Raw genomic sequence first — 57,671 nt, 5'->3', positions numbered from 1 at the left:
ACAACAACCTGATCATCGACAAGAACCCGGCGGTCAAGACCGCCTACGACTTCGCGGCGAAGATCAGCCAGGACGGCCTGACAGCCAAGCTGCGCAACTTCACCGACGAGTGGAAGACGGGCATGAAGAAGTCGCAGTTCGCGACCCTCGGCTGCCCGTCCTGGATGCTCGGCGTGGTCAGCGGCGACGACGCGGCCGGACCGGAGTTCAAGGGCAAGTGGGACGTCGCGGCGGTGCCGGGCGGCGGCGGCAACTGGGGCGGTTCGTGGCTCGCCGTGCCGAAGCAGTCGAAGCACCCCAAGGAGGCGGCGCAGGTCCTCGACTACCTGACCGGTAAGGACGCCGAGGTCAGCGTCTTCAACTTCGCCGGCAACATGCCGAGCAACACGCAGGCGCAGCAGGACCCGGCGGTCCAGGGCGCGAAGAACGAGTACTTCAACGACGCGCCGGTCGGCGACATCTTCGCCAAGTCGGCCTCCTCGCTCCAGCCGGTCTTCCTCGGCGTCAAGCACGCCCAGGTGAAGAACGCGGTCGAGTCGGTCGTCTCCGCCATCGACGACGGCTCCGTGCCGTACGCCCAGGGCTGGCAGAAGCTGGTCGACGACGCCGTGAAGGCCGCGGGCTGACCCTGCCCGTGAAGTGAGCACCGGCCCGCCGCTGCGGCACCCCGCCGGCGGGCCGGTCGCCTGCTTTCACCCGAAAGGTAACTTATGAGCCTGCACGTCGACGCCGGGCGATCCACCCAGATGCCGGTGCCGCCGCAGAGGAGGCACGCCCGGCCCCGATCGGGCCGCGCCTTCCTCTCGTGGCTGGACCTCAAGGCGGCGCCCTACATCCTCATCTCGCCGTACTACCTGCTCTTCCTGGTCTTCGGGATCTTCCCGCTCGGCTTCACCCTCTACTACTCCTTCTTCGACTACGACCTCACCGGCACGGTCGACTGGACCGGTCTGGGCAACTACACCGCGCTGCTGAGCGACGCCGACTTCTGGAAGACGGTCGTCAACACGCTCGCCATGTTCCTCATCGCGACCGTGCCGCAGATCCTCCTGGCCCTGCTGCTGGCCAACGCGCTGAACAAGCGGATGAGGGGCCGCCTGGCGATCCGCCTCGGCGTCCTGCTCCCCCTCGTCACCTCGGTCGTCGCGGTCGCCGTCGTCTTCACTCAGCTGTACGGCCGCGACTGGGGCCTGGTCAACTGGGTGCTGAGCTGGTTCGGCATCGACCCGGTCAGCTGGAAGACCGAGCGCATCCCCTCCTGGATCGCCATCTCCACGATGATCGACTGGCGGTGGACCGGCTACAACGCCATCATCTTCCTCGCCGGCATGCAGACGATCCCCAAGGACCTGTACGAGGCCGCCTCGATCGACGGCGCGTCCCGGCGGCGCCAGTTCTGGCAGATCACGGTCCCGATGCTCCGGCCGACCATGATCTTCGTGGTGCTCAACTCCACCATCGGCGGCCTCACGCTGTTCGCCGAGCCGACGACGTTCTACAACGGCAACGTCCACGGCGGCACCGACAGGCAGTTCCAGACCGTCTCGATGTTCATCTTCGAGCAGGGCTTCCGCGAGTTCGACTACGGCTACGCCTCGGCCGCCGCCTGGCTGCTGTTCCTGCTCATCCTGATCGGATCGGTCATCAACTTCTTCCTCATCGGCCGGATCGGGGGCAAAAAGTGACGACTCTCTCCGCGCCCGCCGGCGCCCGCCGCGGCCGGGTCAAGCCGGGAGGGGTCTCCAGTCTCTGGGCCCCCACCACGATGACGAGGATCGTGCTGGCCGCCACGATCATCATCTCGGCCTTCCCGCTCTACTGGATGCTCGTCATCGCCTCGCGCACCAACCGCGACGCCACCGACATCCCCCCGCCGTTCCTGCCGGGCGGCAACCTCGGGGAGAACATCCAGCGGGTGCTCAACAACCCCGACGCCCACTACCTGACCGGTCTGACCAACTCGCTGATCGTCGCCAGCACGGTCACGGTCTCGGTGGTGATCATCTCGACGTTCGCCGGGTTCGCGTTCGCCCGGCTGAACTTCAAGGGCGGCAAGGTCCTGCTGCTGCTCGTCCTGCTGACGATGATGGTCCCGCTGCAGCAGATGGGCATCGTCCCCCTCTACCGGGTGATGGTCAGCCTCGAGTGGACCAACTCGCTCAAGGCCGTGATCCTGCCGTACCTGCTGAACGGGTTCGGCGTCTTCCTCATGACGCAGTACACCCAGCAGGCCGTGCCCAACGAGCTCGTCGAGGCCGCCCGGGTGGACGGTGCCTCCACCGTGCGCATCTGGTGGAACGTCGTCCTGCCGGCCGTACGGCCGGGCATGGCGGTGCTGGGGATCAACACGTTCATGCTCATCTGGAACGACTTCATGTGGCCGATGCTCGTGCTCAGCCCGGACAACCCCACCGTCCAGGTGGCGATCAACTCTCTGAACGCGAAGTACGGCACCGACTACGTGCTCATCTTCAGCGGCACGGCGATGTCCATCCTCCCGCTCATCGTCGTGTTCATCCTGTTCGGCCGACAGATCATCGGCGGACTCATGGAAGGTGCGGTCAAGGCGTGACAACGCAAGGCACACGACCCGAAGCGGAGACGGCCGGCCTGATGTTCCCCACCGGGTTCGTCTGGGGCGCGGCCACCTCCGCCTACCAGATCGAGGGCGCGCTCACCGCGGACGGGCGGGGCCGCTCCATCTGGGACACCTTCTGCGCTCAGGACGGGCGGATCGTGGGCGGCGACAACGCCGAGGTCGCGATCGACCACTACAACCGGTACCGCGAGGACGTCAAGCTCATGGCGGACCTCGGGCTGACCGCCTACCGGTTCTCCGTCTCCTGGCCGCGGATCCAGCCCGACGGCTCCGGCGCGTACAGCGGCAAGGGCCTCGACTTCTACAAGAGGCTCGTCGACGAGCTGCTCAGCTACGGCATCGACCCGTGGCTCACGCTCTACCACTGGGACCTCCCCCAGGCGCTCGAAGACGCCGGCGGGTGGCCGTCACGCGACACGTCGAAGCGCTTCGCCGACTTCGCCGCCACCGTGCACGCCGAGCTCGGCGACCGGGTCAGGAACTGGAGCACGGTCAACGAGCCCTGGTGCGCCGCGTTCCTCGGCTACGCCTCGGGCGAGCACGCCCCCGGGCGGCGCGAGCCGGCCGCCGCGCTGCGCGCCGCGCACCACCTCAACCTCGCGCACGGCCTGGCCGTCCAGGCGATGCGGGCGCAGAACGCCGACTCGCTGATCGGCGGGTGCGTCAACGTGTACCCGGTCACGCCGGCCACGGGCAGCGAGGCCGACCAGGACGCCGCTCGCCGCATCGACGGGCTGCAGAACCGCTTCTTCCTGGACGCGCTGCTCAAGGGCTCCTATCCCGAGGACGTGCTGGCCGACCTGAGCCACCTGTCCGACATGGAGTTCATCCAGGACGGCGACCTGGCCACGATCGCCGCCCCGATCGACATGCTGCTGATCAACTACTACAGCCGCTTCACCGTTTCCGGCGCGCCCGGCGGCGCCGCGTCCGCGGCCGCCGCGCCGACGGACTCCGGGTCGCCGTGGATCGGCAGCGAGCACGTGGGCTTCGTCAACGGCGGACGCCCGGTCACCTCCATGGGCTGGGAGGTCGACGACAGCGGCCTGCGGGAGATGCTGCGGCGGATCGCCGACGAGTACCCGCGGATCCCGCTCTACATCTCGGAGAACGGCGCGGCCTACGACGACGTGATCGGCGAGGACGGCACCGTGCACGACCCCGACCGGGTGGCCTACATCGACGCCCACCTGCGGATCTGCCACGCGGCCATCGAGTCGGGCATCCCGCTCCAGGGCTACTTCGCCTGGTCCCTGATGGACAACTTCGAGTGGGCCTGGGGATACGGCAAGCGCTTCGGTCTCGTCTACGTCGACTACGAGACCCAGGCGAGGACCATGAAATCGAGCGCTTTGTGGTATGCCGACACCATCAGACACGGCGGCCTGCTGGGTCGGGCACAATAAGCGCAGACACGTTAAGGGGGCAGTATAGATGAACGGGGACCGCCGTTCCGGAGGCCGGCCGACTCTGGAAGCGGTCGCCGCACGCGCCGGGGTAGGCCGCGGCACCGTGTCGCGGGTCATCAACGGCTCGCCCAAGGTGAGCGACCGGGCCCGCGACGCGGTGTTACTGGCGATCCAGGAGCTCGGCTACGTGCCCAACCGGGCGGCGCGCACCCTCGTGACCAATCGGACCGACACCATCGCCCTGGTGGTGTCGGAGTCGGAGCAGCGCGTCTTCGACGAGCCGTACTTCGCCGGGCTGATCCGCGGCATCGGCTCCGCGCTGTCGGAGACCGGCCTCCAGCTCATCCTCACGATGGCGCAGAACCGTGCCGAGCACGACCGGCTGGAGCACTACCTGACCGGGCAGCACGTCGACGGCGTTCTGCTCACCTCGGTGCACGGCGCCGACCCGCTGCCGGGACGGCTGGAGGAGATGGGCGTGCCGACCGTGCTGGGCGGCCGCCCGGTCGGGCTCAACCCGTACAGCTTCGTCGACATGGACAACCGGGCCGGCGCCCGGCAGGCGGTCAAGTACCTGCTCTCCAAGGGCCGGACCAAGATCGCCACCATCGCCGGTCCGCAGGACATGGGCGTGGGCGTCGACCGTCTCGCCGGCTACCGCGACGCGCTCCTGGCCACCGGCATGACCGAGCGCGTCGCCTACGGCGACTTCTCCGAGGAGAGCGGGGAGGCGGGCATGCGCGACCTGCTCACCCGTCACCCCGACCTGGACGCCGTGTTCACGGCCTCCGACCCGATGGCGGTCGGCGCCCTGCGCGTGCTGAAGGAGCAGGGCCTGGTCGTGCCGGACGACGTCGCGCTGATCGGTTTCGAGGACTCCAAGGTCGCGCTGCACACCGATCCGCAGCTGACGAGCGTGCACCAGCCGACCGAGGCGATGGGCCGGCAGATGGTCCAGCTGCTGATCGCCCGGATCAACGGCGAGCCGCTGGAGCAGCCGGTCGTCATCCTCGACACCCACCTGGTGATCCGCGCCTCCGCCTGACACGGCCGCGGCGGCGACGAGACCGCCGCGCACCCGAAGGTGCGCGGCGGTCGCGCCATTACTCCACCTGCTCCACGGCAGAACCTGTGCCGACCTCGATTTCCTTCCGGTACACGGAGGTCTGATGAGTCTGCGGTTCAGCATTCTGGGCCCGGTCCAGGTGCGACGGGATGACCGGAAGATCCCGCTCGGCTCTCCCAAGCAGCGCGTGCTCCTGACCGTCCTGCTGCTGGAGGCCAACCGTACGGTGTCACTGGAACGGCTGGTGGACGCGGTGTGGGACGAGGACCCGCCGCGCTCGGCCGTCGCCAACCTGCGGACGTACGCGAACCGCCTGCGCGACGTCCTCGGCGCGCCGGAACGGCTGGTCGCCCGGCCGCCCGGCTACCTGCTGAGCGTCGGTCCCGGCGAGTTCGACCTCACCGATTTCGCCGAGGCCGTACGGCGGGGCCGGGAGGCGCTCTTCGGCGGCGACCCGGGAACGGCGCTCAGGCACCTGTCGGCGGCGCTGTCCCTCTGGCGGGGCGCCCCGGCTGAGGACGTCCCGAGGTCTGCGGCGCTGGGGCCGCGGCTGGACGCCCTCGGAGAGCAGCGGGCGCTGGCTCTGGAGGCGCTGGCCGAGGCGCGGATCGCCCTGGGCGAGCACGCCGAGGTCATCGCCGAGCTCCGCGAGACCCTCGGCGGGCACGCCACCAGGGAACGGCTGTGGGGGCACCTGATGCTCGCCCTGTACCGGACCGGTGACGCGGCGGCCGCCCTGGCCGCGTACGCCCAGGCGCGGGCGGTCCTCCGCGAGGAGCTGGGCGTCGAGCCCGGCCCCGAGCTGGCGTCCCTCCATCAGGCGATCCTGCGGCGCGATCCCGCGCTCGGCGAGCCCGTGCGCCTCGCCGAACCGTCCCCGGCCGAGCCCGATGCCCCCGGGGCGGCCCGCGCCGCCCGGCTCCCGCCGGCACAGCTCTTATCGACGCCGTCCTTGTCGGCGCCGTCCCTGTCGGCGCCCGCCCTGTCGGCGCTGCCCGTTCCGCCGGCCCGCTTCGTGGGGCGGGACAGGGAACTCAAAGATCTCGTCGCGGAGATCACCACGCCGGCTCCCCGGAGAACGACGATCGCCGTGCACGGCCCGGCGGGCACGGGCAAGTCGGCGCTCGCGATCCACGCCGCCCACCTGGCCGCCGACGCGTTCCCCGACGGGGCCCTGTACGTCGACCTGCGGTCCTGCGCCGGGCTCGGCGCGTCCGCGACCCTGACCCGGCTGCTGGCCGCCCTCGGCGTTCCGGCGTACGAGGACGTGCCGGCCGACGAGAGCGAGGCCGTCCAGCGGTTCGTCGCCGCGACGACGGGACGGCGGCTGCTGGTCCTGCTCGACAACGTCACGGAGGAGCGGCAGGTGAGGCCGCTGCTCGACGCCTCCTGTGGGTGCCGCATCCTGGTCACGAGCCGCAGGATGCTCGCCGCGCTCGACCATGTCGAGCACGTGCCGCTCGGTCCCCTGGAGCACTCGGCGGCGGCCGAGCTGCTGATCCGGCTCCGCGGACGGAAGGGCTCCCAGGTCCCGGCGGAGCATGCGGGCCGGGTGGCCGAGTTGTGCGATCACCTTCCGTTGGCGCTGTGCATCGCCGGGAAGAGGCTGGCCGTCCGGCAGGAGTGGTCGCCGGGGGCCTTCGCCGCCATGCTCGCCGACGAGCGGCACCGCCTCGACCTTCTCACCTACGGCGACCTGTCGGTTCGCGGCGCCCTCCGCCCCGACTACGAGTCCCTGCTTCGGAAGCAGGTCGCCTCGGACGAGAAAGCCGTGGCGCTGTTCCACCGGCTGGGCATGGAGAGGATCACCGACCTCGACCCGGTCAGGGCCGCCTGGCTGCTGGGCTGCGACCCGCATGCGGCGTCGGCGGCGCTCGGCCGGCTCGCCGACCTCCGTCTGATCGAACCGGCCGCCGAGGGCCTCTATCGAATGAACAGCCTCATTCGGCTGTACGCACTCGAAATGGCGAGATCTGCCATGGAAGGCTGAGTGCGGGCGACGCCACCCGGAAAACTCGGGCCGGAAAAGCGAAGGCGGGACGCCCCCGGAGACCGGGGACGTCCCGCCAACTATGAGGCTGTCAGCAGCTGTACGTCCAGGGGCCGCACGTCTTGCCGTTGGGGACGCCTCCACCCCAGCAGCAGTACCGGATCAGGCAGGTGCCGCTGCCCTCGTAGGCGCACGTGGCGGCCGCCGCCGCGGTCTGAGGGACGACCCGGGCGAGCATCCGGTCAGCCAGCCGCTGGATGGCTCTCGTCATAAAAACCTCCTTGACGGGATTTCCTGCAGCTCGAAATTAACGGCCGGCGCGATGACGGGCATATCAGGCCGATACACGCCGGCCTGTATTTCCCGCGTACGTCATCGCCGGAACGGCCTGGTATTCGTGGGGCGATATCGCGGCGTTCTCAGGCCGCCACCCGCTTGACCACCTGGTCGAGCGGCCTGCCGGTCCTCACCCCTGCTCGGGCCGGTGTCCCTGCGCCCGCATGGCGAACAGCCGCGCGTGGGAGCGGTGTCAGTCTCCAGGCCGGGCCTGTGCTCCTGAGGCAGCCACGGAGAGGGCGCGCAGATCGTCGAAGGCTTGGAGGAGATGTGCGTCCAGGCTCTGCGAGGGGTCGTCGATCCAGGCGTGGACCGCGTGGTGAAAGGCGGCCCACCCGGTCTGAGCAGCCAGGCCGGCCAGCCGGTCGGCGACACCGCGCTGCCGCAGCGCCTCCGCCACGGCTTCGGTGAGCGACGCGGCCTTGGCCAGGTCGCGTTCACGCAGTGCCGGTGTCGCCGCGATGACGTGTAGTCGTGGTTCGGCGAACGGGCGGTTGTCCTCAAGGATCCGTTCGACCTTCCGGAAGGCGCGGAGCAGCGTTTCGAGCGGTTGGAGACCATCGGGCGCTTCGGCTATCGCCCGCGTCAGCGCGGCGCGCAGGTCGGATTCGCCGTCGAAGAGCACCTCGCGCTTGTCCGGGAAGTGCCGGAAGAACGTGCGTTCGTTGACGCCGGCCCGGGCGGCGATCTCGGCCGTCGTGGTGTGGTCGAACCCGCGTTCCCGGTACAGCTCCAGGGCCGCCTGCTGCAGGCGGCGGCGCGCTTCTGCTCCGCTCCGTGGCACGCCCCGAGGATATCGCATATGTCAGTGACTGGCGCTACTTGACGCCAGTAACTGGCGCTACCTACAGTCGGCGACTGGCACTACGTAGTGCCAGTCACTGGCGTAAAGCGGGAGAGTGTTCCATGCATGTCTTCGTCACCGGTGGTTCCGGCCAGACCGGCCCCGCGGTCGTCGCCGAGCTCATCGCGGCCGGCCACACCGTCACCGGCCTTGCGCGCTCGGACACCGCCGCCGCCCGGCTGGAGTCACTGGGGGCCACACCACACCACGGCTCTCTGGACGACCTTGACAGTCTGCGCAGCGGCGCCGAAGCCGCCGACGCCGTCCTGCATATGGCCTACGGCGGCGACTTCTCCGACCTCGACGACATGATGAGGCGCGACCGGACCGCTATCGAGACGCTCGGCCGACCGCTGGAACACTCGGGCAAGCCGCTCGTCGTCACCTCGGGCACCCTGGTCATGCCCGCCGGCCGCGAGACCACCGAGAAGGACGAGCCCGACGCGGCCGGGATCGCCGCCTTCCGCATCGCGGGTGAGCGAGCGTGTCTGGGCTTCGCCGCCCGGGGAGTGCGCGCGAGCGTGGTCCGCCTCGCTCCCACCGTCCACGGTCCCGAAGACCACGGTTTCATCCCCATGCTCATCGCCACCGCGCGAAAGACCGGCGTCTCGGCCTACGTCGGAGACGGCACCAACCGGTGGCCCGCGGTGCACCGGCTCGACGCGGCGGTCCTGTTCCGCCTGGCGGTGGAGAAGGCGCCCGCGGGCAGCGTGCTGCACGGAGTGGCCGAAAGCGGCGTCACCCTGAAGAGCATCGCGGAGACGATCGCCCGGGGCCTGGATCTGCCCACGGTCTCGCTGACCCCCGACGAGGCCGCCACGCACTTCGTAAGCCCGTTCATGGCCACCGCCTACGGCTTCGACGGGCCTGTCTCCAGCGCGTACACCCAGGAGCTGCTCGGCTGGTCGCCCACCTGCCCGACGCTGCTCGAAGACCTGGAGCACGGCGATTACCTGGTCACGCCGGCCTCCTGACCCCAGGCCGCCCTGCCGTCGAACCGCCAACGCCGCGCCGAGTTGTAAGCGGAAGCCGACACCCCGGCTCAGGACCTGTCCGGCGGCTGGTGCCGCGTTGGTCGACGGCACCCCGGACGGCACGAGGCGGACCCCCGGACAACACGAGGCGGACGCCCGGCCAACACGAGGCGGACGCCCGGCCAACACGAGGCGGACGCCCGGGCGGTACAGGGCGTCCGCCTCGCGGTCAGCGGTCGGCGGACGAGAGCAGGCGCTCGGCCTCCTCCTCCGACATGTCCTCCAGCTCCGCCACCAGCAGGTCCTCCAGCGCGACGGCGAGCTCGGCCACGGTGCGCCGTTCGAAGATCGTCCGGACCGGAACCTCCACCCCGGTCGCCCGGCGCAGCCTGGCCGCGATCCGCGTCGCGAGCAGCGAGTGCCCGCCGAGGGTGAAGAAGTCGTCGTTCGCGCCGACGGAACCGACGCCGAGCAGTTCCGCCCAGATCTCGGCCACCAGCAGCTCCGCGTCCGTGCTCGGCGGGACGTGCCCGGCCGACGGCGCCCGGACCGGCGCGGGCAGCGCCGCGCGGTCCACCTTGCCGCGGCTGGTGAGCGGCAGCGCGTCGAGGCCGACCCAGGCGGTCGGGACGAGATGGCGGGGCAGGGTCCGGGCGAGGTGCGCGGCGAGCTCCTCCCCCGTCGCGGTTCCGGTCACGTACGCCACCAGTTCCTCGGCGTGGACCGTCACGAACGCCTGGCCGACAGCCGGATGGTCGAGCAGCCGCGCCTCGACCTCGCCCGGCTCGATCCGGAAGCCGCGCACCTTGAGCTGCCCGTCGAGCCGGCCGAGGAACTCGAGCGCGCCGTCCTGGTTCCAGCGCGCCCGGTCCCCGGTGCGGTACCTCCGCGCTCCCGGCGGCCCGAGAGGGTCCGGGACGAAGGCGGCGGCCGTCAGCGCCGGGCGGCGCAGGTAGCCGCGTGCCACGCCGGCGCCGCCGATGACCAGCTCGCCGATCACGCCCTTCGGGACCGGCGCCCCGGCGGCGTCGAGCAGGTGGACCGTCGTCGCGCCGACGGGCCGGCCGATCGGCGGCCTGCCGTACGGCGTCGCGCCGAGATCGGTCGCGGTCGCGATGACCGCCGCCTCGGTCGGGCCGTAGGTGTTCACCAGGCGGACGCCGTCGCCGAACCGGCCGCGCCAGCGCGCCACCGCGCCGCCGGACGCCTGCTCGCCCCCGATGACGACCAGACGCAGCGCGGGTGGCCAGGCGATCTGGTCGATCTCCTCGACCAGGTGGTGCCAGTAGGCGGTGGGCAGGTCGAGCACCGTGATCCGCTCCCCGCCCGGTGCGGCCAGCAGGTCGGGCAGCGTCGCCGCCCCGCCGGGCAGCAGCACCAGGGTCGCTCCTGCGGCGAGCGTGGGGAAGACCTCTTCGAGGTGGGTGTCGAAGCTCAGCGACGCGAACTGGACGACGCGGTCGCCGGGCGCCAGGCCGTACTCGCCGCGCATCCACCGGATCCGGGCCGCGATGGCGCGGTGTTCGACGGCGACGCCCTTCGGCCGGCCGGTGGAGCCGGAGGTGGAGATGACGTACGCGACGTCGCCCGGCCGTGTCTCCGCCGGTTCGCCCGGGTCGCCGGAGTCATCAGGGGCGGCCTCGTCCTCGCCGGCCAGCGGGTCGACGGCGGTGAGCCCGGCGGGCGGCGTCCTGCTCGTGATCACGTGCATCGCCCCGGCGTCCGCCAGCGAGAAGGCGAGCCGCTCCTCCGGCTCCTCCGGTTCGAACGGCATGTAGGCCGCGCCGGCCCGCCAGACGGCGAGCAGCGCGATGATCGCCTCGACCGAACGGGGCAGGCAGACGCCGACCACGTCGCCGGGGCGCACGCCCCTGGCGCGCAGCGCCGCGGCGAGCCGTGCCGCCCGCCGGTCCAGCTCGCCGTAGGTGACCTCGGTCTCCCCGCAGGCCACCGCGACGGCGCCGGGCGTGCGCCGGACGGTCTCCGCGACCATCTCGGGGACCATCTCGGGGACCGCCGACCCGGAGGTGTCGGCGCCGTCGCCGGCCATGGAGCGGATGTCCGCCTCGTCGTCGCCGGTCCAGACGCGCAGCTCGGAGATCCGGCGGTGCGGCTCTGCCGCGGCCGACTCCAGCAGGAGCAGGAAGCGGTCGGCGAGCCGGCGGACGGCCTCCGCCTCGTGCGCAGATCCGCTGGACCCGTCATGGCCGAACGACACGACGATCTCGCCGCCGTCCCGCCATGCCTCGGTGTACAGGCCGAGCTTGACCTGCCGGAAGCCGTCGGGGAAGAAGCCGACGGACAGGTCCCCAAACGGCCGGGTGGGTCCCGCGTCCTGGGTGTGCAGGATGAACATGGTCGGCATCAGCGCCTCGGCGGGGTGATCGATCCGCTCGAACGGCACCGAGGGCCGGCTCATCGCCGTCAGCGCCTCCTGCCTGGTGCGCCGCAGCAGTTCGGCGAACGCCGGCTCCCCGTCCAGGTCGCCGCGCAGCACGACGGTCTGCGACAGGTAACCGATCATCGGCTCCAGCTCGACCCGGTCGCGTCCGGCGACGGCCGTCCCGACGAGGACGTCGGTGTGGCCGGTGTGGCGGTGCAGGAGCACCTGGTAGGCCGCCATGAGCACGGCGAACAGCGTGGTCCTGTGCTCGCGGGCGAGCCGGTCCAGCTCGCCTGCGACCTTCGGGCGGACCCGGACGACCTGGAACCCCGCGGAACCGTCGCCGCCACCCCCGGTGGCCCCGTCCCCGGTGGCCCCGGTCCCTATGGCACAGGGCAGGTCGGGCGGTGGCGGATCGGCCAGCCGCTCCTGCCAGTAGGGCACCGCGCGCTCGGCGCGGCGGCGCTGCCAGCGGGCGTAGTCGGACGGGTGGACCGGCAGCGGCGCCAGGGCCGGCGCGCGGCCGTGCAGGCGCGCGGTGTAGCACTCGGCCAGGTCGTCGAGGAGGATCCCCAGCGACCAGCCGTCGCCGATGATGTGGTGCATCGTGACGCACAGGACGTGGTCCAGCGCGCCGATCGCGATGACCGCGACGCGCAGCGGCACGCCCCCGGCGAGGTCGAACGGCGCGTTGACGCGCTCGGCGACGAGCCGCCGGGCGTGTTCCTCGTCGTCGGCGTGGATCCGTTCGACCGGCGGGAGGGACCCCGCCGCCCCCGGCGGCTCGGCGACCGCCCAGGGGACGCCGTCCTCCTCGTCGAACCGCGTGCGCAGGCTCTCGTGCCTGGCCACCACGTCGGCGAACGCCCCTTCGAGGGCGCCGGAGTCGAGGGGGCCGCGCAGCCGGCGGACGAGGTACATGCTGTACGAGGCGTCCTGGGGATTCAGCTTCTGCAGGAGCCAGAGCCGTTCCTGGCCCGGCGACAGGGGCGCCCTCATGCGTCCGACGCCATCTCGTCGAGCACGGCCGCCAGGTCCTCGGCGCTGAGGCCGTCGAGCTCGTCGCGGAGCGCGGCGATCTCGGCGAGGTCCAGGTCGTCGTCGTCGAGCCGGTCCATCGCCGCCGCCAGGTCGGCCACCGTGGGGTTCTCGAACAACACCACAATCGGCACGTTGATCGCGAAGCGGGCCTGGATCCTGGCGATGATCTGGGTGGCGGTCAGCGAGTGCCCGCCCAGCTCGAAGAAGTCGTCGTCGACGCCGACCGGCTCCGCGATGCCCAGCACCTCCTCCCACATCGCCGCGAGGTCCTCCTCCACCGGGGTGGACGGAGGCCGGTACGGCCGGCTCCGCGCCCGGGTCCACTCGGGCACGGGCAGGGCCCTGCGGTCGAGCTTGCCGTTGGGGGTGAGCGGCAGGGCGTCCAGCACCACGAGGCGCGTGGGCACCATGTACTCCGGCACGCTGCGGCGCAGCCGGTCACGCAGGGACGGCCACAGGTCGGCCCCCTCGGGCTCCCCGGCCGTCCGTACGACGTAGGCGACCAGGCGCGGCAGCCCGTCCGGACCGTCGCAGACGCCGACGGCGGCGTCGGCCACCTCGGGCGCGGCCCGCAGCACGCTCTCGATCTCGCCGAGCTCGATCCGGAACCCGCGCACCTTCACCTGCTGGTCGGCCCGGCCCAGGTAGCGGAGCCTGCCGTTCTCGATCCTGGCCAGGTCGCCCGTGGCGTACAGGCGGGCCCCCGGCACCACGGAGAACGGGTCGGGCAGGAACCTGGCGGCCGTCTGGCCCGGCATGCCGCGGTATCCCCTCGCCAGGCCGGCGCCGCCGATGTGCAGCTCACCGGCCTCGCCGGGCGGCACGGGACGCCCGTCGGGGCCGAGGATGCGCACCGTCGTGTTGCCGATGGGCTCGCCCAGGTCCACAGGGCCAGGAGACGGGGCCACCCGCCCGGCCGTCGACCAGACCGTCGTCTCGGTCGGGCCGTACACGTTCCAGAGCCGGGCCCCGCCGTCGAGGAGGGCGTCGGCGAGGTCGCGGGGCAGCGCCTCGCCCCCGCACAACCGGGTCGCGACGTTCTCGGGGACCCCGCCGGATTCGAGCAGGATGCGCCAGCTCGCCGGGGTCGCCTGCATGATCGTGACGGCCTCGGTCACGGCGCGCGACCGCAGGGCCCGGCCGTCCGCCGTCTCGTGCCCGGACGCGACCACCACCCGGGCGCCGCACGCCAGCGGCAGGAGGAGCTCCAGCACCGAGATGTCGAACGACAGCGTGGTGACGGCGAGCCAGGCGTCGCGCGGGGTGAGCCCGAGCAGGGAGGCGAAGGACTCCAGCAGGTTGACCACCGCGCCGTGCGGCACGGCGACTCCCTTGGGCCTGCCGGTGGAACCGGAGGTGTACATGAGGTAGGCCAGGTCGCCCACCGGTCCTTCGGCCGGCGCGCCGCCGTCGCCGGACGCCCCGCCCCCGACAGGAACGCCGTCCCATGCCAGCTCGACGACGTCGGGCACGCCGTCCAGCAGCCGGGACTCGACGCCCTGCCCGGCCAGCACCAGCCGGATGCCCGCGTCCTCCCGCATGTACCGGAGCCGGTCTTCCGGGAATCCCGGGTCGAGCGGCACGTAGGCTCCGCCGGCCCGCCACACGGCGAGCAGTGCGACGACCATGCCGGGGCACCGCTCCAGGCACAGGCCCACCGGGACCTCCGGGCCGACCCCGCGGGCGCGCAGCAGCGCCGCCAGCCGGTCGACCCTGTCGTGCAGCTCCCGGTATGTCAGCACGCCGCCGGCGCCGCTCACCGCGACCGCGTCGGGGCTCGCGTCACGCCACCGGCGGATCAGCGCGAGCGCCGTTTCAGGGCTGGCCACCCCGCTCACCGCGTCACTCACTTTCACGCACCTTTCACTTCGACAACGCGCTCGACAACAGGCCGCTCAGCGCGGACAGCGGGATGTCCGGGTCCGCCCCGGCCCGCCGTACGACCTCGGCGAAACCGCGGACGAGGCGGCGCGCGGTCGCGGGCGCGAACAGATCGCTGCTGTAGTCGAGGACGCCGCCCAGCCCCTCCGGTCCCCGCCACAGGTCCATCGAGACCTCCGACTTGGTGTGGCTGGGCGGGACCGTGTGGATCTCCAGGTCGAGGTCGGCCATCCGGGTCCGCAGCAGATCCTCGTTGGGCAGGTTGTGCAGGTTGAACATGGCCTGGCACAGCGGCGGCCTGCCGATGTCGCGGGGGACGCGCAGCGCGGCCAGGATGTGCTCGAACGGCACCTCCGCGTGCCGCATCCCGGCCAGGGTCGCCTCCCGCACACGGTCGAGCACCTCGTGGAACGACGGGTCGCCGGACAGGTCGGCGCGCAGCACCAGAGTGTTGCCGAAGTAGCCGATCAGCGGCGCCAGCTCGCTGCTGTTCCGGCCGGCCACCGGCACACCGACGCAGAAGTCGCTCTGGCCCGACGCCAGGGCGAGGGTCGCCTGGTAGGCGGCGACCAGGGCCATGAAGGACGTGCAGCGCCGCTTCCTGGCCACCCGCTCCAGCGGCGTGATCTCCTCCGGCGGCAGCAGCAGATCCTCGCGCCCGCCGCGCCCGGACCACCGGGACGGCCGGGGGTGGTCGGCCGGAAGGTCCAGCGCGGGGGCGCCGGCCAGGCGGCGCGTCCAGTGCTCCAGGCCCTCCGTGTGGTCCCGCTGTCTCTCCCGGACGGCGAAGCGGGGGTACTGCGTGGGCAGCTCCGGCAGCTCGGGCGCACGCCCCTCGCGCGTGGCCGCGTAGCACTCCGCGAGCTCACGCATGAGCACGTCGAGCGACCAGCCGTCCACCGCGATGTGGTGCAGGACCATGCAGAGGACCGCGTCGTCCTGCCCCGTCCCGGCCAGGCCGGCCCGCAGGGGAGGCCCGTTCTCCAGGTCGAACGGGCGGTCGACGAACTCCTGCAACGCCCGGTCGAGATCCGCCCCCTCCGCGAGCGCGATCCTCTCCACGGGCACCGGCCCTGGCGGCAGCACGACCTGCACGGGGGCGTCCCCGCGCAGCCGGAACCGGGTCCGCAGCACCTCGTGCCGCTCCGCGATCCGGGTGAACGCCGCGGACAGCGCGTCCACGTCGAGCGGCCCGCGCACCCGCAGGCACCAGGGCGTGTTGTAACTGGTGTCGCCCGGGTCGAAGCGGCTGAGGAACCACAGGCGCTCCTGCCCCGGCGACAGCGGCCACTCCTGCCCGCCGGGGTCGCGGGGCCCGCCCCCGACGGACCGCAGCAGCGCGGCCCGGCGCTCGGGGGGCAGCCCGGCCAGCTTCTCGATCAGCGCGGCGCGGCGCTCGGCGCTGGTCATCTGTCCCGTACGCTCAGCGTTTCCGGGTCGCGTGCGCTCAGCGTTCCCGGGTCGCGTACGCTCAGCGTTCCCGGGTCGCGTACGCTCAGCGTTCCCGGGTCGCGTACGCTCAGCGGTCGCATGTCGGTCCACACCGTCTCGATGTGGTCCAGGCATTCCTGCCGCGTGCCGGAGAAGCCGGTGGGCCGCCACCCGGCGGGCGGCTCCCGGTCGCTCCACCAGACGGAGTACTGCTCCTCGTCGTTGACGACCACGAGCATCGGGGAATCGGTCATGTCATCTTTCCAAACGGCTCGTTGAGGGGGACGGCTCCCGGCCGCCGCCCTCGACCAGGCGGGGACAGGCGGGCCAGCCGGCCGGGCCGGCCGGCGGCTCCGGGCACAGGACGTAGTGGTGCGGGGCGAGCACGTCGGTCCGGCCGGCCGCGGCGCGCATCACGGCGGTGTGGACGGCCCCGGGCGTGTCCAGCCCGGGACGCGCGACGAGATACCCGGTCAGCCGGGGCCCGCCGTCGTCGCCGTCCTCCACCGCGACCGCGGCCGGGCCTGTCCCGCTCACCCGGCGCAGCAGCGCCTCGGTCTCCGGCAGGTTCACCCAGTCCTGGCCGATCGCCGTCCACCCGGCGGGGCGCCGTACGGGGTCCAGGCCCGCGACCTTCGCGACCCGGTCCAGCGGCACCTCCTCCGAGACCGCCCGGACCAGCAGCTCCTCCAGGCCGGTGAGCATCCGCCGGGCGACGTCTCCGGGCAGGAAGGCCGTGTCCACCAGCACGTAGAACTCGCAGGTGGACACGGCCGGGCCGGTGGCGAAGAAGATCTTCGCCTTGACCTTGGAGTAGGCGCCGACGAAAAACGTCCTGGTCCGGCCGCGCAGCGCGGCCAGGGCCGCGGCGTCCCCGGGGTCGACCGGCGGCAGGCCCTGCCAGCGGCCCGCCTGCCTGACGTCGTTGAAGAACGCGTCCAGGTCGATGTCGGCGCCGCGGTCCCACGCCTCCGCGTGCCACGCGTCCAGCACGAGCGCGGGGTCGTAGTGCCCGTTCCGGTACGTCGCCATGGTCCTGCGATGCCCGGGCCCCAGCGCGTCGGCGAACGTGCCGTCCCCCAGGTCGATGACGCACAGCCCGTCCTGGGCGGCCGGCCCGGCCATCCCCCCGGAACGGGGGTGGTGCCGGTTCGACACGATGAGCTGGAGCGCCGCCGTACGGTGCCCGGTCACGGCTCCGAGCAGCGCGGCGCTCGCGACCGTGAGCACGGCGGAGGTCGTGACGCCGTGCCGGGCGGCGAGCGCCTCGGCGGCGACCGCCGCCGCCGGGGAGTCCATTCCGTGGCGGACGAAGCGCGGCTCCTCCGGCTCCCGCGCCGGGAGGTCGAACATCGAACGCGGGGCGGACGCCAGACCGGTTCTCCAGTGCCGCAACGCCTGTCCGCCGGGCGGCGGGTCGGACCGCTCGAAGGCCGCCTGGTCGAGCGGCTGCCAGTCCGGGGCGGGCAGGTCCTCCCCGGCGACCAGCCGCGGCCACTCCGCGGCCACCATGTTCAGCGACCAGCCGTCGAGCGCGAGATGGGACAGCGCGAGCGCCAGCGCGCGCGGCCGGCCCCCCTGGCACACCACCGCGCACCGGATCGGCAGCTCGGCCGCGTAGTCGAACCCGGTCGCGGCCAGCTCGGCGGCCAGCGCCTTGGCCGCGCTCATCGGCTTGGCCGCCGCCTCGTACACGCCGACGGTGAGCCGGCCCTCCCGGCTCACCCGCTGGACGGTGTCTCCCCCGGTACCCTCCCCGTCCCGGACGAACGCCGTGCGCAGCGTCTCGTGCCGCTCGACGAGGCGGCCCACGGCACGCAGCACGGCGTCCACGCCGGCCGCGCCGGTCACCGGCAGGGTCCAGGGCAGGTTGAAGTAGGGGTCGCCGTCGTCCAGCCACTGCGTGGAGCGCCAGATCCCCTGCTGGCCCCAGGTCAGCGCGGCCTGCCCGCCCCGGGCGCCGCGGAACTCCACGGTGCGCGGCGGTAGCGCCGTGAGACCGGGCCGGTCCGTCGTGGCCTGCGCCGCCGGCGGGCTCACGGTCACTTCCGCTGCCCGGCGATGTGCTCGACCAGTCCGTCGAGCGTGTCGAGGTAGCCGCCGTCCAGGTCGACGTCGCAGTCGAACTCGGTCTCCAGCAGGTCGATCAGCCGGAGGTAGGCGAGCGAGGTGAGGCCGAGCGCGGGCAGGCTGCAGTCCGCCGCCAAGACGTCGGCGGCGGCCAGCTCGCCGCCGCTCGCCTTCGACACCAGCTCGGCCACGCGCTCCCTCAGCATGCCTCCTCCCGCAGGCGGGCGACCTCCGCCGCGATCCCGGTGATCGTCGGCTCGTCGAAGAACACGTCGAAGGACAGCTCCACGCCCATCCGCTCGCGCACCTTCGCGATGATCTGGGTGATCGACAGCGAGTGCCCGCCGAGGTCGAACAGGTCCTCGTCCGGGCCGATCTCCGGCATGCCGAGCACCTCGCGCCAGATCTCGCCCACCTCCGCGAGGTACGGCACGGCGTCCGCCTCGCCTCCCCGTGTGGCGGGGGCAGGTTCCTCCAGCGCGGCAGGCTCGACCGGGGACGGCAGCGGCAGGCCGGCCACGTCGGCGTCCGGGGCGGCGGCCACCGCGCGCAGCAGGGCGAGCAGGTGCTCGGCGACGGTCTCGCAGCCGGAGCGGCTCAGGACGAGCGGGTTGAACTGCAGCCGGGCCGCGATGCCCTCCGGCGCGTCCACCACCTGGAGGTGCAGCGTGCCGCGCACCGCGCCGTTGAACGACATCCAGTCCACCGACGCCTCCACACCGGGGAAGCCCGGCACGGCCTCCTCGCGCCTGCGGTAGCTGACCGACACCGGCGTCAGCGCGGTGCGCGGGCTCACACCGCCGACCGCGCGGGCCAGGGGCACCTGCCGGAACCGGTAGGCGGCCCGCAGCTCGTCGCGTACGCACCGGGCGAACTCCGCGAACGTCCCGCCCGGGGCCGGGACCCGCACCGGCAGCTCGTTCACGAACAGCCCGATGTGGCCCCGCGTCTCCTCCGTCCTGGTCGACAGGTCGACGGCCACCGCCGCGTCCTCGTTGCCGTACGCCGCGAGCAGGGTGTGCACGGCGGCGAGCACCAGCTCGAACCGGGTGACGCCCATCTTGTCCGCCGCGACGGCGAGATCGGCGGGAAGCGCGAAGTCGACGGCCTCGCCGGCCGCGGCGCGGGTCGAGACCCCGGACAGCCCGGGGAGCCGCAGGTCCCGCCGGTCCCGCCAGCGGTCGCGCCAGAACTCGGCGGCGTCGCCGAGCAGCTCCGCCACCCGGGCGTTCTCCCGCTCGACGGCCTCGCCGTACGTCAGGGAAAGGGCGGGCAGCGGCAGCCCGGCGTAGGCGCCGGCGAGGCCGCGCACCAGGATGTCCTTCGACATGCCGTCGAAGACGGCGTGGTGGGCGACGAAGACGAGCAGGTGCCGCTCCGGCGCGAGCCGGAACACCGTGAACCGGGCCGCCGGCCCGGTCCGCAGGTCCAGGGCGAGGGACGCCTCGCGGTCGACCAGCTCGCCGGGCTCACGCCCTGCGTCCTCGAACCCGGTGGCGTCCTCGAACCCGATCGGCGGCGGCACGGCGGCCGGCACCAGGCGCAGCACGCCGTCCCGCTCCGCCAGGGCGGCGGCCAGCTGGGGATGCGCGCGGACCACGTCGTGGCAGGCGGCCAGCAGCCGGTCCACGTCGAGGGGGCCGTCGAACCGGACGGCCAGCGGCATGTGGTACACCCGGCCCCCGCAGCCCATCTGCTCCGTTATCCACATGCCGTGCTGTGCGAGGGACGCCTGCTCCCCCTCGCCGATGAGCGTCGGTGACATCTCACTTGCCTTCCGTCGTGCTGATCACGGAGTCGCCCAGCAGCGCGGGCAGCTCCTTCTTGATGACCTTGCCTGACTGGTTCCTGGGCAGGCTGTCGACCACGAGGACCCGTTCGGGCAGCTCGTGCCAGGCCAGCCGGTCCATCAGGAAGGCACGCACCTCACTCGCCGACAAGCCGGGCTCGTCCGGCGACCCGGGCGACCCAGGCGACCTGGGCACGACCGCGGCGCCCAGCACGGAGCCCAGCACCGGGTGCGGGAGCCCGAACACGGCCGCCTCGGCGACCCGCGGGTGCTCGTACAGCGCGGCCTCCACCTGGAGCGTGGACACCTTGAACGCGCCGGTCTTGACCACGTCGCTCTCCCGGTCGACGAGGTAGAGGTAGCCGTCGGCGTCCACGTATCCGAGGTCGCCCATGCGCACCCAGCCGTCGCGGAACGACCGGGCGCTGGCCTCGGCGTCGCCGTAGTAGGACCGGGTGGCGGTGGGCGACCGCATCCACACCTCGCCGGTCTCCCCCGGCGGGAGCGGATTGCCCTCCTCGTCGGCGATGCGCAGCGAGCCGCCGAACGCGGGCCGCCCCAGCGCGGCCGGCCGCGTCCGGTCGTAAATCATGATCGTCTGAGCGGGGGCGGCCTCGGTGGACGTGTAGTAGTTCGTCACGGTCGCGTTCGGGAAGGCCGCCGCCAGACGTTCCGACAGGGCGGGGGGAAGCGCCGCCGCCGCCGATCCCAGCAGCACCACGCCGGACATGTCGTGCCGCTCGTGCAGCCCGGCGTCGAGCAGCTCGATCGCCATGGAGGGCACCACGAACACGGTGCCGGGGCGGTAGGTCTCGATCAGCCGGGCGAACCGGCCGGGCGTGAACCTCGCCGGGGTCAGCACGGTCGGACGGGCGTCCAGCGCGTTGATCAGCATGGTCTGGCCGGCGTTGGTGCCGATCGGGAAGGCGTGCAGCAGGTGCCGGGAGTGGGCGAACCTGCGGTGCTTGGGCTGCGTGACGCACCCGTAGGCCAGGTTGGCGTGGCTCGCGCCGACCCCCTTGGGCCGCCCGGTCGTGCCGGAGGTGTAGAGGATCTGCGCGAGGTCGCCGGGCCGCACCCGCGGCCCCTCCTGCGCCGTCTCGGGCCCGGAGCCGGCTTCCAGCTCCGCCGGGACCGCGGTCCAGACTCCCCCCGCCTCCGCGGGCGCCGGGAGGTCCCGGCCGAGCAGCACCGCCGACGCCGAGCAGTGCTCGATCATGTAGCGCAGCTCGGCCGGGGCCAGCCGGTCCGACATCGGCACGGCCGCCGCGCCCGCCCTGAGCACTCCCATGAACGCCACGGCGAAGTCGATCCAGTCGCGGCTGCCGAAGTGCAGCGCCACCCGGTCGCCCGGCGCGACGCCCCGGTCCGCCAGCCCGGCGGCGAGCGCCGCCGCCCTGCGGTCCCACTCCGCGAAGGTCAGCGTCCCGTGCCCCTCCACGATCATCGCGACGCCGTCCGGTTCCTGTCCGGCGCGCAGCCGCAGCAGCTCCGGCACGGTGAGCGCGGGCCCCCGCGTCCTCGTCGTCCCCGTCATGCGAGCTCCTTCTCGGGTTCGCGGGCCGTTCCCTCCGCCGTCCTGGCGGCCGCGATGCGTTCCGTCAGGGCCTGGTAGCCGACGACGTCGTCCGGCAGGGCGTCGGGCACGTCGGCGTCGAACCGGCGCAGCACCCTGATCCGCAGCGCGACCAGCGCGATGACGGCGATCGCCACGGCGAAGCAGACGTACATGAAGCCGATCCCGCGGCCGGGACCGGTGCCGAGCATCGTGCCCGCCGTGCCGGCGAGCGGCCCGTCCGGGGCCAGCAGCGGCTCGAAGACCTGCGCGCCGTACGGCGCGACCAGGCCGAAGCCGATGGGCAGGGTGGACCAGGCGATCAGCGTGTTGAGCGCGATGACCCGGCCGTGGAACCGCTGCGGCACCTTGACCTGGATGATCGTGGCGTAGACGCCGTTCAGCAGGGTGAGGCACAGCGACATGCCGAACGCGCCGACGGCGATCAGGAACAGGTCCGCGCGCAACCCGGTCAGCAGGCAGAACACCGACAGGGCGAGCGTGGACAGCAGCACGCCGAACAACCGCCTGCGGCGCGGGCCGCCCCAGGCGGCCATGGCCAGGCCGCCGAGGAAGGCCCCGAGCCCGCCCGCGAACGACACCCGGCCGACCTCGGCCAGCGACGCGAACGACAGCACCAGCGGCGAGATCATCAGGAACAGCGGGGACAGGAAGACGTTCAGCACCGCGAAGTAGAACAGCATCGCGCGGAAGCCCCGGTGGCCCCAGGAGTGGCGGATGCCGCCCATCATCTCGGCGAGGACGCTCTCCCGCCGCTTCCACGCCATCGTCGCGGGGAAGCGGATCAGCGCCACGGTGAGCGTGGCGACGACGTAGCTGGCCACGTCGATGACGAGGATGCCCTCCAGCCCGATGGCCGCCATCAGCCCGACCGCGATCAGCGGCACGATGAGCTGCGCGGTGCCGGTGGCCATCTGGACGACGCCGTTGGCGTGCCCGAGGAACCGTTTCGGCACGAGCTGCGGGATCGCCGAGCCGTACGCGAGCCGTTGGAAGGTGAGCGCGACGGACAGGCAGACCAGCAGCGGGTAGATGTGCCAGACCTGCAGGTTGCCGGTCCACAGCAGCAGTCCGAGCGCGAGCTGGGTGCCGCCGGCGGCCGCGTCCCCGGCGATCATGACCTTGCGCCGGTCGAACCGGTCGACGATGGCGCCGGCCAGCGGGGCGACGAGCATGCCGGGCAGCAGGCCGAGCACGGAGAACAGCGCGAACCTGGCGAGCGAACCCGTCGTGAGGTAGATCCACAGCGGGATGGCGAACTCGGTCAGCGCCGAGCCGGTGATCGAGACGAGCTGACCCGCCGCGACGAGGAGGAACCGCCGCATGCTCGGGGGCGGCCCGGCCAGTGGCGAGGGGCCCGCCGTTTCCGCCGGGCCGTCCTGCCCGGCGCCCCCCTCGGTTCCGGTCCCGGCCCCGGTCTTGGTCTCGGTCTGGGCGGACCGGCGCGAGACGCCCTGCAGCCACCAGGTGCGGCCCTCGTCCCGTTCCATCCCCTCGGTGCGCCCGGAGGCGAGCGCGTCGTGGGTGCCGGTGACGATCTCGGCCAGCTCGGCCGCGCGGTAGCGGGTGAAGAAGTGCCCGGCCTCGTCGAGCACGACGCACGCGGCCGTGTCTGACAGGGCGTGCCACTCTTTGTAACGTTCCTGATAGAACTCGGTCGCCGGGTCGCGCTCGCCCACGACGGAGACGACCGGGGCGCGCAGCCGCCCGCCGTCCTCCTCCTCGAACAGGCGGGTGTAGTAGCGCTCCGCGTGCCGGGCGCCGAGCCGCTGGTTGCTGACGATCAGCTTGACCTGCTCCCGGCCCAGCTCCTCCACGTCCAGCCCGGCGGCGGTCAGGGCGTTGATCCTGGCCTGGTCGCTGGTCAGCTTCTCGAAGAAGGCGCCGAGCCAGTTCATGCCGCGGCCCGGCCGGGCGAACGGGAAGACGCCGCCGAGGTAGAGCGCGGTCAGCTCCTGCCCGGCCGCCTCCAGCTCCCGGGCGACGGCGGTGGCGAGCACCCCGCCAGGCCCGCAGTGCCCGTAGACCACCAGCCGGCCCGGCGAGCCGTCCATGATCTCGGCGATCTCGGCCACGCACTCGCGGACCACCTCGTCGAACGGCCGTGCCTCCTCGCCCAGCTCGTTGCCGGGCACGGCGACCGAGTAGAGCGCCCAGTCGGCCGGCAGCGCGTCCGCCAGCGGCTGGTAGACCGCCGCGCTCCCCCCGCCGTACGGCACGCACACCAGGGTTGTGGCGGCGGGCCCGGCGGGAGTGAGCCGGTGCAGCAGGGAGCGCGGCACGTCCCCCTCGGCCGTGAGCAGCCGGGCCAGCTCCCGGACGGTGCGGTGCTTGAACACGTCGAGCACCGTCACCGGCCGGTCCGGATGCGCCTTGCGCAGCCGGGCGATGACCCGCATCGCCAGCAGCGAGTGGCCGCCCAGGGCGAAGAAGTCGTCGAGCGCCCCCACGCGCTCGACGTCCAGCACCTCCGCCCAGACGCGTGCCACGTCCTCCTCGGCGCCCGGCTCCGGGGCGACGTACTCGGCCGCCGCCACGTCGGCCTCCGGCTCGGGCAGCCGCGAGCGGTCCACCTTGCCGTGCGACTTGAGCGGCAGCTCGTCCAGCCAGGCGTACCGCGAGGGGATCATGTACGCGGGCAGCCGGTCGGCCAGCCACGCGCGCACCGCCGCGGTATCCGGTCGCGCGCCGGCCGCGGCGTTCTCGGCGGCGTTTTCGGCGGCGGGGACGAGGTAGGCGACGAGCTGCTCGCCGCGCGGCTCGACCACGGCCTGGGCGACGTCCGGATGGTCGGCCAGCACCGACTCGACCTCGCCGAGCTCGACGCGGTAGCCGCGGATCTTCACCTGCAGGTCGCGGCGGCCCAGGAACTCCAGGTTTCCCGAGCCGGACCACCGGCCGAGGTCCCCGGTGCGATACATGCGCGACCCGGGCGGGCCGTACGGGTCGGGGACGAACCGGTCGGCGGTCAGGCCGGGACGGTTCAGGTAGCCGCGGGCCAGCCGGTCGCCGCCGAGGTAGATCTCCCCCGGCACTCCGGCGGGCACCGGCCGCAACCGCTCGTCCAGCACGTACGCCCGCGCCGCGGGCAGCGGCGAGCCGATCGGCAGGCTCACGCTCGCCTCGGCCGGGCCGTCGGGAGCGGGCAGCCGGGCGACGTCGTAGGTGGTCACGCCGACGGTGGCCTCGGTCGGCCCATAGTGGTTGACGACCCGGCAGCGGCCCATCGCCGCGAGCTCGGCCGCCCAGCCGCGCGGAGCCGCCTCCCCACCCAGCAGCAGCAGCTTCCTGGGCAGCAGGTCGTCCGGCCCGGCGTCCGCGAGCAGAGCGGCGAGGTGCGAAGGCGTGATCTTGAGGTAGTCGATCCCGGTCCGCCGGAAGATCTCCGCCAGCTCGGGACCGGCGGTGCGCGAGGGCACCAGGTGCAGGGTGCCGCCGGTCATCAGGCACAGGTAGAAGACCGTGACGCCGAAGTCGAAGGCCAGCGACTGGAGTAGGGCGAAGGACGAGCCGGGCTCCACACCCAGCCGCTCACGTACCCCGGCGAGGTAGACCATCACCTCGTGGTGCTGCACCGCGACGCCCTTGGGCCGCCCGGTGGTGCCGGAGGTGTAGATCACGTACGCGAGGTCGCCCGGCGCCGTGGGCTCTCCGTCGGCGGGGAGCTCCGGCGCGTGGTCGTCCGTGTGGTCGCCGGCGTGGTCACCGAGGTGCACGGCGGTGATGTCATCAGGCAGCCGGTCGCGCAGGTCCGGGCTGGTCACGACGATCGCCGCCCCGGCGTCGGCCAGGACGTACTCGAGCCGGCCGCGCGGGTGCTCCGGGTCGAGCGGCAGGTAGGCGGCGCCCGCCTTGAGCACGCCGAGCACCGCGACCGCGAGCCCGGTGGACTGCTCCAGGCAGATCGCCACACGGTCGTCGCGCCCCACGCCGAGCCCGCGCAGCCGCCGGGCGAGCCGGCCGGCCGCGGCGTCCAGCTCGGCGTAGGTGAGGGCGTCGCCGCCGCAGGCGACGGCGGTCGCGGACGGGGTACGGGCCGCCTGCGCGGCGATCACCTCATGCAGCGCCGACGCCCCGCCGAACGCGTCCGCGGCGGGGCCGTCCGCCGTCGCTCCGGCGAACTCGAGCACGCGGTTCCGCTCCGCCTCCGGGAGCAGCTCCAGGTCCGACACCCGGGCGCCGGGATCGGCGACGATCGACCTGAGCAGGTTCTCGAAGCACTCCGCCAGGCGCGCGATCGTGTCCGGCCGGAACAGCTCGGTGCGGTAGGTGAAGTTGCCGCGCAGGCCGTCGCCCTGGTCCATCAGGTACAACGCGAGGTCGAACCGGCTGGCGGTCACCTCGAACGGGTACGCCGACATGGTCAGGCCCTGGGTGCGCAGCGGGGCCGACCGGTAGTTCTGCAGCGCGAACATCACCTGGAAGACCGGCGACCTGCTCACGTCGCGCTCGACGCCGAGCTCGCCGACCAGCCGGTCGAAGGGCAGTTCCTGGTGCGCGTAGGCGTCCAGCGCCGTCTCGCGCACCCGGCCGAGCAGCTCGGTGAAGGTCGGGTCGCCGGACAGGTCGGCCCTCATCGGCAGCGAGTTGATGAAGAGCCCGACCACCCGCTCCAGCTCCGGCAGGTCGCGTCCCGACACCGGCGATCCCACCGCGAAGTCGTCCTGGCCTGAGTAACGCGCGAGGAGCACCTGGAAGGCGGCGAGCAGCGTCATGTACAACGTCGCGCCGTTCGCCCCGCCCAGCTCCGTGAGCGCGTCCACCAGCTCGCGGTCCAGCGTGACGTCGTGGGCGGCGCCGGCCGAGCCCTGCTCCGGCGGGCGCGGCAGGTCGGTCGGCAGCTCCAGCGGCGGCAGCCCGGCCAGCCGCTCCCGCCAGTAACGGATGTCGTCCTCGTGGGTCCGTCCGCGCTCCCACAGCGCGTAGTCGCCGTACTGCACGGGCGGGGCGGCGAGACCGGCGTCGGTCCCGGTCCGGTACGCCTCGTGCAGGGCGAGCAGCTCCTCCATCACGATGTCGCAGGACCAGCCGTCGGTGACGGCGTGGTGCATGGTCAGGAGCAGCACGTGCTCGCGGGGGCCGAGCCGGACCAGGAGCACCCGCAGCAGCGGGCCGTTCGCCAGGTCGAACGGCCGGCCCAGCTCCTCCTGCACGTCCTCCCGCATTGTGGCGGGGTCGTCGGACAGCCGCAGCTCGACCACGGGCTCGTCGTCCAGCACGATCTCCGGCGTTCCGTCGTCGGTGGTGACGAACCGGGTGCGGAGGCTCTCGTGGCGCCGGGCCACCTCGGCGAGAGCGCGGTCCAGGGCCGCCTCGTCGATCTCGCCGCCGTTCAGCCGGACGGCGAAGGCGACGGTGTAGGCGGTGGTGCCCGGGGCGTACTGCTCCAGGAACCACAGGCGCTCCTGGGCGTGCGAAAGCGGCGGGTGGGTGCCGACCGGCCGCGCTGGCACGGTGACCCTCGCGGCTTTCCCGGCCTTGAGCCGCTGCGCCAGCAGCGCCTGCTTGGCCGGTGAGAGGCCGGTCCGGGTCACGGCGCCGGCACCTCGGTTGAAATCTGCATTATTAACATGGCATTCCTCTGTGCGCTCTGCGCCCCGGCACGCCGGCGATCCGATACGAAGACGCGGGCGACCGACGATCCGGCGGTGGAATCACCGCCGGTGAGCTTCCTGCCTGGTGCCTGGCGCGGCACGGGATCCACAGCCGCTCGCGCCGGTAACCCCTCATTTTCGGACGCATTCGTGGGAACGCTCCCACGGCAGTGGAGGCTAGGGATCGCGCCTTTCGTTCGTCAAGTGTCATGGAAGTTTCTGTCCGTTATTAGCCCCAAGACGGGGAATGTGAGGATATTGCTGCAGATCACGGACAATGAGCGCGTAATCTCCCAAATTCCCCATGTTGTCAGGGATTGACAGCCGCCCTTACCGGACCTACCCTCCGTGGGAGCGCTCCCAGTAGGGTGCTCCTGTCAATGGATGCTGGTGCTCCTGTCCCTGACAGCCGGGCCCGGCGTCGAGCGCGCCCCCGACCAGAGACGCACCAGGAGCGAACCACCTGTGACCGTCACCGCTGCACCGCCCCGGAGCCCGCGGCATGTCCTCAACGACCGGGATCTGCGCTCACTCCTCCTCATCAGGCACTTCGAACGGGCCCTGCTCCGCCTGTTCGAGCAGGGCGTGCTGAGCGGCACCACCCACACCTGCCTCGGGCAGGAGTACATCCCCGTCGCGCTGTCCGCGCTGCTCAGGGACGACGACTTCGTGTTCAGCAATCACCGGGGGCACGGCCACTTCCTCGCCCGCCATCCCGACCCCCACGGACTGCTCGCCGAGATCATGGGGCGGGAGGGCGCGCTGTGCGGGGGCGTCGGCGGCAGCCAGCACATCTACCACCGGCGTTTCCTGTCCACCGGGGTGCAGGGCGAGAGCCTGCCCGTGGCGACCGGGGTGGCCCTGAAGCTGGCCGGCACGGGAGCGCTGGCCTGCGCGTACGTCGGAGACGGGACCTGGGGCGAGGGCGCCGTCTACGAAGCGCTGAACATGGCGTCCCTGTGGCGGGTGCCGCTGCTGGTCGTGGTCGAGCACAACGGCATCGCCCAGTCGACCCCCACCTCCGCGCAGATGGCCGGCACCATCGCCGCCCGGGCGGCGGCCTTCGGCGTCCGTCACCACCACGTCACGTCCGCCGACGTCGGCGAGATCAGGGCGGCCCTCGCCCCGCTGGTCGACACCGTGCGGGCCGAGCCGTCCCCGCTGGTCGTCGAGTTCGCCACGCACCGCCTCGGGCCGCACAGCAAGGGCGACGACACCCGCCCGCCGGAGGAGATCCGCCGGGCCCGGGAGTCCGACTGGTACGGCCGGTACGCCGAGGCCGATCCCGAGCGGTTCGCGCGGATCGACGCGGAGCAGCGGGAGCTCGTCGAGCGGGTGGTCGCCGAGGTCTCCGCCCGCCCCTTCACGTCGCCGGAGCCGCGGTCGTGACCCGGGTCTCCGAGCATCTCAACCAGGCGCTGCACGATCTCATGGAGTCCGACCCCTCGGTCCACCTGCTCGGCGAGGACGTCTGCGACCCGTACGGCGGCGCGTTCAAGGTCACCCGCGGACTGTCCAGCCGCTTCGGCTCCCGGGTGAGGTCCACTCCGCTGAGCGAGGGCGCGATCGCCGGGGTCGGGGCCGGCCTGGCCCTGGCCGGCGACAAGGCCATCGTAGAGATCATGTTCTCCGACTTCGTGGCGCTGGCGTTCGACCAGATCACGAACTTCGCCGCCAAGTCCACCTCGATGTACGGCAGGCCCGTGCCGGTGCCGCTCGTGGTGCGCTGCCCCACGGGCGGCAACCGCGGCTACGGCCCGACCCACAGCCAGAACCCGCAGAAGCACTTCATCGGCGTGCCGGGCCTGTCCCTGTTCGAGATGACGCCGTTCCACGACGCGGGCGAGCTGTTCACCCGGATGTTCCAACTGGCGCGGCCCTGCCTGTTCTTCGAGGACAAGGTCCTGTACACGCGGCAGATGCACCGCGCCGACGACCTGTTCCGGTTCGAGCTGGTGGACGACGTGGCGCGGGTGTACCTCGACGGCGCGGGCCGGCCCGACTGCACGCTGGTGACCCATGGCGGGCTCGTCCACCGGACGCTCGACGCCATGCGGTCGCTGCTCCTGGAGGACGACCTGGTCTGCGAGCTGCTGGTGCCCGCCCAGCTCTACCCCGTGCCTTATCTGCCGGGGCTGGAGGACGCGCCGCACGTGTGCGTCGTCGACGACGGGACCGAGGGCGGCACCTGGGCGGCCGAGGTGGCCACGGTGCTCTACCCGCGCCTGTGGGGCCGCCTGCGCCGCCCGATCACGCTGGTCAACTCGGCGGACGGAGTGATCCCCGCCGCCCCCCATCTCGAACGTGAGGTGCTCGTGCAGGCCGATCACATCCGGGCCGCGGTACGGGAGGCGCTGTCTTGACCGACTTCCGGGTGCCCAAGCTCAACAACAACGACACGACGTACGTCCTGGTCGAGTGGCTGGCCGAGGACGGGCAGGCGGTGCGGGACGGCGATCCGATCGTGCTGCTGGAGACGTCCAAGGCGACCGAGGAGGTCGAGGCCCCGCGGCCCGGCGTCCTGCGGCGACTGCTCGCCGAGGGAGCGGAATGCGAGCCGGGACAGGTGATCGCCCGCCTGCTCGGGCCCGGGGACGAGGCCACGGATGAGGCCACGGATGAGGCCGCAGGTGAGGCCGCAGGTGAGGCCGCGGGCGAGACGGCGGGTGAGGCCGCGGGGAAGGCCCCGGACGAGGACCCGCGGAGGCCGGACGCTCCGGCGCCGCTCGCCGGCGGGTCCGACGTCGTCGTCACGGCGCCCGCGCGCGAGCTGATCGAGGCGCACGGCATCGCCATGGAGCGGGTGTACGCCCTCGGCCGCAAGGTGATCAGGCGGACCGACGTCGAGGAACTGCTCGCGGGGGGCAGCACGGGCGCGGACGGGAACGACCGGACCGCCCCGGACGACGCCCCGGCCCCGGCCGGCGCTGACGGGGACGGCGACACGGAGTGGATCACGCTGTCCCGGGCCCAGCAGCGGACGGCCGAGGTCGTCGAGCGGTCCCGGCGCGAGATCCCGGCGGCCTACACGGCGATGAACGTCGACGTGACCGAGGTCCTGTCGCTCGCCCGCGACCTCACCCGCCGGCTGCGCACCCTGGTCGGCCTGCCCGAGATGGTGGTGAAGGCGGTCGGCGGGCTGCTCGACCGCTTCCCGATGTTCTTCGCGGAGCCCGCCCCGGGCATGCGGGGTTCGGGCATGCGGGCGAGGCGAGCCGCCACCGCCGACGTCGGCGTGACCGTCGACGTGGGCCGCGGGTTGTTCATCCCGGTCGTCCGCGACGCCGGCAACCGGCCGCTCTCCGAGGTCGCCGGCGACCTGGTCGGCTTCCGCAAAACGGCGCTCACCGGGTCGTTCCGGGAACGCGACCTCCAGGGGGGCGCCATCACGCTCACCCTGCACACGCACGACGGCATCGTGTTCGCCGTCCCGATCGTCTTCCCCGGCCAGACGTGCGCGCTGTCGCTGACCGCGCCGCGCTCGGAGGTCGTCCAGGACGGCTCGGGCTTCGCCGTACGCAAGACCGCCACAATCGGCCTCGCATACGACCACCGTTTCATCAACGGTCGCGATGCCGCGGAGTTCCTCGGCGAACTCCGGGCGGCGCTCGAATCACCCGCGCGTTTCCTCACCGAGAATGGATGAAGCCATGAACTCACCCGCACGGTTTCCGGCCGACTTCGTCTGGGGCGCGTCCACCGCGGCGTACCAGATCGAAGGCGCGACCACGGAGGACGGCCGCGGGCCCTCGGTGTGGGACACGTTCTGCGCGGTCCCCGGGAACGTACGCGACGGTGACACCGGGGAACAGGCCGCCGACCACTACCACCGCTACAACGAGGACCTGGACCTGATCGCCGATCTCGGCCTGGGCAGCTACCGCTTCTCCATCGCCTGGCCGCGGATCCAGCCGACCGGCTCGGGCAAGCCCAACCAGAAGGGCCTCGACTTCTACCGCCGGCTCGTGGACGGCCTGGCGGAACGCGGCGTCCGGCCGATGGCCACGCTCTTCCACTGGGACCTGCCGCAGGAGCTGCAGGACCGAGGGGGCTGGGAGAACCGGGACACGGCCGCGCGCTTCGCCGAGTACGCCGAGATCTGCTTCGACGCCCTGGAGATCAGGGACTGGCTGACGATCAACGAGCCCAAGACCGTGGTCGACTGCGGATACCGCGCAGGCACCCACGCGCCGGGCGTCAAGGACGACGCGCGCGCGTTCGTCGCGTGCCACCACCTGCTGCTCGCCCACGGCCTCGCCTCGCGCGTGCTGCACGAGCGGCACCCGGGACGCCGCATCGGACCGGCGCTCAACCTCCACCCCACCTACCCGGCCGACGACACGCCGGAGGCGCGCGAGGCGGCTCAGCACCAGGACGGCCTGGAGAACCGCCTCTACCTCGACCCCATCTTCAAGGGCCGCTATCCCGAGGACACGCTGCGCTGGATCTCCGAGCGCGGCCCGATGGCCGACCACATCCTCGACGGGGACCTCGGCGTCATCGGCGAGCCCATCGACGTCCTCGGCGTGCAGTACTACACGCCGATCTTCGTGGACGGCAAGGGCGAGCGGGTCTTCCTGCACGAGCGCGCCCAGGCCGAGTGGCTGGAGATCTACCCCGAGGGCCTGCACGACATCCTCGTCCGGGTGCAGCGGGACTACCCGGGGGTGCCGATCGTCATCACCGAGAACGGCCTGGCGATCGTGGACGGGGTCGACGCCGACGGCCGTGTCCGCGACGATCGGCGGATCGCCTACCTGCGCGACCACCTGGGTGCCGTGCACCGCGCCATGGAGGCCGGCGCGCAGGTCGAGGGCTACCACGTGTGGTCGCTGCTCGACAACTTCGAGTGGGCCGAGGGATACAGCCAGCGGTTCGGCATCGTGTACGTGGACTACAGGACGCAGAAGCGCACCCCCAAGGACAGCGCGCTCTGGTACCGCGACGTCGTGAAGAGCGGCGAGCTGCGCTGACACCCGTACGGGCCCGCGCGGCCCGACGAGCGGACACGGGGCGCACGGGCCCGCTTCGCAGGCCGCGAGCGGGCCCTGTGAGGCCCTGTGACGCCCTGAGGGGGTCCCTGAGCGGGCCCTGAGCGGGCTGGGCTCTGAGCAGGTCCGGTGCGACGCCGCCTCACGCGGCGCACCGGCCCGGCGGAGTTCGTGCCGCCCGTCCGCGGCTTTTCCCCCGGCGGCGACCCGGCGTCCGCGGCCCGGCGTCCACGACCGGCGTCCGCGGGCCGGCCCCTCATGGTGCGGCGGCCGGGCGTGGTCGCATGGCGAGCAGGCCGCCGCCGGCGTCCCGGCCGTGGGCCCGGACCCACGTTCCGCGGCGGCTTTCCGCGGCGGCGCGATGACGGCCGCCCGGAGCGGCTGAAACTTTCAGCACGGACCGGTGGGCGATCGCCCATGCACGTGCACGCGAGGACCCGTCTGCGGCAAATTGGTGCTGTTATACCGATCTACGCGATAATCCCGAGAATAAGTTGACGCGTCAGCCGAAAAGACTTAGCTTTACCGGCGGTGGGAGCGCTCCCACCCTTCTCCCACCCCGCTTGGATCAAGGGCGATGAGCTGGGATAAAGTCCCTGCATACCGTCAGATGACCCGCTTCTTGACGTCGCGTCAGCGAGAGGACTCCCCCGTGCCCGATTACACCATTGCCGGCGGCGGTTACCAGGCCACGATCAGCGAGCGGGGCGGCGCGCTCCGGACGTTGCGCCACGAGGGCCGCGATCTGGTGACGAGCTGGCCGGAGGGCGGGCCGGTCCCGTACTACAGCGGCACCATCCTCGCGCCCTGGCCGAACCGGGTGGTCGGCGGCACGTACGTCTTCGAGGGGCAGCGCCGCCACCTGCCGGTGAACGAGCCCGACCGCGGTCACGCCCTGCACGGCCTGGTCGCCGGCCTCGACTGGAAGTGCGCCGAACTGCTGTCCGTGGAGGACCACCACGGCCACGTACGGCTGACGCACGTGGTGGAGCCCACCGAGGGCTACCCGCACAGGATCGCCCTGGAGGTGCGGCACTCGGTGTCCGAGGAGGGCCTGTCGACCACGCTGACGGCGCAGAACGTGGGCGAGACGGCGGCGCCGTACGGCTGCGGGCCGCACCCGTGGCTGCTGGCCGGGCCGGACGTCACCGCCTACGAGCTCGGCCTGCCGGCCGGGCGGGTGCTGCTCACCGACGACCTGCTCGCCCCCACCGACCTGGTGGAGGTCGCGGAGACGCCGTACGACTTCAGGACGCCGCGCGCGATCGGGGACACCGCCGTCGACCACGCCTTCACGGACATGACGGAGGGGCGTGTGCGCGTGCTCGGCCCCGAGGGCGGGGTGGAGCTCACCTGGGACCCGGCGGTGATGCCGTGGGTCCAGATCTGCACCGGTACGGGGCTCGGCCACCGGGGGCTGGCCGTGGAGCCGATGACGTGCCCGCCCGACGCGTTCAACTCGGGCACCGATCTCATCGTTTTGCAGCCGGGGGACAAGCACGAGGCCACCTGGACCATCGCGGTCACCACTCCGGTCTCCTCCACGTCATTGGAAGGCTGAGTGACTCCTCCGCTCCCTGAGGGGAGCGGCTTCTCGCTAAGCCGCTTCCGCAGCGTCACGAAGGGCAAGCCCTGCCCTGAGAATGTTGATCGCCGCGTTCACGTCGGGGTGCGCGGCATACCCGCACCCCGTACATCGGAACTGCGCTTGGCTGACGCGGTTGTCCTTCGCGCAGTGCCCGCACCGCGAGCAGGTGCGGGAGGTGTTGCGGGGATCGACCGCGATCAGCTCGCGACCGGCGCTTTCAGCCTTGTGCGCGAGCACACGCAGGAACACCCCCCAACCCGCGTCCAGGATGCTCCGGTTCAACCCCGACTTGGCCGCGACGTTCCGCCCAGGCTGGGCGATCGTGCCGGCGGCCGAGCGGGTCATGTTCGCGATCCGCAGGTCCTCATGCACGATCACGTCATAGCCGCGGACCAGCGCGAGCGCCGCCTTGTGCACGCCGTCCACGCGTTGACGGCGGACCTTCGCGTGCAGCGCCGCCACCCTCGCCACCGCTTTCCGCCGCCGCCTGGACCCCCGCTTCTTGCGGGCGAGAGCCCGCTGGGCCGCCGCGAGACGTCCGGCGGACGCCTTCAGGTGGCGCGGGTTGGCCAGGGGGTCACCGTCGCTGGTGGTGACCAGCGATGCCACGCCCATGTCGATCCCGACGGCCGCGCCCGTCGCGGGCAGGGGGTCGGCGGGGACGTCATCGCACGACAGGATCACATACCAGCGGGAACCCTCCCGCTTGATACTGATCGTCTTCACCCGGCCCTGGACCAGGCGGTGCTGGTGCACCCGGACATGCCCGATGCCCTGCAGCCGCACGTAGGTCGCGGCCGGGTTTTCGGGCTGACAGTCCCGCCGGCAGCCGTCCCCATCCCTGGGCCAGGTCACCGTGTCGAACCAGCCGCGCCCCTTGAAACGCGGGAAACCCGGTGTACGGCCCTCGCGGACCCGGGTGAAGAACGCGGCGAACGCCTTGTCCAACCGCCGCAAGGTGGCCTGCTGAGAGGAGAACGACCACCGGCCCTGACCGGTCGGGTCATCGGCACGGATGTCCTTCAACTCCCCAGACTGGTCACCGTAACGAATCGTGACGCCCGCCTTGCGGTAGGCCGTCCGCCGGTGCTCCAAGGCGGCGTTGTAGAGGACCCGGTGATCCTCAAGGCAGGCGGCGAGCGAGGCGGCCTGCTTGCCGGTGGGGCGCAGCAGGAATGTGAACGACCGGCGCACACCCACCCCCCACGTTCCTCTCGCGTTGAGTAATCAGAGCACCACGCTATCGGAAGGCGCCGACAAAGCCCGAAGACAGCAAGCCCGGAATCACCGGTGAGCCAAAGCAGGCCGCACATCAGCTCTTCACGGCGGGCCTTCACCCGGCCACCCAGAACGGGACGGCGGTACTTCGGACACCACACCACGTGCGACCTGAGGTCATACGCCGCACCGGGGAAGGCGCGCACCTGACCTCACACGATCACCATGAAAGCACCGCCCATCTAAACCACCAGGGAAAGGAACCCTCGATGAGCCCGGAGAGAAAGCCAGTCAGGGACGGCATTCCCCCGTCGCCTGAAGACGACGGTCCCCTGCCGAGGTTCTGATGGACAGCAAGACGAAAAGGCGGTTGTCCCCGGCGCAACTCAACGAGGTCATCCGCGACGCGCTGGGCTGCGGGGTGACCTCGTCCGAGGAGCTCAACGACGGCATGGCGAACGCCGTCTGGCGGCTCGGCCTCGACGACGGACGTCAGGTGGTGCTCAAGCTCGGGCCACCGCCCGACCTGCGGTTGCTGACCTACGAGCGGCACCTGCTGCGCACCGAGGCGATGGTCTACCACCTCGCCCAGCCCGTGGGGCTGCCGATGCCCGCCCTGCTCAGGGCGTCGTTCGACGACCCGGCGCTGGGCGGCGACTACCTCATCCTGTCCGCGCTCGACGGGGTGCCGTGGAACCGGACGACGCTCAGCCCCGCCGAGGAGAGCGCGCTGCGGTTCGAGCTGGGCCGCCACCTCGCCCGCCTGCACACCATCCCGGGCACGGGCGTCTTCGGCTACCCGTACGCCGGGCTGACCGGCCGTACGTGGCGCGAGGCGTTCCTCGTCATGGTCGGCGCCCTGCTCGACGACGCGGTCTACTACAACACCCCGCTCCCCACGACGATCGTCGAGATCGTCGGGCTCGTCCACATGAACGCGCACGTCCTCGACCAGGTCACCGCCCCGTCGCTGGTGCACTTCGACATGTGGCCGGGCAACGTGTTCCTGGACGGCGACAAGCGCGTCCAGGCGCTCATCGACCACGAGAGGGCGTTCTGGGGCGACCCGCTCGCCGACTTCGTCACCCCCACGATCTTCGGTGAGCTGCGCGAGGACGATCCGATGCTCGCGGGCTACCGGCAGGAGGGCGGCCCGGTGACGCTGGACCACGCCGCCCGCGTCCGGATGGCCCTCTACCGGGTCTACCTCTACCTGATCATGCTGGTGGAGGACGGCCCGCGGCAGTATCCGGAGGAGTCCTACGCGTCCACCAGGGACATCACCACGCGCTCGCTGGTCGCCTGCCTGGACGTACTGCGCGGGGCCTACCGGGAGGGCGGGCAGCGTCTGGCCGGCCCCCACGCCCGCGTCTGAGCGTCCGGGACCGGCGAAGGCGAAGGCGAAGGCGAAGGGAGCCTACGCCTCCAGCGTGAGGGACTGCGAGCCGCATCCGTTGCCGGTGTGCGGCTCGGAGTCGCCGGTCGCGGCGAGGGCCGCGGGCGCTCCGACGGTCAGCGACGCCACAAGGGACAGGACCATCGCCCCGGCCGCGACGCGGGGCAGGTGACTGACACGAGCACTCACAACGGACTCCTGAAGGCCGACTCCATTGATCACAAAATAGCGGTGCCGCCTCCACTCCGGTAGGCCCACATCTGGCGTCCCGATCCCTCGCGTGAGATGATTTCAGCGGGTGATGAATTATGGAGACGACATGTGTGATCGCGGGCGGCGGGCCCGCGGGGGCCATGCTCGCGCTGCTCCTGGCCCGCGCGGGCGTCGACGTCACGTTGCTGGAGAAGCACGCGGACTTCCTGCGCGACTTCCGCGGCGACACCATCCATCCCTCGACCCTCCAGGTCCTGGACGAGATCGGCCTGGCCGAGGCGTTCCACCGGCTGCCGCACCGCAAGGCGTACGAGATGTCCATGCGGACCGACGACGGCCAGGTCCCGATCGCCGACCTGCGACGCCTGCCGGGCAAGTACCGCTACATCGCCTTCGTCCCGCAGTGGGACTTCCTCGACCTCATCACCGGTGAGGCGCGTGCCCACCCCAACTTCCACCTCCTGATGAACGCCAAGGTCGTCGACCTCGTACGGCACGACGGCGCGGTCCGCGGGGTGCGCTACCGCGACGAGCGCGGCGAGGAGCACGAGATACGGGCCGTGCTCACGGTCGCGGCCGACGGCAGGCACTCGGACGTACGGCGGGCGGCCGGCCTGGCGCCGAGACGGTTCGGCGCGCCGATGGACGTCGTCTGGTTCCGCCTGCCGCGCGCGGAGGGCGACCCCGGGCAGCCGTTCCTGCGGGCGTCCGCCGGACGGCTCATGGTGGCCATCAACAGGGAGACGTACTGGCAGCTCGCCTACGTCATCCCGAAGGGCGGCTTCGCCGCGCTGGAGGCGAAGGGCGTCGGCGAGCTGCGCCACGAGGTGGAGCGGCTGCTCCCCTTCCTCGTCGGCAGGACCTCGGAGCTGCGCGGCTTCGACGAGGCCGGCGTGCTCAGCGTGGAGCTGAACCGGCTCACGCGCTGGCACCTGCCCGGGCTGCTGCTGATCGGCGACGCGGCGCACGCGATGTCGCCGGTCTTCGGCGTCGGGATCAACCTCGCGGTGCAGGACGCGGTCGCGGCCGCCAACATCGTCGGGCCGGCCCTGCTGCGCGGCCGGGCCCCCGCCGCGCTGCTGGCCAAAGTGGCGCGTCGCAGGAAGGTGCCCACCATCGTCGTGCAGACCGCGCAGCGGGTGGTGCAGGAACGCCTCATCCGGCCGGCCCTCGCCGGTCCCGTGGCGCGGATCCCCGATCTCACCCGCGTGCCGGTGCTGCGCTCGCTGCTGCCCCGGTTCATCGGGCTCGGCGTGCTGCCCGAGCACGTACGTCTTCCGCCGCGAGAAAAAAGATCTCAGCAAATGGACAGGAAGGGGCCCACACGGGACATGGTGCAATAACCTTGGTTCCCGTGAGCGCATCGAACCTCGACACCGTGAGCGGCCTGGGCACCTGGCGTGAGCTGGACACCTGGCGGGACCTGCCCGCGGCCCAGCAGCCGGACTGGCCGGACCGCGGCGAGCTGGACAAGGTCGTCGCCGAGCTGGCGTCCCTGCCCCCGCTGGTGTTCGCCGGCGAGTGCGACCAGCTCAAGGAGAGCATGGCCGCCGTGGCGCGCGGGGAGGCGTTCGTCCTGCAGGGCGGCGACTGCGCCGAGACCTTCGCGGGCGCGACGGCCGAGAACGTGCGCAACAAGCTCAAGACGCTGCTGCAGATGGCGATCGTGCTGACCTACGCGGGCCGCGTCCCGGTCGTGAAGATCGGCAGGCTCGCCGGGCAGTTCGCCAAGCCGCGGTCCAAGCCCACCGAGAGCCGCGACGGCGTGGAGCTTCCGGCCTACCGGGGCGACATGGTCAACGGCTTCGACTTCACCGCCGAGTCCCGCCGCCCCGACCCGAACCGGCTGCTGCGCGCCTACCACTCGGCGGCGGTCACGCTGAACCTCACGCGGGCCTTCACCAAGGGCGGCTACGCCGACCTGCGCCAGGTGCACGCCTGGAACCAGGACTTCGTCGCGGAGTCCCCGGCGGGGCGGCGCTACGAGCAGCTCGCGCGGGAGATCGACCAGGCGCTCTCGTTCATGCGGGCCTGCGGGGCCGACCCCGAGGAGTTCCACACCGTGGAGTTCTACTCCTCCCACGAGGCCCTGATCCTCGACTACGACCGGGCGCTCACCCGGATCGACTCGCGTACGGGCCTGCCCTACGACGTGTCGGCGCACATGGTGTGGATCGGCGAGCGCACCCGGCAGCTCGACGGGGCGCACGTCGAGTTCTTCAGCCGCATCCGCAACCCGATCGGCGTGAAGCTCGGCCCGACGACCACGCCCGAAGAGGCCATCGCGCTGATCGACAAGCTCAACCCGGACAACGAGCCCGGGCGGCTCACCTTCATCACGCGGATGGGCGCGGACAAGGTCCGCGACGCGCTGCCGACGCTGGTGGAGAAGGTCAACGCCAGCGGCGCCACCGTGGCCTGGGTGTGCGACCCGATGCACGGCAACACCTTCGAGGCGCCGAGCGGCCACAAGACCCGCCGCCTCGACGACGTGCTCGACGAGGTCGCGGGCTTCTTCGAGGTGCACCACGCGCTCGGCACCCACCCCGGCGGAATCCACATCGAGTTCACCGGCGACGACGTGACCGAGTGCGTGGGCGGCGGGCACGCGATCGTGGAGGAGGACCTGGCGCTGCGGTACGAGACCGCCTGCGACCCGCGCCTCAACCGCGGCCAGTCGCTCGACCTCGCCTTCCGCGTCGCGGAGCTGTACCGGTCGAGCTGATCCGCATCGGGTCTGAAACCGGCCGTCCGAAGCCTTCTGAAATCCGCCGGCCTTCTTGAATCCGCCGTCGCCCTCCGATCACTCGGACGGGGTGACGGCGGTTTCCGTTTCCGGGTGCGGCCCGGAACCTCAGCTGTTCTTGGCCTCCGCCTCGATCTGGGCGCGGATGGAGTCCATGTCGAGCGCGCGCAACTGCCGGATCAGGTCCTCGAGCGCCGGCGCGGGAAGGGCGCCCGGCTGCGCGAACACCACGATGCCGTCACGGATCGCCATGATCGTCGGAATCGCGGTGATCTCGAAGCCCTCCGACAGGGCGGGCTGCGCCTCGGTGTCGATCTTGCCGAAGGTGATGTCCTTGTGCTCCTCGGACGCCTTCTCGAAGATCGGCGCGAAGGAGCGGCAGGGGCCGCACCAGGAGGCCCAGAAATCGAGCAGTACGATGCCGTTGTCGGCGATGTCGTTGAAGTTCTTCTCGGTTACCTCGATGGTCGCCACGGGCGACTCCTTTCGCTCGGTCTTCAGCGGGCATAACCAGCCGGACAATCCCAGCATTCCATTCGCGATGAGCCTCGTGTGATTGGGCAGGAGACCTCCTTGACATAAGAAGGAGCACCCGGATGACGACTCATGCCGTACGGCCGACCGACTTGACGGGCCAGAAGGGCACAGGCGCCCGGATCGCCTCGTGGCTGTCGACCACGGACCACAAGGTGATCGGCAACCTCTACCTGGTCACCACGTTCTTCTTCTTCCTGGTCGGCGGCCTGCAGGCGATGGTCATCCGGGCGGAGCTCTTCGAGCCCGGCATGCAGTTCGTCACGTTGCAGCAGTACAACCAGCTGTTCACACTGCACGGCACCATCATGCTGCTGTTCTTCGCGACGCCGTTGTTCGCCGGGTTCGCCAACGCGATCATGCCGCTGCAGATCGGCGCTCCGGACGTGGCGTTCCCGAGACTGAACATGGCGAGCTACTGGCTGTTCCTCTTCGGCGGCCTGATGGTCCTCGGGTCGTACTTCGCGGGCGGGGCGCCGACGTTCGGCTGGACGGCCTACACTCCGCTGGCGCGCGCGGATTTCACCCCGCAGCTCGGCGGGGACCTGTGGGTGATGGGCCTGGCGCTGTCCGGCGTCGGGACGATCCTCGGCTCGGTCAACTTCATCACGACGATCATGTGCATGCGCGCCCCGGGCATGACGATGTTCCGGATGCCGATCTTCACGTGGAACGTGTTCTTCACCTCGATCCTCGTGCTGCTGGCCTTCCCGGTGCTCGCCGCCGCGCTGCTGGCGCTGGAGCTCGACCGGAAGGTCGGCACGCATATCTTCGACCCGCAGACCGGCGGTTCGCTTCTGTGGCAGCACCTGTTCTGGTTCTTCGGCCATCCGGAGGTCTACATCATCGCGCTGCCGTTCTTCGGCATCGTCACCGAGGTGATCCCGGTCTTCAGCCGCAAGCCGCTTTTCGGGTACGTCGGGATGGTCGGCGCGACGATCGCGATCACCGCGCTGTCGGTCACCGTGTGGGCGCACCACATGTTCGCCACCGGGAACGTGCTGCTGCCGTTCTTCTCGCTGATGACGTTCCTGATCGCCGTGCCCACGGGGGTGAAGTTCTTCAACTGGACCGGCACGATGTGGCGGGGCCATCTCACGTTCGAGACGCCGATGCTGTGGGCCGTGGGCTTCCTCGTGACGTTCCTGCTCGGCGGGCTGACCGGGGTGATCCTGGCGTCGCCGCCGCTCGACTTCCACGTGACCGACACCTACTTCGTGGTCGCCCACTTCCACTACGTGGTGTTCGGCACGGTGGTCTTCGCGATGTTCTCCGGCTTCTACTTCTGGTGGCCGAAGCTCACCGGCAGGATGCTGAACGAGCCGCTCGGGAAGATCCACTTCTGGATGCTGTTCATCGGCTTCCACATGACGTTCCTCATCCAGCACTGGCTCGGCGCGCAGGGCATGCCGCGGCGGTACGGCGACTACTCGCCCACCGACGGCTTCACCTGGATGCACCAGGTGTCGAGCGTCGGCGCGTTCCTGCTCGGGCTGTCCACCCTGCCGTTCCTCTACAACGTCTGGTGGTCCGCACGGCACGGGGAGAAGGTGACGGTCGACGACCCGTGGGGGCACTCCAACTCGCTGGAGTGGACGACGTCCTGCCCGCCGCCGCGGCACAACTTCGTGTCGATCCCGCCGATCCGCTCCGAGCGGCCCGCCTTCGACCTGCGCTATCCGCGCCTCGGCGGCGAGCCGGGCGAGCCGCCGGAGACCAAGCGGGACTTCGTCGATCCCAACGCCTGACCGGCGACAGGGGCCCCCGTCGCCGGGGGCCCCTTCGCGTGCGGGTCGTCAGCCCTTGCCGCCGGGCAGGTTCAGCCCGATCAGCAGCGGGTCGTGGTCGGAGGAGCGGAACGCGTCGGGCCGGTAGAGGCTCGGCGGGTTGTACTCCAGGTTGTAGTCGAGGATGCGCGGCTCGTCGGCGTTGACGTGCCAGATGGTCGCCCCGGTCACCCGCTTGGCCAGCTGCTTGCCCGCCATCGCGTGGTCGAGCTCGCCCGACAGCCCGTTGAACAGGTAGCTGTAGCGCTGGGCCGCCGGGACGAACCGCTTGGACAGGCTGGTCAGGCCGCCCTTCTCCAGGGTGTGGATCGGGTCCTCCTCGCCGTACGCGTTGAGGTCGCCGATCACCAGCGGGTTCGGCAGGTCCATCGAGTCGATGAGGCCGAGCACGGCCTTGGCCTGCCGTACGCGCTCGTCGTTGTAGCAGCTCTGCCCGTCGCCCTGGTCGGCGTCGCCGCCGGTGGCCTCCTCGTCGCAGCCCTTCGACTTGAAGTGGTTGACGAGCAGCGTGAACGGCTGCCCGCCGCCTGCCCGGCGGAAGGTCTGGATCAGCGGCGGCCGCCGGAAGACGGGGTCGGTGGACGACCGCGTCTCACCCACGGGGGTCACCTTCGCCGGCTTGTAGATCGCGGCGACGTGGATCAGGTCCGTGCCCGGGTAGGGGTGGGTCAGGGCGGCGTACGTGCCCGCGCCCACCTCGGCGTTCAGGGCGTCGACCAGCGCGTTGACGGCGGTCTGGCCGTTGTTCTCGACCTCCATGAGCCCGACGACGTCGGCGTTGAGGCCCTTGAGCGTGGCGACGATCTTCTTGAGCTGCCGCTGCTGTTCCTCCACCGTGTCGGCGCCGCGCGAGTCGAGCGTCGTGAACCAGTTGAGCGTGTTGAGGCTCGCGACGCGGACGTTCCCGCCGACCGGCGCAGGCGCCGGCAGCCGGGGGTTGGTGCGCAGGAAGGTGATCTGCTCGGTCGGCTCCAGCCGGTAGGCCCCGAAGCCGTAGCTCAGCACGCCGGTGATCCCCACCGCGGTGTCACCGAGGCGGACGACCTGCGGCGTCGTGTGCGGGATGGTGGCCGGGTTCTCGGTGTTCGAGCCGTCGTCGATCAGCAGCGACCTGCGGGCGTCCAGCGCGGGGTTCACACCGCTCCTGTCGGTCCGCTGGAAGAGCCTGCCGCCCGCGGCGACCGTCACCTCGCCGTACCGGCCGAGGTTGTAGTGGTCGGTCACGGTCAGCGGCTCGGGGAAGGTCACGAGCACGTTCTCGTACGGCTCGAAGGTCGCTCCCTCGGCCCGCGGCAGGTCGTAGACCTTCGGCTTGATCGTGCCGGTGCCGCACACGTCCACCGCCGTGACCGGGGACAGCTCGGTGAGCCCGTTGAACTCGGTGACCCGGCCGGTGACGAGCACCCGGTCACCGACCTTGACGTCCTTGAACGACGCCCGGGCGAACGCGAACAGGCCGTCGGAGGTGGCCGGGTCGGCGTCGGGCGTCGGGTCCTGGAAGTAGAAGCCGCTCTGCTGGCCGGTCTGCTGGAAGTCGCCGGTCACGATCCCCTCGACCCGGACCGTCTGCCCTGCGAGCGGGGAGGTGTCGCCGCTGCCCTGGACCTCGGCGATCTGCCGGTTCGCCGGCACGTCGCACGGGGCGACGCTGGGCGTGGGCGACGGCGTCGGCGAGGCGGAGGGCGACACCGACGGCGAGGCGCTCGGCGAGGCGGACGGCGACGGCGAGGCGGCGCCGCAGGGAGCCGGAGGCGTCGCCGTGTTGCGCGGCGCGGGCGTGCCCGCGGCGAAGTCCGCGGCGTTGTCGTCGGTGTCCGCGCATCCGCCGCCGGCCCGCACCGCGGCGGTGGAGTTGCCCAGGCCCGGGGCCGCCGCCGTTCCCTCGAAGTAGTTGGCCGTGCCGTACCCGACGAGGTCGGCGATCTGCGCGGTCTGCTCGGGCGAGCAGGGCGAGGAGCCGCCGTTGCAGGCCAGGCCCGTGGCCGAGCGGACCAGGGCGACCTTGCCGGCCGTGGCGCTCAGGCTGAGGTTGCCGACGGTGTCGGGCGACGGCAGCGCACCGCTCGGCGTCGATCCGGCGGAAAGCTGGACGAGGTGGTACTGACCGGGGGCGAGCGAGCCCGACAGGTCCTGCTTCTGGGAGCCGAACAGGCCGGTCCCGGTGGCACTCGTGTACTGGAGGGACCAGCCGTCCAGCGAGATCGCGGCGGTGCTGCGGTTGAACAGTTCGACGTAGTCGTTGGTGTAGGGGGCGCCGGAGTTGCCGCCGCCTCCGTACACCTGGCTGATCACCACGGCGCCCGGCTCGGCGGAGGCGGGCGCCGGCGACGCGACCGCGACGCCGGCGGCCAGGAGACCGGCGGCCGCGAGCGCGGCGACCGCGCGGGTGCCGCGTCTCACGCCACGTCTGAGGTCGTGGCCACCGGGGTGGTCATCGGGACAGGCCCGGGATAGAGCACGCATGCCCCGGACTTTAGGGGCAGACCACCGCGACACCAGGACCAATAAGTGTCTTTAACACAAACTTGTATGGATTTGCCGATTGCCTGGCGTCGTATCCGTAGGCGTGCTGCCCTTGCGCGTCGCGATTCGGGATGGATCGGTCCCATCCGGATCGGTCCCACCAAGTCAGCGGCGGCTCAGCAGTGGACGACGGCCACCGGACAGGTGACCGCGTCGATCAGCGGCCGGGTGACCGACCCGAGCCTGCCGAGCACGCCCCTGGCGCGGGTCGCGCCGACGACCAGCATGGTCGCGCCGGGAGAGGCGCCGGCCAGCACGTCGAGCACGGGCCCCTCGACGGACTGGAGCAGGGTCTGCACGTCCGGATACCGCGCCCGCCAGGGCTCAACCGCGGATTCCAGTGCCTCGACGGCCTCCCCGCCGGGGACGTCGGACATCACCATGGGCGCCATGCCCGCGCTCCAGGCGGCGGCCGGGTAGCGCCAGGCGTGCACCGCGATCAGCGGCAGCCCGCGCAGGGCGGCCTCCCGGTAGGCGAAGGCGAGGACGTGGTCGTCGCCGCCGCCGACGCCCACGACGACGGGGCCCGGGTGCCTGCGATGCGGCAGCGACCCCGTGCCGCGGACCACGATCACCGGGCAGAGCGCGTGCGTCGCGACGTGCCCTGCCACCGAACCCATCACATGGCGGGCCGCGCCGCTCAGGCCGCGCGATCCCACGACGACGAGGTCGGCCGTCTCCGACAGCGCGACGAGCCGGTCGCGGGCGGGTCCCTCGAACAGGTCCTCCCGCACGCGGACGCCGCTGGTGCACTGCCGGGCGCACTCGGCGCCGTGCCACAGCACATGCTCGGCCGCGTGGTGCAGCGACTTGCGCGCCTCCTCGTCGCCCGGGCCGTACGGCGACTGCCAGGCGTGGCAGACGGTGATGGGCGCGTCCCGGAACTCGGCCTCGTCCATCGCCCAGTCGAGGGCCTGCATGGCGAAGTCGGAGCCGTCGTACCCGACGACGATGCCCGGGTTGGTGACGGGGCCCCCGGCCGGGCTGCTGGGTTCCATGCCCTCATGCTCCAGCCGGGCCGTAGGGCCCCGGCAGGGCGGAAAGTCCCGAGACCGGGAGGACGTCCGGCCCCTGGCGAGGTCAGGAGGTCAGGACCGGCTGCCCGCGAGCATCCCGGGACGACGGTCGTGCTCCATGCCGGGCAGCACGACGACGACCGGGCACCTGGCCCGCAGCAGGCAGGCGGACACGACCGGGTTGAGCACGGGGTACGGCTCGGACTCGGCCTCGTGCGCGCCCAGCACCAGCAGGTCCGCGCCCTCGGTCGCGCGCAGCAGGACCTGGGCAGGCGGCCCCTCGACGACCACGGGCTCGACGTGGCGCTCGCCGAGCTCGGCGACGGCCTGGCCGGCGACGTCGAGAGCGGTCCTGTGCTCGTCCTCGCGTGAGGTGCGGCTCGCGATCGGCGCGTAGTGGGCGTGCAGCCCGCCCGTCCACTCCCAGGCGTACACCGCCTCGACCCGCGCACCGCGCAGCGAACCCTCGGCGGCGGCCCACCGCAGTGCGGCCTGCGACGCCATCGACCCGTTGATGCCCACCACGATCTTCGGCTGGTTCACGTTCCGCCTCGCTCTCCGCGCTCTCAGTCTCGCCGACCAGGGTTAACAGGGTGTTGCCGCGGCGAAACGGTCAGAAGACACCGCCCATGAGCATCCCTGTACCCAGAAAAACCCCCTGTCCCTCCCACCACAAAAGGGACAGGCGATGTCTTGGGGGGTTGGGCCACACCTGAAGACAGGGTATCTGCGAACCGGAGCGGTGCCGCGCCGCCGGTTTGCCGATCCGAAGGCGCCCGCCGACCCTCTCGTTACCCACCCGGCCCCTCGGTCCCAGGTCAGGGATCACCCTGATGCGCCCCGGACGCCCCGGCCGTACGCTTGCGGCAGACCGGGGAGGGACGATGGGGAACGCGGGTCCGATCGACGAGTACGTCGCGTCGATGCGTCATGCGCTGCGGGGCCCGAGCGGCGCCAAGCGCGACCTGCTGACCGAGGCGCGCGACAGCCTGCTCGACGCGGCCGAGGCGTACGAGGGCGAGGGTCTTTCTCGGGCCGAGGCCGAGCGGCTGGCGGTCGCCGACTTCGGGACCGTGCCCGAGGTCGCGCCGGGCTTCCAGGGGGAGCTGACGGTGAGCCAGGGCCGCCGCACGGCCGCGCTGCTGTTCCTCAGCGTGCCGCTCATCGCGTTCATGTGGGCGGTGATCTGGCGGGTCTTCCCCGAGAGCCCGCATGTCGACGAGATCAAACCGGTGTGGTTCGGGCTGCTGGCCAGGACGGTGGACCTGCTCCAGCTCAGCGTGGGCGTGATAGGCGGCGTCGCGCTGCTCGCGTTCGGCCGCGGGGCGCGGCGCATCCGCCGTCCCGTGCGGCTCACCCGGTGGCTGGGGTTGTTCGTCTGGATCCAGACGCCGCTGGTCGGGGCGATGGGCCTGACGCTGGCGGCCGCCGCCCACGGCCCGGAGGGATTCTCCGGCTACCTCCCCGGGCTGGCCGTGTCCCTGGTCAGCTACGCGTTGACGGTGTGGCAGCTGTACAGCGCGGCCCACTGCCTGCGCTGCACCAGGATGGCTTCCGCGCTCACTGCAGCGGGTCTCAGCGCAACGGATCCAGGACGCTCCCTATCGCGGTGGTGAACGACCGCCAGGCCGACCGTTCCCCCGCCAGCGCCTCGCGCCCGGCGTCGGTGAGGCGGTAGGTCCGCCGTTTGCGCCCGCCGTCGGAGGCCCACTCGCCGGCGAGCAGCCCGGCCCGCTCCAGCCTGCGCAGCGCGGGGTAGACCGTGCCCGTCGGCACGTCGAGTGCGCCGCCGCTGCGCTCGCGCAGCGCCTCGATGATCGCGTAGCCGTGCAGCGGCTCGCGCTCCAGCACGGAGAGCAGCAGGGCGTCCATATGGCCCCGGAGCGCATCGGCGTTCACGCCCGCAGCCTATCCCGGTTCTTCACGCGTCCCAGTCTATATGTAGGCTGTCTATATGTAGGCAGTCTACGCATGGAGAAATCAATGGACGTCGTCGGCCTCGCCCGGCTGCAGTTCGCCGTGACCGGAAGCCTCCACTTCCTGTTCGTCGTGCTCACGCTCGGGCTGGCCCCGCTGGTGGCGATCATGCACACCCGGTACGCCATCGGCGGGAACCCCCTGTACGGGCGGATGACCCGTTTCTGGGGGCAGATCTACGTGATCAACTACGCGCTCGGCATCGTCACCGGGCTCGTGATGGAGTTCCAGTTCGGGCTGAGCTGGAGCGGGCTTTCGCACTACGCGGGCGACGTGTTCGGCGCGCCGCTGGCCATGGAGACGCTGCTGGCCTTCTTCCTGGAGTCCACGTTCCTGGGCCTGTGGATCTTCGGCTGGCACCGGCTGCCGCGCGGGCTCCACGTGGCCTGCATCTGGCTGGTGACGCTGACGGCGTACGCCTCCGCGCTGTTCATCATGGTCGCCAACTCCTTCCTGCAGCACCCGGTGGGCTCCGCCGAGGAGGGCGGACGGCTCGTGCTGCGCGACTTCGGCGCGCTGTTCACCAACCCGACCCTCGTCTTCGCGCTCCCCCACGTGCTGAGCGCCGGGCTGTGGGCCGGCGGGTTCGTCGTCATGGGCGCCAGCGCCTACCACCTGTTCCGGCGCACCCCCGAGCGGGAGTTCTTCACCCGCTCCCTGCGCATCGGGGTGCTGACCGCCTTCATCGGGTCGCTGTTCACGGTCGGGTTCGGCTACGCCCAGTTCGGGCCGGTCAGCGATGTCCAGCCGGACAAGTTCCACGGGGCGGTCCCCGGCACCGCGCTCGGACTGATGATCATGATTGGGCAGCTCGTCCAGTTCGCCGTGATGTTCGCGCTGGCGCCGCTGCTCATCCGCGACCTGCTGGCCCGCTGGCGCTGGACGCACCCGCTCCTCATGCTCATGACCCCGCTGCCGTTCGTCGCGGCGATCGCCGGCTGGCTCGTCCGCGAGGTCGGCCGCCAGCCCTGGCTGGTGTACGGCAAGCTCTCCGTGGCCGACGCCCTCACCCCCGGGCTGACCCGGGCGGACATCACCGCCTCCTTCGCGGGTTTCGCGGGCGTGCTCGGGCTGCTCGCCCTCGTCGACTACGTCCTCATCGCCCGTGCCGTACGGCGCGGCCCGGGACAGGTCGCCCTCGGCGCCGCGGACCTTCCGGTCACCGCGGAGCCCGTCCCCGCCCACTCGCTGTAGAGGACGTGCCTCCATGGACATCTTCTGGTTCCTGACGTTCGCCGTCCTGCTGGCCGGCTACTTCGCCCTGGAGGGCTTCGACATCGGGCTCGGCGTCCTGCTGCCCGTGCTGGGCCGCTCCCCCGCCGCCCGGGACCGCCTCGTCGGCGCGATGGCCCCGTTCGTGCTCGCCAACGAGGTGTGGCTGGTCGCGCTCGCCGGTGTGCTGTTCGGCGCGTTCCCCGTGCTGGAGGGCCAGGCGCTGAGCCGCCTGTATCCCCTCGTCGTCGCCCTGCTGCTGGCGTGGATCGTGCGCGACGCGGGGCTGTGGTTCCGCCGCAGGGCCGGCGGCGCCGCCTGGCGGCTGGTGTGGGACGGCGCGCTGTGGGCGGGTTCGGCCGGGCTGGCGCTCGCCTGGGGCGCGATCCTGGTGGCCGTCGCGCGCGGCCTGCCCGCCTCGCCCTTCGACGCGCCGGGCATCGCGGGAGGTGTCGCGCTGCTCGCGCTGCTCGCCTGGCACGGGCGCACCTTCGCGGCGTGGCGTCTGCAGGACGGCCCCCGTGCGAGCGGCCGGGCGTTGCTGCTGTCGGCCTGCGCCGCCGCCGCGCCCGCGGTGCTGGTCATGGCGGCCGCGGCCGCCCACATGCTCGGCAACGCCGCCCCGGATCAGACACTGACTGTGCTCAGTGTCATGGTGGTCCCGGTCGCCCCGATCCTCGTGGGCGCGCAAGTATGGGTGTGGCGCACCTTCTCCAGGGGCGCGCTGCCGACGTTCTTCTGATTGGGGACCGTTGCACAAGGATCTCCTCCGGCTGGCCCGCGCGGAGCGGAGCGTCCGCATCCATCTCGCCTGCTGCCTGGCGGCGGCGGTGGTGGCCGGGTTGCTCGTGCTCGTGCAGGCGGAACTGCTGGCCGGGGTGCTGTCCGGCCGGTTCGCGGTCGCCGCGTTGCTCCCCCTGGCGCTCGTCGTCGCCTGCCGGGGGCTGCTCGGGTGGGCGCAGGGAGTGCTCGCGGGCCGCGCGGCCACCGCGCTGAAGTCGGCCCTGCGGCGGCTGCTCCTCGGCCGGGTGGAGGGTCTCGGGCCGGCGTACCGGTCGGGCGAGCTGGTGACGCTCGCGGGCCGGGGGCTCGACGCGCTCGACCCCTACCTGACCGGTTACCTGCCGGCGGTCGCCGTGGCCGGGGTCGTGCCGCTCGCGGTCGTGGTCCGGCTCTTCGTGGCCGACCTGGCCACCGCCGTGATCGTGGTGCTCACGCTGCCGCTGATCCCGATCTTCGGGGCGCTGGTCGGGTGGACCACCAAGGCCGTGACCGAACGGCAGTGGCGCGCGCTGGCCCGCCTCGGCGGCCACTTCCTCGACGTCGTGCGCGGCCTGCCGACGCTGCGGGCGTTCGGCCGGGCCCGCTACCAGGCGTCGGTGATCCGCGAGGTGGCCGAGGCCCACCGCGCCGCGACGATGCGCACGCTGCGGGTGGCGTTCCTGTCGTCGCTGGTGCTCGAACTCGTCGCGTCGCTGTCGCTGGCGCTGGTGGCGGTGCCCGTGGGGCTGCGGCTGCTGTCGGGCTCGCTCGACCTGCGTACGGCGCTGCTCGTGCTGCTGCTGGCCCCGGAGGCGTACCTGCCGCTGCGCGCGATGGGCACGCGGTTCCACGCCGCCATGGAGGGCGTCGCCGCCGCCGACGAGACGTTCGCGGTCGTCAACCCGCCACAGGAGACCGGGCAGGAGAGGGCGGAGGAGGCAGCGAGCGCGAGGAGCGCGAAGGAGGCAGCGAGCGCGAGGAGCGCGGGGAAGGCAGAGAGCGCGAGGAGCGGGGGGCGTGCCGCGTCGGCCGGCGGGCCGCCGGAGATCCGGCTGGAGGACGTCACCGTGCGCTACCCGGGCCGCGAGGAGACCGCGCTCGACTGCGTCTCGCTGGTCATCGAGCCGGGCGAGCGGGTGGCGATCGTGGGCCCGAGCGGCGCGGGCAAGAGCACGCTGCTGCACCTGCTGCTCGGGTTCGTGACCCCGTCCGCGGGGCGGGTGCTGGCGGACGGGGTCGATCTGGCCGAACTCGACCTCGACGAGTGGCGGCGGCGGCTCGCCTTCGTGCCGCAGCGCCCGCACCTGTTCGCGACGTCGGTGGCCGACAACATCGCGCTCGGCTCGGCGGCCACACCGGAGGAGATCAGGGCCGCCGCCGAGGCGGCGCGGGTGGCGGAGTTCGCCGGCGCCCTGCCGCAGGGGTACGACACCCCGCTCGGCGAGCGCGGCGCGAACCTGTCGGCGGGCCAGCGTCAGCGGGTCGCCCTGGCCAGGGCCTTCTGCCGTCCCGCCGCCCGGGTGCTGCTGCTGGACGAGCCCACGGCGCGGCTCGACGGCAGGAGCGAGGCGGCGATCGTGGCGGCCACGCGCAGGCTGGCGGAGGGGCGCACGGCGATCATCGTCGCGCACCGCCCGGCGATGATCGACCTGGCCGACCGGGTCGTCCGTCTCGACGGCGGCGCCCTCGTCCCCCCGGTTCCGGTGCGGGGCGGGGAGGCCCGATGAGCCGCACGGAGACGACCACGGAGACGACCAGGGAGACGACCAGGGAGACGGCCATGGAGACGACCACGGTGGCCTCACCGCTGTCGGTGGTCACCGGCACCGGCATGGGACGGCGGCTCGTGCTCGCCGCGCTCGCCGGGGCGGCGGCCGACCTCGCGGGGGTCGCGCTCATCGCGTCGGCCGCCTGGCTGATCACGCGGGCCGCCGAGCAGCCGCCTCTGGCGGCGCTGTCGGTCGCGATCGTGGCCGTGCGGGCGTTCGCCACCACCCGCGGCGTGTTCCGGTACGGCGAGCGCCTGGCCGGGCACGACGTCGCGCTGCGCGCCCAGGCGGGCACCCGCGAGCGTCTTTACCGGGCGCTGATCCCGGCCGGGCCGCTGCCGCAGCGCGGGGCCGACCTGCTCAGCCGGATGGTGGACGACACCGACGCCGTGCAGGACCTCCTCGTCCGCTGCCTGCTGCCGGCCGCCGCCGCGCTGATCACCGGCGTCGCCGCCGTCGTCATCGCGGGCTTCCTGCTGCCCGCCGCCGCGTTCGTGCTCGCCGCCGGCCTGCTCGTCGCCGGGGTGCTGCTGCCCGCGGGCACTGCCGCCGCCGCGCGGCGCTGGTCGGCGCGGATCGCCCCGGCCCGCGCCGACCTGGCCGCCCGGGTGGCCGACCTGGTCCACGGCGCGGCCGACCTCGCGGCGTACGGCGCGCGCGACCGGGCGCTGTCGGCGGCGATGGACGCCGACGGGCGGCTGTCCCTGCTGGAGCGGGGGCAGGCCCGGATCAACGCCGCCGCGCTCGGCGTCGGCATGCTGACGCAGGGGCTGACCGTCGTCGCCGTGGTCCTGACGGCCCAGGCCGCCGGTCTCGGCCGGGTCGCGACCGCCGTGGCCGCCCTGACCTCGCTGGTCGCCTTCGAGCCCGTGCTCCCGCTGGCGGCGGCGGGCGAGCGGTTCGCGGGGGTGGTCGCGGCGCTGCGCAGGCTCGGGGAGACCGCCGCCACTCCCCCGGCGGTGCGCGAGCCCGCGGAGCCGGCGTCCGCGCCCGAGCCGCCGCTGGCGGTGGAGGTCGAGGACCTCGTGGTGCGTCACAGCGGGCGCGAGCCCGCGCTGAAGGGCGTGAGCCTGACGCTGACGCCGGGCCGCCGGGTCGCGGTGGTCGGCCCGAGCGGCGCGGGGAAGAGCACCCTGCTGTCGGCGCTGATGCGGACCGTGGAGATCGAGTCCGGCGCGATCCGGCTCAACGGGGTCGACGTGCGGCGCCTGTCCTCCGATGACGTGCGGGCGCTCATCACGGGCCTCACCCAGGACCCGTACGTCTTCCAGGCCACGGTCAGGGACAACCTGCGTCTGGCCGGGCCGGAGGCGTCCGCCGAGGACGTCGAGGCGGCCGTGCGGCGGGCCCGTCTGGACGCGTGGACCGAGCGCACCGGCTGGGACGCGGTGCTCGGCGAGGACGGCCGGACGGTCTCCGGCGGCCAGCTCCAGCGGCTCGCGCTGGCCCGGGCCCTGCTGTACGACCCGCCGGTGCTGCTGCTCGACGAGCCGGCCGAGGCCCTGGACGAGGAGACGGCCGACCTGCTGATGGCCGACCTGCTGGACGCCACCCGGGGCCACACCACGCTGCTGGTCACCCACCGGCTGCGCGGCCTGGAACAGGTCGACGAGATCGTCGTGCTGGAGGGCGGCGGGGTCACCCAGCGCGGCACGCACGCCGACCTTGTCGCCGTGCCCGGCTACTACCGTGACCTGTGGGAGTCGGAGGCCCTCACCCGCCACCACGGCTGAACGCTCTCGCCCCGCCGCCCGTTCGCGTGAACCTTCTGTGAAGAAGGCATTGCGGATCTTGTCAGATGTAAGTAATTTTCAGACAACGCGATGACCTTGCATGGCATTTACCTACACGCGCGACGCCGGCGAAAGGGAGTCTCATGAAGAGAAGGTGGATCGCGGGGGCGATCGGGGTGCTCGCGGTGGCGCTGGCGGCGTGCGCGCCAGGGCAGGGCAATACAGCGCAGGTCGGCGCATCCGACCAGGGCGGCGAAGCACAGGGCGGCAAGGCGGGCGGCGACAAGGTCACGCTGAGTCTGTGGTCGTGGCGGGTGGAGGACGTCAAGGCGTACGAGAAGATCCTCGCCACGTTCGAGAAGTCGCACCCGAAGATCCATGTCGAGTTCAAGCCGTTCCAGGCCACCGAGTACCCCAACATCCTGGCAACCGGCCTGTCCGGCGCCGCCGGGCCCGACGTCGCCCAGCTGAAGTCCTACGGCGGGTTGCAGCCGCTGGTCGAGGCGGGCCAGCTGGTGCCGCTGGACGGCAAGGTCGAGGCGCTGTCCGGCTTCGACGCCAAGCTGCTGGAAGGCGCCAAGGGCCACAAGGACGGCAAGATCTACGGCGTGCCGTTCGCCTACCAGACGCTCCAGGTGCTCTACAACAAGAAGCTGTTCGGCGACAACGGCATCCAGCCCCCGGCCACCTGGGACGACATGATCGCGGCGGCCGGGAAGCTGAAGGAGGCCGGGATCACGCCGTTCGCCGTCGCGGCCGGGCCCGACGCCACCTGGACGCTGCCGATCGTCCACGAGATCTTCGGCAACGCCCGCTACGGCAGCACCAGGTTCCGCGACGCGCTGCTGAGAGGCGAGAAGAAGTTCACCGACCCCGACTTCACAACCTCGATCAAGCTGATCAAGGACCTGGAGCCGTACTTCCCCAAGGACGTGGTGGCCGTCAAGATCCCCGACGTCCAGGCGCTGTTCGCCAGCGGGAAGGCCGCGATGTACCCGACGGGCAGCTTCGACCTGGCGCCCATGCTCGCGGCCAACCCGAGCCTGGATCTCGGCGTCTTCCAGGTGCCGCCGCCGCCCGGCTCCCCGGTGACCACGCCCGTCACGCCGGGCTGGGCCGACGGCTCGTTCGGCGTCAACGCCAAGTCGGCCCACCAGGCCGAGGCGCTCGAACTGGTCAGGTGGATGGCGACGCCGGAGTTCGGGCAGCTCTACGCGGGCGAGCTGAAGCAGCTGTCCGCGGTCCCCGGGGTCACGCCGTCGGACCCGCTGCTGGCCGAGATGGCGAAGAACTACGCCGCCAACGGCGCGCCGTACACGCTGCTCGTCGACTTCCGGTACGGCCAGCCGAACGGTGACGCGGTCTTCCGGGACGAGGTGCAGAAGATGCTGGCGGGCCAGACCGATCCCAAGGCGGTCGCCGAGAGCGTGCAGAAGGGCGTCGGGCAGTGGTTCAAGCCGGGGAACTGAACACGCCCCGACGCTCTCCCGAGCGCCCTCCCGGACGCTTTCCCTGGCGTCGCGCGGCACGCACCGGCGCCGGCCGCCGGTACGTGCCGCGGTGGCGGGTGCTGGCCGTCTTCCTGCTGCCCGCGCTCCTGCTCTACTCGGTCTTCATCGTCTATCCGCTGGTCACCGCGCTCGACTACAGCTTCTTCGAGTGGCGCGGGATCCGGCAGGCGGGGTTCGCCGGGCTCGGCAACTACCGGGACCTGTTCAGCGTCTACCCCTATGACCAGCAGCTGTGGCAGGCGTTCGCGCACAACGCGCTGTTCTTCGCCGGGACGATGCTGATCCAGAACACGGCCGGGCTGCTGTTCGCCCTCCTGCTGTTCCGGTACGGCCGCGGCAAGCGGTTCCTCCAGGCCGCGTTCACCACGCCGTACCTGGTGGACCCGCTGGTCGTCGGCTACCTGTGGAGCCTGCTGCTCAACCCGACGTTCGGCCCGGTCAACGCGCTGCTCGAGGCGGCCGGGCTGGACTCGTGGGCGCTGCCCTGGCTGGGCGACACGCGCACGGCGCTGCCGGTCGTCATCGGAGTCAACGCGTGGCAGTGGGTGGGCTTCCCCATGCTGCTGTTCTCCGCCGCGCTCGCCGGGATCCCGGCCGAATACCACGAGGCGGCCCGGGTCGACGGGGCCTCCGCCTGGCAGGCGTTCCGGCGGGTGACGCTGCCGCTGCTGACCCCGGCGATCGGCGTGGTGAGCGTGCTGACGTTCATCGGCAACTTCAACGCCTTCGGGCTGGTCTACGCGATGGCCGGGTCGACCGGGTCGCCCGCGCACTCGACCGACGTGCTCGGCCTGCTGTTCTACCGGGTCGCGTTCCAGGAGGGCGGAGTGGAGGCGATCGGACGGTCGTCGGCGCTCGCCGTGCTGATGTTCGTGTTCATCTTCGGGGTGTCGCTGCTGGCCACCTCGTACTTCCGGCGCCGCGAAAGGATGCTGGTGTGACGGCCGGGCGCCGCGCTCCGGGGCGGGTCGCCGTCCACCTGCTGCTGTGGGGCTACGCGGTCGTCGCGCTGCTGCCGTTGGTCGTCATGGTGCTCAACTCGCTGCGGCCGACGAGCGAGATCTTGACCGCGCCGCTGGGGCTGCCGGCGTCACCCACGCTGCGCAGTTACGCCTGGGCGTGGACGGAGGCGTCGTTCGGCACGTACTTCCTGAACTCGCTGATCGTCACCTGCGGCGCGGTGCTGCTCGGCACGGCGGTCTCCGCGCTGGCGGCCTATCCGCTGGCCCGCTACGACTTCTTCGGCAGCCGGGTGCTCGGGGCCTATTTCCTGGCCGGGCTGATGCTGCCGATCCGGCTGGGCCTGGTGCCGATCTTCTACCTCATGGACTCCATGGGATTGATCGACTCGCTGCTCGGGCTCACCCTGCTGTACGCCGCGTCCGGGGTGCCGTTCTGCGTCTTCGTGCTGTCGGCGTTCTACCGCTCGCTGCCCGGCGAGCTGGACGAGGCGGCCCGGCTCGACGGGGCCGGCGAGTTCCGGATCTTCGGCCAGATCATGCTGCCGCTGGTGCGGCCCGCGATGGCGTCGGTGACGCTGTTCCAGTTCGTGCCGCTGTGGCATGAGTTCCTCTACCCGCTGGTGCTGCTGCGCTCCGACGAGAAGTTCACGATCCCGCGAGGGTTGTCGCAGTTCTTCGGCGAGTACACGACCGACTGGTCGGCGCTGTTCGCCGGGCTGGTCCTCGCCACGGCGCCGCTCTTCGTGCTGTTCGTCCTGGCGACCAAGCAGATCATCGCCGGGTTGACCGCCGGTATGAGCAAGTAGGGGCAGGGCGGCGTGGGCCCCGGCGGAGACTACTCGAACGGCATCCCGGCCTCGAACGGGATCCTCGTGCGACTGCGCGGCGCCATCCGGTCTCTGCGACCCGCGGAGCAACGGGTCGCGCGCGCGGTGCTGGCCGACCCCCAGGGCGTCGCGGACCGGCCGATCGGCGTGCTCGCCCGCGAGTGCGGCACCTCGGAGGCCACGGTGCTGCGCTTCTGCCGTGCCATCGGGCTGCGCGGCTACCCCGAACTGCGGATCGCGCTCGCCCGCGAGGCGACACTGGAGGCGTCGCGGGCCGGCGGCGCCCGCCCCCTCGACGGCGACATCAGCGCCGGCGATCCGCTGGAGGAGATCGTCGCCAAGATCGGCTACAGCGACTCCCGCGCGGTCGCCGAGACCGCCGAGCACCTCGACGTCGCCGCCTTGGAGCGTGCGGTCACCGCGATCGCCGAGGCCCGCCGCGTGGACCTCTACGGCGCCGGGGCGAGCGGCTTCGTCGCGGCCGACCTGCACCAGAAGCTGCACCGGATCGGCCTGATGGCCTTCGCCTGGCAGGACTTCCACAGCGCGCTCACCTCGGCCGCGCTGCTTCGCGGGGGTGACGTCGCGATCGGCATCTCGCACACCGGCACCACCGTCGACGTCCTGGACGCGCTGCGGCTCGCCGCCGACCGGCAGGCGACCACGATCGCGATCACGAACTTCGACCCCTCGCCGATCACCGAGCTGGCCGACATCGTGCTGAAGACCGCGGCCCGCGAGACCCCGTTCCGCTTCGGCGCGATGGGCAGCAGGATCGCCCAGCTCACCGTCGTCGACTGCCTGTCCGTCGGGGTGGCCGCCCGGCTCACGTACGACGAGACCCTCACCGCCCTGGAGGACACGTTCCGCGCGATCAGCGGCCGCCGGCGCAGGTAGCCGCTCTTCCGGGGAAAAGCGATCGCCGGCGGGCCGTCCCCCCAGAGGCCCGCCGGCGACGTTCGTGGGCCGTCAGCTCGTGGACGACTGCTCCGCGAGCGCGGTGGTGATGGTGGTCTCCTTGCCGTCGCGGGTGAAGGTGACGGTCACCTTGTCGCCGGGGCGGGAGCTGCGGATGGTGCCGACCAGCGCCTCCGCGCTGTCCACCAGCTTGTCGTTGATCTTGGTGATCAGGTCGCCCTCCTTGAGGCCGGCCTTCTCCGCCGGGCTGCCCGCCGTGATCGAGCTGACCACCGCGCCGGACGCGCCGCCGACCGCGTCGGCCACGCTCACGCCGAAGAAGGCGTGGGTCGCCTTGCCCGTCTTGATGAGCTGCTCGGAGACCAGCTTCGCGGTGTTGATGGGGATCGCGAAGCCCACGCCGATGTTGCCGGAGCTGGAGCCCGAGGTGGCGATCGCCGTGTTGACGCCGACGACCTGCCCGGAGGAGTTGACCAGCGCGCCGCCGGAGTTGCCGGGGTTGATCGCGGCGTCGGTCTGGATCATGCCGCCGATCGTGGTGCCCTGGCTCTGCGGCTGCCGCTGCTGTTCCATGCCCCAGGGGAACTGCGGCTGCTGCTGCTCTTCGGGGGCCTCGGTCAGCGTGCGGTCGAGGGCGCTCACGATGCCGGAGGTGACCGATCCCTCCAGGCCGAGCGGGCTGCCGATCGCGAGGACCGCGTCGCCGACCTGGAGCTTGTCGCTGTCGCCGAGGGAGGCGGGGGTCAGGCCCGACACGCCCTGCGCCTGGATGACCGCGAGGTCCGTGGTGGGGTCGGTGCCCTTGACGACGGCGTTGGCGGTCTTGCCGTCGCTGAACTTCACGGTGACCGTGCCGCCGCCACCGCCGCCCATGCTCACCACGTGGTTGTTCGTCAGGATCAGACCGTCGGCCGACAGGATGACACCGGACCCCTCGCCACCGGCCGTGGCGGTCTTCACCTCGATCGACACCACCGACGGCATGATCGCCTTGGCCACCGCGGC

Annotated in this window: 43 protein-coding genes and 1 pseudogene (2 of these 44 cut by a window edge); 25 read left to right on the top strand and 19 right to left on the bottom strand. The window is 72.1% G+C overall.

What is annotated here, in order from left to right; translation table 11 throughout:
- The 6 genes from ABZ857_RS31065 to ABZ857_RS31040 all read left to right on the top strand — a co-directional run.
- A protein-coding gene (locus ABZ857_RS31065; RefSeq protein ID WP_357049833.1) for an ABC transporter substrate-binding protein crosses the window boundary here: on the top strand, positions 1-626 show its 3' end. 721 nt of this gene lie to the left of the window's left edge; 626 of the gene's 1,347 nt are visible here — the last part of the coding sequence; the start codon falls outside the window, past its left edge; the stop codon is at positions 624-626.
- Positions 627-710: 84 nt separating this feature from the next.
- Positions 711-1,685, top strand: a complete 975-nt coding sequence (locus ABZ857_RS31060; protein ID WP_357049830.1) for a sugar ABC transporter permease — start codon at positions 711-713, stop codon at positions 1,683-1,685.
- Positions 1,682-2,572, top strand: a complete 891-nt coding sequence (locus ABZ857_RS31055; RefSeq protein ID WP_357049827.1) for a carbohydrate ABC transporter permease — start codon at positions 1,682-1,684, stop codon at positions 2,570-2,572. Before ABZ857_RS31060 ends, ABZ857_RS31055 begins: the two co-directional genes overlap by 4 nt.
- Before the next feature lie 41 nt (positions 2,573-2,613).
- Positions 2,614-4,005, top strand: coding sequence for a GH1 family beta-glucosidase (locus ABZ857_RS31050; protein ID WP_357049884.1), 1,392 nt, complete (start codon positions 2,614-2,616; stop codon positions 4,003-4,005).
- A gap of 28 nt (positions 4,006-4,033) precedes the next feature.
- A complete protein-coding gene (locus ABZ857_RS31045; RefSeq protein ID WP_357049824.1) occupies positions 4,034-5,053 on the top strand; it encodes a LacI family DNA-binding transcriptional regulator in 1,020 nt (339 codons plus the stop codon).
- A 124-nt stretch (positions 5,054-5,177) separates the two neighbouring features.
- A complete protein-coding gene (locus ABZ857_RS31040; RefSeq protein WP_357049821.1) occupies positions 5,178-7,064 on the top strand; it encodes a BTAD domain-containing putative transcriptional regulator in 1,887 nt (628 codons plus the stop codon).
- Positions 7,065-7,155: 91 nt separating this feature from the next.
- On the opposite strand, the gene ABZ857_RS31035 is transcribed toward ABZ857_RS31040, so the two are convergent.
- Positions 7,156-7,335 (bottom strand): hypothetical protein, encoded by a 180-nt coding sequence (locus ABZ857_RS31035; protein WP_357049818.1) that lies wholly within the window; start codon positions 7,333-7,335, stop codon positions 7,156-7,158.
- 258 nt (positions 7,336-7,593) lie between these two features.
- Positions 7,594-8,184: a TetR family transcriptional regulator gene (locus ABZ857_RS31030; RefSeq protein ID WP_357049815.1), complete on the bottom strand. Its 591-nt coding sequence runs from the start codon at positions 8,182-8,184 to the stop codon at positions 7,594-7,596.
- Between the two features lie 122 nt (positions 8,185-8,306).
- Between ABZ857_RS31030 and ABZ857_RS31025 the strand changes: the two genes are divergently transcribed.
- Positions 8,307-9,218 (top strand): SDR family oxidoreductase, encoded by a 912-nt coding sequence (locus tag ABZ857_RS31025; RefSeq protein WP_357049812.1) that lies wholly within the window; start codon positions 8,307-8,309, stop codon positions 9,216-9,218.
- A 229-nt stretch (positions 9,219-9,447) separates the two neighbouring features.
- On the opposite strand, the gene ABZ857_RS31020 is transcribed toward ABZ857_RS31025, so the two are convergent.
- The 9 genes and pseudogenes from ABZ857_RS31020 to ABZ857_RS30980 form a co-directional block, all read right to left on the bottom strand.
- The gene (locus ABZ857_RS31020) at positions 9,448-12,600 is read right to left on the bottom strand and encodes an amino acid adenylation domain-containing protein (RefSeq protein ID WP_357049809.1); all 3,153 of its coding nucleotides are present in this window, start codon (positions 12,598-12,600) and stop codon (positions 9,448-9,450) included.
- Positions 12,597-14,492: a non-ribosomal peptide synthetase gene (locus tag ABZ857_RS31015; RefSeq protein WP_357049806.1), complete on the bottom strand. Its 1,896-nt coding sequence runs from the start codon at positions 14,490-14,492 to the stop codon at positions 12,597-12,599. Before ABZ857_RS31015 ends, ABZ857_RS31020 begins: the two co-directional genes overlap by 4 nt.
- Positions 14,493-14,505: 13 nt before the next feature.
- Positions 14,506-15,933: a condensation domain-containing protein gene (locus ABZ857_RS31010; protein ID WP_357049802.1), complete on the bottom strand. Its 1,428-nt coding sequence runs from the start codon at positions 15,931-15,933 to the stop codon at positions 14,506-14,508.
- A 98-nt stretch (positions 15,934-16,031) separates the two neighbouring features.
- Positions 16,032-16,208: pseudogene (locus tag ABZ857_RS31005) on the bottom strand (MbtH family NRPS accessory protein); the annotation flags it as partial.
- 1 nt (position 16,209) lies between these two features.
- Positions 16,210-17,994 carry a condensation domain-containing protein gene (locus ABZ857_RS31000; protein WP_357049799.1) on the bottom strand — a complete coding sequence of 595 codons (1,785 nt, stop codon included), beginning with the start codon at positions 17,992-17,994 and terminating at the stop codon, positions 16,210-16,212.
- 2 nt (positions 17,995-17,996) lie between these two features.
- A complete protein-coding gene (locus ABZ857_RS30995; protein ID WP_357049796.1) occupies positions 17,997-18,230 on the bottom strand; it encodes a phosphopantetheine-binding protein in 234 nt (77 codons plus the stop codon).
- Positions 18,224-19,789 (bottom strand): condensation domain-containing protein, encoded by a 1,566-nt coding sequence (locus tag ABZ857_RS30990; RefSeq protein ID WP_357049793.1) that lies wholly within the window; start codon positions 19,787-19,789, stop codon positions 18,224-18,226. The genes ABZ857_RS30995 and ABZ857_RS30990 overlap by 7 nt, the downstream gene beginning before the upstream one ends.
- 1 nt (position 19,790) lies before the next feature.
- Positions 19,791-21,350, bottom strand: coding sequence for a class I adenylate-forming enzyme family protein (locus tag ABZ857_RS30985; protein WP_357049790.1), 1,560 nt, complete (start codon positions 21,348-21,350; stop codon positions 19,791-19,793).
- Positions 21,347-26,923: an amino acid adenylation domain-containing protein gene (locus ABZ857_RS30980; RefSeq protein WP_357049787.1), complete on the bottom strand. Its 5,577-nt coding sequence runs from the start codon at positions 26,921-26,923 to the stop codon at positions 21,347-21,349. Before ABZ857_RS30980 ends, ABZ857_RS30985 begins: the two co-directional genes overlap by 4 nt.
- A gap of 525 nt (positions 26,924-27,448) precedes the next feature.
- Between ABZ857_RS30980 and ABZ857_RS30975 the strand changes: the two genes are divergently transcribed.
- The 5 genes from ABZ857_RS30975 (at position 27,449) to ABZ857_RS30955 (ending at position 33,535) form a co-directional block, all read left to right on the top strand.
- Positions 27,449-28,372 carry a thiamine pyrophosphate-dependent dehydrogenase E1 component subunit alpha gene (locus tag ABZ857_RS30975; protein ID WP_357049785.1) on the top strand — a complete coding sequence of 308 codons (924 nt, stop codon included), beginning with the start codon at positions 27,449-27,451 and terminating at the stop codon, positions 28,370-28,372.
- Positions 28,369-29,346 (top strand): transketolase C-terminal domain-containing protein, encoded by a 978-nt coding sequence (locus ABZ857_RS30970; RefSeq protein WP_357049782.1) that lies wholly within the window; start codon positions 28,369-28,371, stop codon positions 29,344-29,346. The genes ABZ857_RS30975 and ABZ857_RS30970 overlap by 4 nt, the downstream gene beginning before the upstream one ends.
- Positions 29,343-30,629 (top strand): 2-oxo acid dehydrogenase subunit E2, encoded by a 1,287-nt coding sequence (locus tag ABZ857_RS30965; RefSeq protein WP_357049779.1) that lies wholly within the window; start codon positions 29,343-29,345, stop codon positions 30,627-30,629. Before ABZ857_RS30970 ends, ABZ857_RS30965 begins: the two co-directional genes overlap by 4 nt.
- 4 nt (positions 30,630-30,633) lie before the next feature.
- Complete coding sequence (locus ABZ857_RS30960; RefSeq protein WP_357049776.1) at positions 30,634-31,956, top strand: GH1 family beta-glucosidase; 1,323 nt, start codon at positions 30,634-30,636, stop codon at positions 31,954-31,956.
- A 670-nt stretch (positions 31,957-32,626) separates the two neighbouring features.
- Entirely contained in the window at positions 32,627-33,535 is a 909-nt protein-coding gene (locus tag ABZ857_RS30955; protein WP_357049773.1) for an aldose 1-epimerase family protein, read from the top strand.
- Between the two features lie 36 nt (positions 33,536-33,571).
- On the opposite strand, the gene ABZ857_RS30950 is transcribed toward ABZ857_RS30955, so the two are convergent.
- On the bottom strand, positions 33,572-34,762 hold the full coding sequence (locus tag ABZ857_RS30950; protein ID WP_357049770.1) for a transposase: 1,191 nt from the start codon (positions 34,760-34,762) through the stop codon (positions 33,572-33,574).
- Positions 34,763-35,126: 364 nt separating this feature from the next.
- Between ABZ857_RS30950 and ABZ857_RS30945 the strand changes: the two genes are divergently transcribed.
- A complete protein-coding gene (locus ABZ857_RS30945) occupies positions 35,127-36,155 on the top strand; it encodes an aminoglycoside phosphotransferase family protein (protein WP_357049767.1) in 1,029 nt (342 codons plus the stop codon).
- A 42-nt stretch (positions 36,156-36,197) separates the two neighbouring features.
- Here the strand turns inward: ABZ857_RS30945 and ABZ857_RS30940 are convergent, their stop codons facing one another.
- Positions 36,198-36,365: a hypothetical protein gene (locus ABZ857_RS30940; RefSeq protein WP_161627906.1), complete on the bottom strand. Its 168-nt coding sequence runs from the start codon at positions 36,363-36,365 to the stop codon at positions 36,198-36,200.
- A gap of 119 nt (positions 36,366-36,484) precedes the next feature.
- Between ABZ857_RS30940 and ABZ857_RS30935 the strand changes: the two genes are divergently transcribed.
- On the top strand, positions 36,485-37,732 hold the full coding sequence (locus tag ABZ857_RS30935) for an FAD-dependent oxidoreductase (RefSeq protein WP_357049762.1): 1,248 nt from the start codon (positions 36,485-36,487) through the stop codon (positions 37,730-37,732).
- Between the two features lie 44 nt (positions 37,733-37,776).
- Entirely contained in the window at positions 37,777-39,114 is a 1,338-nt protein-coding gene (locus tag ABZ857_RS30930) for a class II 3-deoxy-7-phosphoheptulonate synthase (protein ID WP_357049881.1), read from the top strand.
- A gap of 129 nt (positions 39,115-39,243) precedes the next feature.
- Here ABZ857_RS30930 and ABZ857_RS30925 read toward each other — a convergent pair whose 3' ends face one another.
- Entirely contained in the window at positions 39,244-39,609 is a 366-nt protein-coding gene (locus ABZ857_RS30925) for a thioredoxin domain-containing protein (RefSeq protein ID WP_357049759.1), read from the bottom strand.
- A gap of 122 nt (positions 39,610-39,731) precedes the next feature.
- On the opposite strand from ABZ857_RS30925, the gene ctaD reads away from it, so the two are divergent.
- On the top strand, positions 39,732-41,417 hold the full coding sequence (gene ctaD, locus ABZ857_RS30920) for a cytochrome c oxidase subunit I (RefSeq protein WP_357049756.1): 1,686 nt from the start codon (positions 39,732-39,734) through the stop codon (positions 41,415-41,417).
- Positions 41,418-41,465: 48 nt separating this feature from the next.
- Here ctaD and ABZ857_RS30915 read toward each other — a convergent pair whose 3' ends face one another.
- The 3 genes from ABZ857_RS30915 to ABZ857_RS30905 form a co-directional block, all read right to left on the bottom strand.
- A complete protein-coding gene (locus ABZ857_RS30915) occupies positions 41,466-43,919 on the bottom strand; it encodes an ExeM/NucH family extracellular endonuclease (protein WP_357049754.1) in 2,454 nt (817 codons plus the stop codon).
- A 176-nt stretch (positions 43,920-44,095) separates the two neighbouring features.
- Positions 44,096-44,977, bottom strand: a complete 882-nt coding sequence (locus ABZ857_RS30910) for a universal stress protein (protein WP_357049751.1) — start codon at positions 44,975-44,977, stop codon at positions 44,096-44,098.
- Positions 44,978-45,067: 90 nt separating this feature from the next.
- The gene (locus ABZ857_RS30905) at positions 45,068-45,538 is read right to left on the bottom strand and encodes a universal stress protein (RefSeq protein WP_357049748.1); all 471 of its coding nucleotides are present in this window, start codon (positions 45,536-45,538) and stop codon (positions 45,068-45,070) included.
- 341 nt (positions 45,539-45,879) lie between these two features.
- Here ABZ857_RS30905 and ABZ857_RS30900 point away from each other — a divergent pair, with 341 nt between their 5' ends.
- A complete protein-coding gene (locus ABZ857_RS30900; RefSeq protein WP_357049745.1) occupies positions 45,880-46,611 on the top strand; it encodes a permease prefix domain 1-containing protein in 732 nt (243 codons plus the stop codon).
- On the opposite strand, the gene ABZ857_RS30895 is transcribed toward ABZ857_RS30900, so the two are convergent.
- Positions 46,571-46,894 carry a helix-turn-helix transcriptional regulator gene (locus tag ABZ857_RS30895; RefSeq protein WP_357049742.1) on the bottom strand — a complete coding sequence of 108 codons (324 nt, stop codon included), beginning with the start codon at positions 46,892-46,894 and terminating at the stop codon, positions 46,571-46,573. The genes ABZ857_RS30900 and ABZ857_RS30895 overlap by 41 nt on opposite strands.
- An 84-nt stretch (positions 46,895-46,978) precedes the next feature.
- Here ABZ857_RS30895 and ABZ857_RS30890 point away from each other — a divergent pair, with 84 nt between their 5' ends.
- The 8 genes from ABZ857_RS30890 to ABZ857_RS30855 all read left to right on the top strand — a co-directional run bounded on the left by ABZ857_RS30890 (position 46,979) and on the right by ABZ857_RS30855 (position 56,645).
- On the top strand, positions 46,979-48,166 hold the full coding sequence (locus ABZ857_RS30890) for a cytochrome ubiquinol oxidase subunit I (RefSeq protein ID WP_357049739.1): 1,188 nt from the start codon (positions 46,979-46,981) through the stop codon (positions 48,164-48,166).
- Between the two features lie 13 nt (positions 48,167-48,179).
- The gene (locus ABZ857_RS30885; protein WP_357049737.1) at positions 48,180-48,926 is read left to right on the top strand and encodes a cytochrome d ubiquinol oxidase subunit II; all 747 of its coding nucleotides are present in this window, start codon (positions 48,180-48,182) and stop codon (positions 48,924-48,926) included.
- 10 nt (positions 48,927-48,936) lie between these two features.
- The gene (gene cydD / locus ABZ857_RS30880; protein ID WP_357049734.1) at positions 48,937-50,673 is read left to right on the top strand and encodes a thiol reductant ABC exporter subunit CydD; all 1,737 of its coding nucleotides are present in this window, start codon (positions 48,937-48,939) and stop codon (positions 50,671-50,673) included.
- Positions 50,670-52,448, top strand: coding sequence for a thiol reductant ABC exporter subunit CydC (gene cydC / locus ABZ857_RS30875; RefSeq protein ID WP_357049731.1), 1,779 nt, complete (start codon positions 50,670-50,672; stop codon positions 52,446-52,448). The genes cydD and cydC overlap by 4 nt, the downstream gene beginning before the upstream one ends.
- 143 nt (positions 52,449-52,591) lie before the next feature.
- Entirely contained in the window at positions 52,592-53,917 is a 1,326-nt protein-coding gene (locus tag ABZ857_RS30870) for an extracellular solute-binding protein (protein ID WP_357049728.1), read from the top strand.
- Between the two features lie 98 nt (positions 53,918-54,015).
- Positions 54,016-54,900, top strand: a complete 885-nt coding sequence (locus tag ABZ857_RS30865; RefSeq protein ID WP_357049725.1) for a sugar ABC transporter permease — start codon at positions 54,016-54,018, stop codon at positions 54,898-54,900.
- Positions 54,897-55,727 (top strand): carbohydrate ABC transporter permease, encoded by an 831-nt coding sequence (locus ABZ857_RS30860; protein ID WP_357049722.1) that lies wholly within the window; start codon positions 54,897-54,899, stop codon positions 55,725-55,727. Before ABZ857_RS30865 ends, ABZ857_RS30860 begins: the two co-directional genes overlap by 4 nt.
- Before the next feature lie 12 nt (positions 55,728-55,739).
- On the top strand, positions 55,740-56,645 hold the full coding sequence (locus tag ABZ857_RS30855; protein ID WP_357049720.1) for a MurR/RpiR family transcriptional regulator: 906 nt from the start codon (positions 55,740-55,742) through the stop codon (positions 56,643-56,645).
- Positions 56,646-56,717: 72 nt separating this feature from the next.
- Here ABZ857_RS30855 and ABZ857_RS30850 read toward each other — a convergent pair whose 3' ends face one another.
- Positions 56,718-57,671, bottom strand: partial view of a trypsin-like peptidase domain-containing protein gene (locus ABZ857_RS30850; protein WP_357049717.1) — the 3' portion only. The gene runs 351 nt beyond the window's last position; the window shows 954 of its 1,305 coding nt (coding positions 352-1,305); its start codon lies beyond the right edge, outside the window; the stop codon is at positions 56,718-56,720.

The organism is Microbispora sp. NPDC046933, from assembly GCF_040644635.1.
Classification (GTDB): Bacteria; Actinomycetota; Actinomycetes; order Streptosporangiales; family Streptosporangiaceae; genus Microbispora.
The sequence above is the reverse complement of the archived record's forward strand: the minus strand, read 5'-3'. Positions and strand labels throughout refer to the sequence as shown.

Bases quoted from the DNA above. Each gene is read 5' to 3' on its own strand.
- ABZ857_RS31035 (WP_357049818.1), bottom strand. From the start codon at position 7,335: ATGACGAGAGCCATCCAGCGGCTGGCTGACCGGATGCTCGCCCGGGTC.
- ABZ857_RS30995 (WP_357049796.1), bottom strand. From the start codon at position 18,230: ATGCTGAGGGAGCGCGTGGCCGAGCTGGTGTCGAAGGCGAGCGGCGGC.
- ABZ857_RS31040 (WP_357049821.1), top strand. From the start codon at position 5,178: ATGAGTCTGCGGTTCAGCATTCTGGGCCCGGTCCAGGTGCGACGGGAT.
- ABZ857_RS31050 (WP_357049884.1), top strand. From the start codon at position 2,614: ATGTTCCCCACCGGGTTCGTCTGGGGCGCGGCCACCTCCGCCTACCAG.
- ctaD (WP_357049756.1), top strand. From the start codon at position 39,732: ATGACGACTCATGCCGTACGGCCGACCGACTTGACGGGCCAGAAGGGC.
- ABZ857_RS31045 (WP_357049824.1), top strand. From the start codon at position 4,034: ATGAACGGGGACCGCCGTTCCGGAGGCCGGCCGACTCTGGAAGCGGTC.
- ABZ857_RS30885 (WP_357049737.1), top strand. From the start codon at position 48,180: ATGGACATCTTCTGGTTCCTGACGTTCGCCGTCCTGCTGGCCGGCTAC.
- ABZ857_RS30935 (WP_357049762.1), top strand. From the start codon at position 36,485: ATGGAGACGACATGTGTGATCGCGGGCGGCGGGCCCGCGGGGGCCATG.
- ABZ857_RS31060 (WP_357049830.1), top strand. From the start codon at position 711: ATGAGCCTGCACGTCGACGCCGGGCGATCCACCCAGATGCCGGTGCCG.
- ABZ857_RS30985 (WP_357049790.1), bottom strand. From the start codon at position 21,350: ATGACGGGGACGACGAGGACGCGGGGGCCCGCGCTCACCGTGCCGGAG.
- ABZ857_RS30915 (WP_357049754.1), bottom strand. From the start codon at position 43,919: ATGCGTGCTCTATCCCGGGCCTGTCCCGATGACCACCCCGGTGGCCAC.
- ABZ857_RS30910 (WP_357049751.1), bottom strand. From the start codon at position 44,977: ATGGAACCCAGCAGCCCGGCCGGGGGCCCCGTCACCAACCCGGGCATC.
- ABZ857_RS30870 (WP_357049728.1), top strand. From the start codon at position 52,592: ATGAAGAGAAGGTGGATCGCGGGGGCGATCGGGGTGCTCGCGGTGGCG.
- ABZ857_RS30960 (WP_357049776.1), top strand. From the start codon at position 30,634: ATGAACTCACCCGCACGGTTTCCGGCCGACTTCGTCTGGGGCGCGTCC.
- ABZ857_RS31020 (WP_357049809.1), bottom strand. From the start codon at position 12,600: ATGAGGGCGCCCCTGTCGCCGGGCCAGGAACGGCTCTGGCTCCTGCAG.
- ABZ857_RS30945 (WP_357049767.1), top strand. From the start codon at position 35,127: ATGGACAGCAAGACGAAAAGGCGGTTGTCCCCGGCGCAACTCAACGAG.
- ABZ857_RS30990 (WP_357049793.1), bottom strand. From the start codon at position 19,789: ATGTCACCGACGCTCATCGGCGAGGGGGAGCAGGCGTCCCTCGCACAG.
- cydC (WP_357049731.1), top strand. From the start codon at position 50,670: ATGAGCCGCACGGAGACGACCACGGAGACGACCAGGGAGACGACCAGG.
- ABZ857_RS30890 (WP_357049739.1), top strand. From the start codon at position 46,979: ATGGACGTCGTCGGCCTCGCCCGGCTGCAGTTCGCCGTGACCGGAAGC.
- ABZ857_RS31010 (WP_357049802.1), bottom strand. From the start codon at position 15,933: ATGACCAGCGCCGAGCGCCGCGCCGCGCTGATCGAGAAGCTGGCCGGG.
- ABZ857_RS30900 (WP_357049745.1), top strand. From the start codon at position 45,880: ATGGGGAACGCGGGTCCGATCGACGAGTACGTCGCGTCGATGCGTCAT.
- ABZ857_RS31025 (WP_357049812.1), top strand. From the start codon at position 8,307: ATGCATGTCTTCGTCACCGGTGGTTCCGGCCAGACCGGCCCCGCGGTC.